Annotated in this window: 41 protein-coding genes and 1 pseudogene (1 of these 42 only partly in view); 20 read left to right on the top strand and 22 right to left on the bottom strand. The window is 50.4% G+C overall.

Annotated elements, in window-relative coordinates; translation table 11 throughout:
- Positions 1 to 367, bottom strand: a 367-nt coding sequence (locus Q1Q75_RS04490; protein WP_300667871.1) for a reverse transcriptase domain-containing protein, incomplete at its 3' end; no start/stop codon positions are given.
- Between the two features lie 164 nt (positions 368 to 531).
- On the opposite strand from Q1Q75_RS04490, the gene Q1Q75_RS04485 reads away from it, so the two are divergent.
- Positions 532 to 1,248 carry a YopT-type cysteine protease domain-containing protein gene (locus Q1Q75_RS04485; protein WP_300667870.1) on the top strand — a complete coding sequence of 239 codons (717 nt, stop codon included), beginning with the start codon at positions 532 to 534 and terminating at the stop codon, positions 1,246 to 1,248.
- A 433-nt stretch (positions 1,249 to 1,681) separates the two neighbouring features.
- Here the strand turns inward: Q1Q75_RS04485 and Q1Q75_RS04480 are convergent, their stop codons facing one another.
- Positions 1,682 to 2,245, bottom strand: a complete 564-nt coding sequence (locus Q1Q75_RS04480; protein ID WP_300667869.1) for a (2Fe-2S)-binding protein — start codon at positions 2,243 to 2,245, stop codon at positions 1,682 to 1,684.
- A 592-nt stretch (positions 2,246 to 2,837) separates the two neighbouring features.
- Between Q1Q75_RS04480 and Q1Q75_RS04475 the strand changes: the two genes are divergently transcribed.
- Positions 2,838 to 3,506 (top strand): Crp/Fnr family transcriptional regulator, encoded by a 669-nt coding sequence (locus Q1Q75_RS04475; protein WP_300667868.1) that lies wholly within the window; start codon positions 2,838 to 2,840, stop codon positions 3,504 to 3,506.
- Between the two features lie 274 nt (positions 3,507 to 3,780).
- Here Q1Q75_RS04475 and Q1Q75_RS04470 read toward each other — a convergent pair whose 3' ends face one another.
- From Q1Q75_RS04470 to Q1Q75_RS04450, 6 genes and pseudogenes are all read right to left on the bottom strand, one after another.
- Complete coding sequence (locus Q1Q75_RS04470) at positions 3,781 to 4,593, bottom strand: ATP-binding cassette domain-containing protein (RefSeq protein WP_300667867.1); 813 nt, start codon at positions 4,591 to 4,593, stop codon at positions 3,781 to 3,783.
- Entirely contained in the window at positions 4,580 to 5,527 is a 948-nt protein-coding gene (locus Q1Q75_RS04465) for a hypothetical protein (protein WP_300667865.1), read from the bottom strand. The genes Q1Q75_RS04470 and Q1Q75_RS04465 overlap by 14 nt, the downstream gene beginning before the upstream one ends.
- Positions 5,524 to 6,405, bottom strand: coding sequence for a hypothetical protein (locus Q1Q75_RS04460; protein ID WP_300667864.1), 882 nt, complete (start codon positions 6,403 to 6,405; stop codon positions 5,524 to 5,526). Before Q1Q75_RS04460 ends, Q1Q75_RS04465 begins: the two co-directional genes overlap by 4 nt.
- 66 nt (positions 6,406 to 6,471) lie before the next feature.
- Positions 6,472 to 6,750, bottom strand: a pseudogene (locus Q1Q75_RS22590) (STAS domain-containing protein); the annotation flags it as partial.
- A 158-nt stretch (positions 6,751 to 6,908) separates the two neighbouring features.
- Positions 6,909 to 8,006: an ABC transporter substrate-binding protein gene (locus Q1Q75_RS04455; RefSeq protein WP_300667862.1), complete on the bottom strand. Its 1,098-nt coding sequence runs from the start codon at positions 8,004 to 8,006 to the stop codon at positions 6,909 to 6,911.
- Positions 8,007 to 8,219: 213 nt separating this feature from the next.
- The gene (locus Q1Q75_RS04450; protein WP_300667859.1) at positions 8,220 to 9,650 is read right to left on the bottom strand and encodes an SEC-C metal-binding domain-containing protein; all 1,431 of its coding nucleotides are present in this window, start codon (positions 9,648 to 9,650) and stop codon (positions 8,220 to 8,222) included.
- 911 nt (positions 9,651 to 10,561) lie between these two features.
- Between Q1Q75_RS04450 and Q1Q75_RS04445 the strand changes: the two genes are divergently transcribed.
- From Q1Q75_RS04445 to Q1Q75_RS04435, 3 genes are all read left to right on the top strand, one after another.
- The gene (locus Q1Q75_RS04445) at positions 10,562 to 13,198 is read left to right on the top strand and encodes a sialidase family protein (RefSeq protein ID WP_300667858.1); all 2,637 of its coding nucleotides are present in this window, start codon (positions 10,562 to 10,564) and stop codon (positions 13,196 to 13,198) included.
- A gap of 345 nt (positions 13,199 to 13,543) precedes the next feature.
- Positions 13,544 to 14,302, top strand: a complete 759-nt coding sequence (locus Q1Q75_RS04440) for a cyclic nucleotide-binding domain-containing protein (protein WP_300667857.1) — start codon at positions 13,544 to 13,546, stop codon at positions 14,300 to 14,302.
- Between the two features lie 837 nt (positions 14,303 to 15,139).
- Positions 15,140 to 15,376, top strand: coding sequence for a hypothetical protein (locus Q1Q75_RS04435; protein ID WP_300667855.1), 237 nt, complete (start codon positions 15,140 to 15,142; stop codon positions 15,374 to 15,376).
- Between the two features lie 424 nt (positions 15,377 to 15,800).
- On the opposite strand, the gene Q1Q75_RS04430 is transcribed toward Q1Q75_RS04435, so the two are convergent.
- From Q1Q75_RS04430 to Q1Q75_RS04415, 4 genes are all read right to left on the bottom strand, one after another.
- Positions 15,801 to 16,883: a 4Fe-4S dicluster-binding protein gene (locus tag Q1Q75_RS04430; RefSeq protein ID WP_300667853.1), complete on the bottom strand. Its 1,083-nt coding sequence runs from the start codon at positions 16,881 to 16,883 to the stop codon at positions 15,801 to 15,803.
- Between the two features lie 216 nt (positions 16,884 to 17,099).
- On the bottom strand, positions 17,100 to 17,732 hold the full coding sequence (locus Q1Q75_RS04425) for a TetR/AcrR family transcriptional regulator (RefSeq protein ID WP_300667851.1): 633 nt from the start codon (positions 17,730 to 17,732) through the stop codon (positions 17,100 to 17,102).
- Positions 17,733 to 18,202: 470 nt separating this feature from the next.
- The gene (locus tag Q1Q75_RS04420; protein WP_300667850.1) at positions 18,203 to 19,720 is read right to left on the bottom strand and encodes a hypothetical protein; all 1,518 of its coding nucleotides are present in this window, start codon (positions 19,718 to 19,720) and stop codon (positions 18,203 to 18,205) included.
- Positions 19,721 to 19,889: 169 nt separating this feature from the next.
- A complete protein-coding gene (locus Q1Q75_RS04415; RefSeq protein ID WP_300667848.1) occupies positions 19,890 to 20,846 on the bottom strand; it encodes a glycerophosphodiester phosphodiesterase family protein in 957 nt (318 codons plus the stop codon).
- An 842-nt stretch (positions 20,847 to 21,688) separates the two neighbouring features.
- Between Q1Q75_RS04415 and Q1Q75_RS04410 the strand changes: the two genes are divergently transcribed.
- From Q1Q75_RS04410 to Q1Q75_RS04395, 4 genes are all read left to right on the top strand, one after another.
- Positions 21,689 to 23,026, top strand: coding sequence for a metallophosphoesterase (locus tag Q1Q75_RS04410; protein WP_300667847.1), 1,338 nt, complete (start codon positions 21,689 to 21,691; stop codon positions 23,024 to 23,026).
- Between the two features lie 1,247 nt (positions 23,027 to 24,273).
- A complete protein-coding gene (locus tag Q1Q75_RS04405) occupies positions 24,274 to 25,014 on the top strand; it encodes a hypothetical protein (protein WP_300667846.1) in 741 nt (246 codons plus the stop codon).
- Between the two features lie 522 nt (positions 25,015 to 25,536).
- A complete protein-coding gene (locus tag Q1Q75_RS04400; RefSeq protein WP_300667844.1) occupies positions 25,537 to 25,875 on the top strand; it encodes a hypothetical protein in 339 nt (112 codons plus the stop codon).
- A 93-nt stretch (positions 25,876 to 25,968) separates the two neighbouring features.
- Positions 25,969 to 26,475: a hypothetical protein gene (locus Q1Q75_RS04395; protein ID WP_300667843.1), complete on the top strand. Its 507-nt coding sequence runs from the start codon at positions 25,969 to 25,971 to the stop codon at positions 26,473 to 26,475.
- Positions 26,476 to 26,582: 107 nt separating this feature from the next.
- On the opposite strand, the gene Q1Q75_RS04390 is transcribed toward Q1Q75_RS04395, so the two are convergent.
- Complete coding sequence (locus tag Q1Q75_RS04390; RefSeq protein WP_300667842.1) at positions 26,583 to 27,731, bottom strand: CaiB/BaiF CoA-transferase family protein; 1,149 nt, start codon at positions 27,729 to 27,731, stop codon at positions 26,583 to 26,585.
- A gap of 368 nt (positions 27,732 to 28,099) precedes the next feature.
- Here Q1Q75_RS04390 and Q1Q75_RS04385 point away from each other — a divergent pair, with 368 nt between their 5' ends.
- A complete protein-coding gene (locus Q1Q75_RS04385; protein ID WP_300667841.1) occupies positions 28,100 to 28,918 on the top strand; it encodes a M55 family metallopeptidase in 819 nt (272 codons plus the stop codon).
- A gap of 509 nt (positions 28,919 to 29,427) precedes the next feature.
- Here the strand turns inward: Q1Q75_RS04385 and Q1Q75_RS04380 are convergent.
- Together Q1Q75_RS04380 and Q1Q75_RS04375 are read right to left on the bottom strand one after the other, a co-directional pair.
- Positions 29,428 to 29,952, bottom strand: coding sequence for a rhodanese-like domain-containing protein (locus Q1Q75_RS04380; protein ID WP_300667839.1), 525 nt, complete (start codon positions 29,950 to 29,952; stop codon positions 29,428 to 29,430).
- 110 nt (positions 29,953 to 30,062) lie between these two features.
- A complete protein-coding gene (locus Q1Q75_RS04375) occupies positions 30,063 to 30,545 on the bottom strand; it encodes a MauE/DoxX family redox-associated membrane protein (protein ID WP_300667838.1) in 483 nt (160 codons plus the stop codon).
- Positions 30,546 to 30,751: 206 nt separating this feature from the next.
- Here Q1Q75_RS04375 and Q1Q75_RS04370 point away from each other — a divergent pair, with 206 nt between their 5' ends.
- On the top strand, positions 30,752 to 31,459 hold the full coding sequence (locus Q1Q75_RS04370) for a glycosyltransferase family 2 protein (RefSeq protein ID WP_300667836.1): 708 nt from the start codon (positions 30,752 to 30,754) through the stop codon (positions 31,457 to 31,459).
- Positions 31,460 to 31,577: 118 nt separating this feature from the next.
- Here the strand turns inward: Q1Q75_RS04370 and Q1Q75_RS04365 are convergent, their stop codons facing one another.
- Positions 31,578 to 32,882, bottom strand: coding sequence for an amidohydrolase (locus Q1Q75_RS04365; protein ID WP_300667834.1), 1,305 nt, complete (start codon positions 32,880 to 32,882; stop codon positions 31,578 to 31,580).
- Between the two features lie 299 nt (positions 32,883 to 33,181).
- Entirely contained in the window at positions 33,182 to 34,024 is an 843-nt protein-coding gene (locus Q1Q75_RS04360; RefSeq protein ID WP_300667833.1) for a purine-nucleoside phosphorylase, read from the bottom strand.
- A gap of 471 nt (positions 34,025 to 34,495) precedes the next feature.
- Between Q1Q75_RS04360 and nifU the strand changes: the two genes are divergently transcribed.
- Both nifU and nifS read left to right on the top strand, forming a co-directional pair.
- Positions 34,496 to 35,323 carry a Fe-S cluster assembly protein NifU gene (gene nifU, locus Q1Q75_RS04355; protein ID WP_300667831.1) on the top strand — a complete coding sequence of 276 codons (828 nt, stop codon included), beginning with the start codon at positions 34,496 to 34,498 and terminating at the stop codon, positions 35,321 to 35,323.
- The gene (gene nifS, locus Q1Q75_RS04350; protein ID WP_300667829.1) at positions 35,323 to 36,501 is read left to right on the top strand and encodes a cysteine desulfurase NifS; all 1,179 of its coding nucleotides are present in this window, start codon (positions 35,323 to 35,325) and stop codon (positions 36,499 to 36,501) included. The genes nifU and nifS overlap by 1 nt, the downstream gene beginning before the upstream one ends.
- A gap of 203 nt (positions 36,502 to 36,704) precedes the next feature.
- Here the strand turns inward: nifS and Q1Q75_RS04345 are convergent, their stop codons facing one another.
- On the bottom strand, positions 36,705 to 36,893 hold the full coding sequence (locus Q1Q75_RS04345; protein ID WP_300667828.1) for a hypothetical protein: 189 nt from the start codon (positions 36,891 to 36,893) through the stop codon (positions 36,705 to 36,707).
- An 863-nt stretch (positions 36,894 to 37,756) separates the two neighbouring features.
- Here Q1Q75_RS04345 and Q1Q75_RS04340 point away from each other — a divergent pair.
- From Q1Q75_RS04340 to Q1Q75_RS04325, 4 genes are all read left to right on the top strand, one after another.
- The gene (locus Q1Q75_RS04340; RefSeq protein WP_300667827.1) at positions 37,757 to 38,734 is read left to right on the top strand and encodes a 4Fe-4S dicluster domain-containing protein; all 978 of its coding nucleotides are present in this window, start codon (positions 37,757 to 37,759) and stop codon (positions 38,732 to 38,734) included.
- Complete coding sequence (locus Q1Q75_RS04335) at positions 38,731 to 39,168, top strand: FeS-binding protein (protein ID WP_300667825.1); 438 nt, start codon at positions 38,731 to 38,733, stop codon at positions 39,166 to 39,168. Before Q1Q75_RS04340 ends, Q1Q75_RS04335 begins: the two co-directional genes overlap by 4 nt.
- Positions 39,169 to 39,530: 362 nt before the next feature.
- Entirely contained in the window at positions 39,531 to 40,160 is a 630-nt protein-coding gene (locus Q1Q75_RS04330; RefSeq protein WP_300667824.1) for an RNA polymerase sigma factor, read from the top strand.
- Positions 40,135 to 40,410, top strand: a complete 276-nt coding sequence (locus tag Q1Q75_RS04325) for an anti-sigma factor (protein ID WP_300667822.1) — start codon at positions 40,135 to 40,137, stop codon at positions 40,408 to 40,410. Before Q1Q75_RS04330 ends, Q1Q75_RS04325 begins: the two co-directional genes overlap by 26 nt.
- Here Q1Q75_RS04325 and Q1Q75_RS04320 read toward each other — a convergent pair.
- The gene (locus Q1Q75_RS04320; RefSeq protein ID WP_300667820.1) at positions 40,407 to 40,958 is read right to left on the bottom strand and encodes a hypothetical protein; all 552 of its coding nucleotides are present in this window, start codon (positions 40,956 to 40,958) and stop codon (positions 40,407 to 40,409) included. The two genes, Q1Q75_RS04325 and Q1Q75_RS04320, sit on opposite strands and share 4 nt — an antisense overlap.
- A gap of 507 nt (positions 40,959 to 41,465) precedes the next feature.
- Between Q1Q75_RS04320 and Q1Q75_RS04315 the strand changes: the two genes are divergently transcribed.
- The 3 genes from Q1Q75_RS04315 to Q1Q75_RS04305 all read left to right on the top strand — a co-directional run bounded on the left by Q1Q75_RS04315 (position 41,466) and on the right by Q1Q75_RS04305 (position 44,871).
- Positions 41,466 to 42,401: an Hsp33 family molecular chaperone HslO gene (locus Q1Q75_RS04315; RefSeq protein WP_300667819.1), complete on the top strand. Its 936-nt coding sequence runs from the start codon at positions 41,466 to 41,468 to the stop codon at positions 42,399 to 42,401.
- 540 nt (positions 42,402 to 42,941) lie between these two features.
- Entirely contained in the window at positions 42,942 to 44,120 is a 1,179-nt protein-coding gene (locus Q1Q75_RS04310) for a DUF1343 domain-containing protein (protein ID WP_300667817.1), read from the top strand.
- A 25-nt stretch (positions 44,121 to 44,145) separates the two neighbouring features.
- The gene (locus tag Q1Q75_RS04305; RefSeq protein ID WP_300667815.1) at positions 44,146 to 44,871 is read left to right on the top strand and encodes a ribonuclease H; all 726 of its coding nucleotides are present in this window, start codon (positions 44,146 to 44,148) and stop codon (positions 44,869 to 44,871) included.
- 296 nt (positions 44,872 to 45,167) lie between these two features.
- On the opposite strand, the gene Q1Q75_RS04300 is transcribed toward Q1Q75_RS04305, so the two are convergent.
- The 3 genes from Q1Q75_RS04300 to qrcD all read right to left on the bottom strand — a co-directional run.
- Positions 45,168 to 45,767, bottom strand: coding sequence for a hypothetical protein (locus tag Q1Q75_RS04300; protein WP_300667814.1), 600 nt, complete (start codon positions 45,765 to 45,767; stop codon positions 45,168 to 45,170).
- A 235-nt stretch (positions 45,768 to 46,002) separates the two neighbouring features.
- On the bottom strand, positions 46,003 to 46,167 hold the full coding sequence (locus tag Q1Q75_RS04295; RefSeq protein ID WP_300667813.1) for a hypothetical protein: 165 nt from the start codon (positions 46,165 to 46,167) through the stop codon (positions 46,003 to 46,005).
- A gap of 57 nt (positions 46,168 to 46,224) precedes the next feature.
- Positions 46,225 to 47,351: the 3' portion of a menaquinone reductase integral membrane subunit QrcD gene (qrcD, locus tag Q1Q75_RS04290; RefSeq protein WP_300667812.1), read on the bottom strand. It continues 121 nt past the right edge of the window; the window shows 1,127 of its 1,248 coding nt (coding positions 122-1,248); its start codon lies off the right edge, out of view; its stop codon occupies positions 46,225 to 46,227.

The following is a 47,351-nucleotide window of genomic DNA, read 5'->3' as shown; positions in this document are numbered from 1 at the left end:
GTACCATAAGAATGTCGTGATCCACTTTGTCAAAGAACTTGGATAAGTCCATGTCCACTGCCACGTTGTATCCTTCCCGAATATCTCTTTGCATTGCCCTGACGGCCTGATGACCAGAACGGCCTGGCCTGAACCCATAGCTGTACTCAGAAAAACCCGGATCGAATATTTTTGAGAGAACTTGTGCAATCGATTGTTGGATAAGCCTGTCCAGTACCGTTGGTATCCCAAGGGGACGCTTGCTGCCGTCCGGTTTGGGGGACCAGGGGACAGGCACCATGCGCTTGACCTCTACGACAATCTGTGAGACACTCATTTTCGAAAAGTAACCTACCTTTTTTAATAGAAATTCATTCTGAAATCTCATCAACACACCCGTAATTCTGACATGACACACCAAGGAGATGACGCGCTATGCCTCGTATTCCCCGGATGGTCAGGACAGATCCCGGCCAGAAGACCGTTTATGGTAACAATAACAGGGTAACAGGGGATAGGTGCTTTATGCTGAACAGCAATTAGGAGGTCACAATGAACCAACTTAATGCCTATCAATCAGAACCCTTTAATCAGGCAGATGAAATAAGGGCTGTTTTGACCAGGCCAAAGCCGATCGGTTTTGGTATCTCTCCACGCAGCGTCGACACACATGAGGGTATGAATGGTTGCTGCCTTTCCCTCTGTTTTCAATGGATGAAGCTTAAAATGAGCAACTCCAAGGAGTCAGCTCAGGATCGAATCACCTCTATCAGGGCAACTATCCCGAAGGTCATTCTTCGCCAGAAGCTTCAAAGTGAATTATGGGCGGTAGGCGGTGGTGAGGCGAACTATACAGCTCCAGCAACTTATATCGGAGTTAAACTGAAAACGTCTGACCTAAATAGAGAACAAGTAAAACCAAACCTTACCGGTAGGATCGCATTTTGTGAACTCCTTAGAAATACGAAAAAAACATCTCTCCTGATGGACTACCGATGGCCTGATGAAAGCGGGCACGCTGTTGCCTGGTATGTATCATCAGGAAAAGTGTTTAATGCCAAACAACACATTTACTTTTTTGACCCAAATTTTGGTGAATACAAAGTTCTACTGAAAGACAGACAGGATTTTGTAACGCAATATTTCGCAGCAATAAACCGGGTTTTTAGGCCAAATCCAGTCATTGGATATAACACGGTTGCAGTTGCTAACGATAAATCTATGAAAAACTTCTGGGAACGCAAAGGTTTAATCTGCCAAAAAATGTGAAAAATTATGGTTACTAATCAGTTCTCAGAAGAAACCAGGGGACAGGGGGACAGGCGCCATGCGCTTTGCTCTACGAAGTTGAGGTCAAATCCGAAATCGCAACTTTATCATGTTTAGTACGCCCATATTTTGATGTAAGTTTTTTTTATAATACCGGAAGTGAAGATTTGGGTGAATATGAAATATCTCGTTTAATGGCTAACAATAAAATAAACTCGGCCGTCATAACAGAGAACCAGGGGACAGGCACCATGCGACTCTGATTTCTGATTTTATTTGTCACCTGATTCTCCCCCCACATCGCCTGGGCCACCCAAAAATCAAGACGCCGCCTCATGGAGATCTCCGTAGAAAACATTCAGCGCTACCTGAACGAAGCGCTGCAGAACCAGGTGACTCCGGCGGCCGGGCTATGATCCCCCATCCCGGGTAATCACCTTTTTAAATCGATAATATTTTGAAGCAGCAGCTTGCATTTCCCACAATTATTTCCTGCTCCTGTGGCCTCTTCCATCTTTTCAACGGTATCAGCTCCCCCCTTGACCGCAGCCACCGCATCCTCCATAGACACATTATTGCACCCACAGGCTACCGATAAGATGTGCTCAATATCCCCAAGACAATTCCCGCACCCTGTTCCTGCGCCGGTGATTTCTTGAATCTCCTCCACTGTGCGCGCACCACAGGTCATAGCTTTCCTGATATCGGCATAACGTACCTGTTTACAGTGACAAACAATCCTGTTTACGGGTATGAGCAGGGCGGTCAATACGATGGGCTCATCATTTTTGATTGAATGCATTTTCCCAGCAGGCGCAACAAACACATCCCCCGGATTTAGCTCGATTTCTTCATCTTCCAGCACCCCAAAACCGGACCCTTTTACACAATAAAAGACTTCATCTTGAGTTGGATGTTCATGCAAAGGCACTTCTACATCTGGCGAAATATGATATACCTTCGTTTCAATCATTTCCTTCAAAGCATCTAAATCCATATTTTCACTCCTTACGTCTAAACGTGATTTTGAGGATATTTCTAAAGAGTCCCCAACCATGTGAACGTGAAAGCCATCATCTCTTTGGTCGAAAAAGCTCTGCTCAGAGGCAGGGCCATACCTCAAAAAAGATGTGTCTATCGAGTTTTGGGCTAACCCGGGTATTTAACGGGCTAACGTTTTACCAACCCATTTTGCCAGCGCTCTCGCACGTCCCATTGATCTGAGGACCTGATCCGTTAGATTTTTTTTGGGTTAGTTTAGCCGGAGCAATAGGGAAAAAAAATAACATTTGTTATGTTGTTCAAAGAGTTTCTTCGTTACAGATAGCGTAAAATGGTCTCTCCGAATTCAGAAAATCGACCATTTTCGTCATTGGGCAGCGCTGTTGCTTGGTTTCAAGACAAAAAAGTTTAAGGGGCAGCCACCCCGTGAGCTAACGAACAAACGCGCCATCAGTTGCTGTTGATCTGTCGTCCTTGTGGCGATGTATTCATGGGGCTGCGAACCCTATGAAAATTAGCGTTGTGGATTTATCAGGTGTGCCGTTTCGATTGGATTATCGTATCGGAGGGTGACATAAGGGGGCATGATGGGTGAAAACAATTACAATTTTTCAGAGAATCAAAAGGTAAGCATCGTTATTGAGGGGATGAATACGTGCTGGAAAGATATCGTTCATTTGGCGACATTGCATTCATTTACCAAGGGGCAGGTCGTGGATCAGGCAGCCGATGGGGTCTATCTGATAAAGGAAGGGTGCCTCAGCTATAGTTGTTACCTGGATAGTGGCGAAAAGCGTATTTTGTATTTTGTCGGACATGACTCTCTGTGTAATGAAGCCGGCTGCATGATTCAACTCAAGGACCGTGTTTCTTTCGAGTTCCTGGCGGATACCCAAGTGTATACGTTTCCTCCAAATCAATTCATGGATGTCGACTTTGTTCGTTCATATCCTGAATTATCGATCAACCTCTCTCAGTACATCATTTTTAAACGGATATACCTTAGCCATTTCGTGGCAAACCTTTCCAATAACAAGCCCATTACACGGGTAGCTGAAATCCTTTTTCAACTATATGAGAGTGAAAATGCGATCACAATCAGCCAATTGGACATCGGTAATTTTCTCGGCCTCCACTTAATGACTGTATCGAGGGCTTTGTCTCAACTGCGCGACGAGAATATTATCGGCAAGATCTCCAAGAATAAGTTCGAGATATTTGATCCTGAACGCCTTGCAGAATATGCAACATGGTGAGCCCAAAGAGAGATGGACGAGAAGACCCGTGAGACCAGGGGATAGGCGCTCCATAGACATGAAATTCACTATCAAACGTCTTTTGCGCTTCCTATACGGCTTGAGGGGTGTCCGTTCATGCGTGTTCTTGACCGTTGCGGTTGATCCATGGTGCGCAAGCACACCCTACCTCACATCTCCCACACCGTCGGTATTGCGTCACATAAGGGTGCCCCTTGCCCCCTTTTCTTACCCCATTCCATTTTGATCTCACAGAAACTGAACAGTTACGAAATTAACCATATTGCCGGGCCAGCAGCAGCGCAACGGATTCGTCAAAAAGCTCCCGTTTGGCCACACGATCAAAGGCTGCCATAAGATCAGGAATACGAATGCGTGTTTTCTGCTCATCCTGAAAATCTTCCACAATATTGCCTCGGTGCATCATAATAATACGATCCGGAAGATCTACTGCCTGCTGCATAGAGTGAGTCACCATAAGAGCGGTCAGTTTTTCACGTTCTATAATATCCTTGGTAAGTTCCGCAATTTTAGCAGCGCTTTTGGGGTCAAGGGCGGCGGTGTGTTCATCCAACAGCAGCAGCTTGGGACGAAGCCATGTGGCCATCAGAAGTGTCAGCGCCTGCCTTTGGCCACCGGACAAGGTACCAATGGGATTGTTCAGACGATCTTCCAGCCCCATTTTAAGCGTTCGAACCTTATCTCCAATTTCATCACGGGCAGATTGAGTGACCGCCGTTCCCAGGCCTCTGGATTTTCCCCGTCGCATTGAGATAACAATATTCTCGGCAATGGTCATGCCCGGCGCAGTGCCCGCAAAAGGGTTCTGAAAAACCCTTCCCATGAGTTGCGCACGCCGATATTCCGGCCAGCGGGTCACGTCTTGTTTGTCCAAATGAATGGAACCCATATCTGGCGCAAATGTGCCGGCCACGGCATTAAGGAGCGTACTTTTTCCTGAGCCGTTGGTGCCAATCACAGCGGTAAAGCTACCCTCTTTAATATGGAGACTCACGCCCTGAAGTGCCAAAACTTCATTGGGCGTATCCGGTAAAAATGTTTTTCGGATTCCGTTAAGATTGAGCATAACCAGCACCTCCTGTGACCTTTTTTTTCAGCCCCACAATGAACGAAGGGGCGACCAGGGCGGCAAACACAAACAGGGCCGTCACCATTTTCAGATCATTGGGATTCAGGCCCCATCTTAATGCAATCGCAATTAAAAGCCTGAAAAGAAGGGTTCCCAGTATTGTTCCGGTGATGGTAAGCCCCAAACCCGCTTTACCCACCAGTGCTTCACCAATAATAATGCTGGCAAGTCCCCACACCATCATACCGATTCCCATCTGCACATCGGCAAAACCCTGGTATTGCGCCAGGAGTGCTCCGGACAGGGCCACAAGCCCGTTTGCAAGGGCCAGACTGAAAACAATCATCGTCTTATCATTGAGTCCCTGAGCCCGTACCATTTGAGCATTATCCCCGGCAGCCCGCAGACCCATACCAAAATGAGTCAGCAAAAACCGAAAAAGAAGCAGGCCTATAACGATGCAGATCACGAGTGTTGTTAAAAAGCTTGCCAGGTCCACAACAGGCACAAGCCAACCCATGACATTAATTTTTTCAGCACCGCCAGACAAAAAGGCAATGACGTTTTCCATGGTACTGGAGACAGACGGGACATTCAGCAGCGGAATATTGCTGCGCCCCATCACCCTTAAGTTCACGGAGTAGAGGGCCGTCATCACCAGAATCCCTGCAAGCAGCTCCTGAATTTTAAACCGGGTATTCAAAAGGCCTGTCACTGTTCCGGCAAAAGCCCCGGCCGCAACAGCCGCCAGCGTTGCCAGCCAGGGATTCCATCCGCTGCTTAGCAGAACAGCCGTCAGGGAAGCCCCGAGAGCAATGGAGCCGTCCACTGTAATATCTGTAAAACGTATCATTCGAAATGAAATCAGCATGCCAAGCGAGAGCAGGCTGAGGATCAACCCCATGGTAAACGCACCCATAACAAGACTCATAACAAGACCTCCGGATTGAGAACAGGTCCGCACCAGCAGGCGCCGCGGATTAACGCACTTTCACCCAGCCCGATGGCCGGCCGGTTGTCATCGATAAGATGCATAACAGCCCGGGGCGGCGGCCCGCTGAAAAAGCGAGAGACAGAGGAGCAAAGGTCAAGACAGCCGTTAGGCAGCGGCTGATAAGGAAAAACAGCCGCATGGATATGCACTGCCAGATCCGGCCGTGACGGCATGGGATACAATGCTGTATACTCTTCTTTTTGATCGCCCCGGGCAGCAATGCCTGTCACCAGGACCTGTTCGTTGGCATAGGACCGTTCGCCACAAAAGCTCAACCGATCCCGAACAGCCGGCCAGGCCATAAAATCCTCCGGGTCGGGCATAAGCCCGGACTGCATAAGGGAGGCGCCCACAAGGCCTTCAATTTCACCTATAATGAAAAAACCTGTTGTATTGGTTCCGGTAAGGTCAAAGACCGTATCAATAATCTTACTCATCTCATTTACAGGGTTTTCATCAATCGGCTTAAAACGAAAGAGATGAGACATATCGCCTGAATATTTCAACATCTGACGGCATTTAAGCTCAGGAATGTACTTGTTTTCCGCAATCAGATAATCTGGACGACCCCGTTCATCTGGAGGCTGCAACGCCACATGGCCGGCAGCAGCTAAAAATTCTCCCATCTTTTCTGTATTGCCTGATTCCGCCCCCTGAAAAGCTTCACCAATCCCAAAGCCAAAATCATCTGTCCCGAAAGAATGTCTCTTCTCTCTGCCGGCAGCGGCATTTATTGTCCCAAACAAGTCATCGACCCGTGTCAGAGTCAACCCGGAGTCATCTGCAAGACCATAGTGCTCCAGATCCGTATTCACCCCAGGCTGTTTTTCACAGGATGCTGCGAAAAAATCATCCGGAAAATCCGGGCTTAGCCACTCCCCAAAGCCGCTGATGGTCAGCGTGTCCCGTACAAAAGCCGTGGACCGAACCAGCCGCAGCACACCGCCAACCTTCACTAATTCTTTGTAAGCAATCAACAAAGACCGGATCCCGGCTGAACTTAAGAATTTAATGCCGGAGGCATCGATAAGGAGCTGATGCTCCCCTTCCCGTATATGTTTTAAAAGCTTTTCTAAAAAAAGATCGGACCAGGAGGCGTCTAACCTTCCCACGGCCTGGATCAGCAGATATTGGCCATGTTTTGAATCTGTCAGCTGCATCGTCTATCCTGTCATTATCTAACCCGAATATTTCATGAGAAAACTGTTGCTTCAGGTTGATAACATGTCATTACAGTTGGTTGCGCGGAAAAATATAGGCATTTCAAAAATGCAAAATGTAATCAACGGTATTCTTTTTGATTTTCTCACCCTTCGGGCTAAGGCGTCACCGGAAATGGAAAAGAAATCGCTTTTTCCTTCAGTTCCGGCGTCATGGTCAATTTATACTCTTTTGCCAAATCGACATTAAGCAACAATTTTTCAGACTTCGTGTTGCTGAAAGGAATGGTGCCTGGATTTTCCCCCTTCAAAACCCGGATCGCTTTTTCAGCCCCTTCCACCCCGGCATCATAATAGTCACGAGCCAAACAGAGGACACCGCCATCCTTCATCTGAGCACTGTCAAAGACATAAACCGGCAAACCATTATCACGGGCACGGCGGGCAAGCTGGCCAAACCCCGGGCGGGTTGTATTATCAGCGATCTGAGCCACCGCCTGGATCCGTTGACGACACAGGATTTCACTGGCCTGGGAAATTTCAGAGCTGTTCGTCACAGGAATCACAACAAGCTTAATGCCATAGTCCTTAAGCGCGTCCATAAACCAGTCCCTGTAAAGCACGCTGTTGATTTCGGCCGGCGTAAACAGGGTGCCCACGGATTGAACCCCGGGAAGTGTCTCATGGATCATCCTGGCCATCTCTTGAAAGGGTGAACGGGTTGTAATCCCCGTCACATTCGAGAGATGATCTGTTTCAGACGTTCCAGCACCGGCCTGGACCCCGTCCCCTACACCCGTAAAAACAATTTTCGTTTCTTTTCCGGAGAGACGAAGCGCCGCCTGCAAACTTGGGGTTGAAATCACCATCAGCAGATCTGGCCGCTCCGATTTTACGGCCGTCATGATACTGGAGAGCGTACTCATATCGCCCTGGGCATTATACTCCACGACATTGAAATCACGCTCTGCGATCAGTCCTCCCTTTTTAAGGCCATCGAGCAGACCCTTCCGGCAGTCTTCAGCAAAACTGGTATCACTGTACATGACAAGACGCAGTTCAAGAAACGACCGGATACCCGCCACAGGGGAGTCAATGACTGACGTTGCGGCATCCTGGATCACCACACTATCAGGATATACCTTACTATTTTTTCCGGTACCTTCCCTGCGATCTATATCTGAGATCAATAATATGAGGGATGCGACAAGTATAAGGGTCACCGAAGGCCAAAGATGTTTTACCCACTTCATCATACTCTTTTCCTCTGCATCAGCATGCTACCCCGGATATTTCATGAGAAAATGACCATACCAAGACAATAATAAAACATACAAAAAGCAATGCCTCCGGCGGCAAGGTGAGCCACCTTGAAAGCTGCTTGTTAAACCCGTCTTTATAAAATCAGGCAAACGTTTAGCCCCCGGCAGGGCCGCCGGAGGCACAAGCTGAACAGTTACCCTCGTCCTTTACTCTTCCAGCACCCCCAACTCCCGTCTCAATTTATCGATATCAAAGGCAAAGCTATTTACATCTTCCGTGCGCGCGTTCGTGTTTTCCCACTCGTTGAGAAGGTCGATGACCTTTCTGCGCCCCTCGCTGGTTTTGACTGCCTGGCGGGGCGTCTGGCCGTCCAATGCCGGGACCTCCTGATCTGCCCAGTTCATGTGCATCTTATCGACATGGACCTCAAGCTGCTTGAGAACTTCGGACGGGAGGACATCCAGATGAAAGTCACCTGAAGGTTCTTCCGGTGAGGAGAGCTCTCGTTCCCCCAGTACCTTCTCAAGAGGTTTGCTGCTTGTCTGCACATGGATCATCCGATCACCGAGCAATTCCGTGAGCATATGTCGCAGCCTGCCGTCGCGCTCGGTGCTGCTGGTTTCTGCCTCCAGAATCTTTTCCCCAACCTCCAGTTGCCCCTTAAACACCTTTGCCAGAGGGGACTGCTCATCGGGCGCTGCGAACCAGAGAAAGGTAGCCGTGCAGGGCCCTGAGTCCTTATCCCGTTCGAATTGATCAACCTCCGTCAGCTCAGCGAGAATCTCCTCTCTCAGATCAGGATCAAAGCGATACGAGGAGGTGGTGAAAATGAGCTCTGAGCCGTCCATATTCTGTATCTCAGGCAACACCGGATTGAACAGCTTTGAGACCATCGCGGCATAAAACTCGATCAATTCATAATCAAAAGCAAAAAGATCGGAGAGCTCCTCCAACGCATCAATGATCGTCTCCAGCTCTTCTGTGATGGCGGCTTTGCAGTAAGCCGGCAACGCAAAAGGGCCGGCGATATTCAAAGCGATCACCCCATCAAGCGCCATGGTGTTGCCAAGGAAAATATCCCATGGGTTCATCGACTCTGCCGCCGATTGATCGGTAATCACACACACCCGATCAAACAAAAGATCCCGGACCTGTATCTGCGTACCGGAGACGATCTCTTCGATCTGCCAGAACGTCAGCGGTTCCTGAAGGGCTGCCTCGATGTATCGCCTCTGAAGCGAGTTGAGATATTTGCCCCTTCGTTGGAGAAAGGCGGAGCCTATGGAAAAAGGCATGGCCTCGTCCACATCCGGATGATCATCGGCTTGGGTCAACTCATCTAATATGACATCCGCCTCACACAAAAAAACCATCCACCTGAAAAACATCGTGGTGTAGGCAGACTCCCCAAGGGGGGCCTCCTCTCCGATGCCTTCACTGAACTCTTGCCAGAGTTCTTCGGTAATCGCTTCATGATAGCGTTGGCCGGCATACTCCAGCAGAATCGGGATCACCTCATTTGAGGTGCGCATCAGGATGGAATGAGTCAGGCTCTCCGTCGTCTTCTTCATCATACAGCACTTCTTGTACTTCTTTCCGCTGCCACAGGGACAAGGTGCGTTTCTACCGATTTTCATCACATCTCCTCACAGTCAATCATTATGGCCGCAAGCCCAGGCCTTCTCCTCGCTTAGCCCGAATATTTCATGAGAAAACGACCGGGGCAAGAAGATAATATGTTATTACAGCTTGTTGCCGAGAAAAATATAGACATTTCAAAAATGCAAAATGTAATTCACCGTTCTCGACTCGTGAAATATCCGGGTTAGTGCCCCATCATACTCAAGCTATCCATATCAGAAAAATGCCGCAACGGTTCAGCTTTCATGGCAACTCTGGTCTTTTACGTTTCCAAGCGTCCCGCGGCGATTCTTTTGCCGCTGATAGATTCTTGGGAGCCCATCCAACGCCATGCGGCTGATCACACGTGTAAGCCTCTTTTGGGCTGGATACGTTCTGGACCTTCGCGGAAACAGGAGGCATCTATCCTCTCAAAACCGCAAAATGTAATTTACTGTTTTCTACTCACGTTTCTCACCCTTCGGGTGAACCGAGTGCACCCATCTTCCGTGTTATCAGAGCTTTGGGGGCAGGAAGCACGCAAGAAGAAAACATCATGGCATGAGATTCAATATCAAATGCATTTCGCCTGCCACCTGGTCTTCCTGGTTCCCGCTCGACTGTCCCCTATTTTCTGCTTGTTCATGGCCTGAATCGCAACGTTCAGGTAAAAAAAATGGGCGGAACCACCGGTTTTTTTCGGCCATCCCTGGTTTTGTGAGACGAATGTGAGATGTCGCATCTCATAATGCCACCCGGATCAGAGGCAAGGGGGAAAGGGGTCACCTACACATCTGACCCATTTTGTATCAAGAGTGTAGGCGCCCTTCTCGGGATAAACGTAAGACGGGGGGCAAACGGCAAGGCCAGTCCCCAATTTTCGGTAGGGCATTTTAGCGGTATCTAATATTTTTTTGCGGGGTGTTACATGATTAATACTAAGCGATTATTCAATTTTCTGGCTATTCTGGCTATTCTGATCTTTATAGGGGCCTGCTCCTCGGGTGACGACAAGGCTCCTCCTCCACCCACACCACCGCATACGGGGGACGCCTCCTCAGGCGACGACAATCCACCTACCCCTCCTACCCCTCCTACCCCACACACGCCAACGCTCATGGCCTGGGGCATGGCAGAAAAGATTGAAGATGAAGCGACCACCCAGGATGCATCTCGCCAGCAGATAGCGATGGCCGATAACGGCTCGGCCATCGCGGTCTGGCGCCAGGAAGGCGACGACGGCGTCATTGAGATCTGGGCCAGATCCTTTGACGGCACCAAGTGGGGCACGGGAAAGATGATTGACTACGGCAATGTAGAAATACCGAAGATAGCCATGGCCGCTGACGGCTCGGCCGTCGTTGTCTGGATAGAGGATGACGGCACGCGCACTAATATAAGGGGCATATCCTTTGACGGCACCAAGTGGGGCGGGGTACGGATACTTGATGTTCGCGACGGCCCTGCATATCATCCGGAGATAGCCATGGCCGATAACGGCTCGGCCATCGCGGTCTGGTGCCAAAAAGAAGGCGACAACTATGATATCTGGGCCAGACCCTTTGACAGCGCCGAGTGGGGCGAAGCAGAAAAAATTAAAACTGGATTTTCTCGATCGTATCATTCGCAGATCGCCATGGCCGCTAACGGCTCGGCCATCGTGATCTGCCCGTACATAGACACCGAGGCCAACCTCACGAAAGTCCTGGCCATACCTTTTGACGGGGACAACTGGGGCACGACAAGCATAATTGGAAAGAGCAACAGCCTAATACGTATGCTACAAATAGCGATGGTCGATAACGGCTCGGCCGTTGCAATCTGGAGCCAACAGAACACCAATGACTATAATTTATGGGCCTCTTCTTTTGACTGCACTCAAAAGCAATGGAGCGAAGCAGAAAAGATTGAAGATGGCAATCACATAGCACACGCCCCACAGATTGCCATGACCGATGACGGCTCGGTCGTAGTGGCCTGGGAGCAATATGTCGGCAATGACAGTGTTATATGGGCTAATTCTTTTGACGGCGCCCAAAAGCAATGGGGCACGGCAGAAAAAATTGAAGCTGGCAATTACATAGCAAATAACCCGCAGATAGCCATAGCCGATGACGGCTCGGCCCTCGCGATCTGGCAGCAACACGATGACGACGAAAAGTACGGAGTGATTAGTATATGGGCTAACTCCTTTGACGGCACCCAAAAGCAATGGGGCGAGGCAGAACTGATTGAAACTGGCGATGGCACAGCATCTTTTCCGCAGATCGCCATGACCCCTGACGGCTCGGGCCTATCGGTCTGGAATCAAGATCTCGACAGCGTCAGTATTATCTGGGCCAATTCTTTTGACGGCGCCAAGTGGGGCACGGCAGAAGAGATTGAAGATGGCACCAGCGATGCAAAAAGTCCGCAGATAGCGCTGGCCGCCGACGGCTCGGCCGTCGTGGTCTGGTACCAGAAGTACGACGGCGTGAACAGTATATGGGCCAACTCCTTTGACGGTATCGCCTGGAGCAAGGCAGAGCTGATTGAAGTTGGCGATGGCACAGCATTTTATCCGAAGATAGCCATAGCCGCTGACGGCTCGGCCCTCGCAGTCTGGGGCCAGGAGTACGACGGCATGAATAGGATATGGGCCAACTCCTTTGACGGTATCAAAAAGCAATGGGGCGAGGCAGAGCTGATTGATGATGGCACCAGCAAAGCATATACTCCGAAGATAGCCATGAACGCAGACGGATCGGCCCTCATGGTCTGGTATCAATATGTCGGCAATGTCAGCGTTGTCTGGGCCAAGTCTTTTGACGGCACCAATTGGGGTACGGCAGAAACCATTGGATCTGGCAATGGCACAGCATATGATCCACAGATAGCGATGGCCGCTGACGGCTCGGCCTTAGCGGTCTGGAGGCAGAAGTACGACGGCGCGTTTAAGATATGCGCCAACTCCTTTGACGGTATCAAAAAGCAATGGGGTACGGCAGAAAAGATTGAAGAGGGCACCAGCGATTCAGCAAGACCGCAGATAGCCATCTGCGCTGACGGCTCGGCCCTCGCGGTCTGGAATCAATCTGGCGGCAGTGTCTGGGCCAATTCTTTTGACGGAACCCAAAAGCAATGGGGCGAGGCAAAAAAGATTGGAGATGACGATGCATATAACCCGCAGATAGCCATGGCCACTGACGGCTCGGCCCTCATGACCTGGAATCAAATAGGCGCCAGCGTCTGGGCCAATTCTTTTAATGGTACCGACTGGGGCACGGCAGTGGTGATTGCAGATGACAACACCGGCAATGGATATAATCCGCAGATAGCCATGACTACTGATGGCTCGGCCCTCGTCGTTTGGGAGCAACAGGATGATTGTTACCGGAATATCTGGACCAACTTTTTTAATGGTACCGACTGGGGCACGGCCAAAATAATTGAAGATGACAACGGCATTGCAAGTGCTCCACAGATCGCCATGGCCGCTGACGGCTCGGCCGTCGTCGTCTGGGAGCAACAGGACGATTGCTACCGGAATATCTGGGTCAATTTTTTCACTGACACTGACATCTGAAATCAACGGGATGAAAATGGGCATCGGGGACAGGCACCATGCGCTTGCTTTTTTGGGGCAGAAATCATGCGAGAAGAAAATCTTATTGCATGAAATTCTATATCAGCGCATGTCGCCTGTCACCTAATTTTGTCACCTAATTTTGTTGAACCCAATAACGGCAAAGATGTCAATTTTTGATGCCGCTTGACATCTGGCCTATCCTGGCATAGTTGAGGCTCAGTGACTGGCACGTGTACCTCTTACTCACAACTCTAACCCGGATATTTCATGAGAAAACAATCAGGACTAAGGCATAATTTGTAATTACAGTTCTTTGCAGTAATATTTTCGGTCGTTTCAAAAATGCAAAATGTAATCCACAGTATTCTGTTTGATTTTCTCACCCTTCGGGCGCTGCAAAGCGTTGCATCTTTATATAGAGATCAGCACTGCAGAAAATGTATCGCAGAGAAAAAAAATATCATTATGGGAAAATCAATTAAAACAAATCTGATAACGGAAGAGACAATCAGGCTTCTTCAAAAGTTCCAGATACTCAAGGGGCTGACATCAGATGAAATCCGGCTTCTTTTAGGAATAAAAAAAAGTGATTACCAGCAGCGCATTGCCAAACTCGTTCAATATGACTCTGGTGAGACAGTCATCAGAGAAGGTGATTTAGACAGCTGGATTTTCTGGATAGTAAAAGGCTCCTGCGCTGTTACCAAAAACAATATCTATATTGCTGAATTTAACAAGGCCGGAGAAGTTTTTGGTGAAATGAGCTGTCTGGACATAGACAGTCGATCCGCTTCGGTCATATCGACCACTGAAAGCATCTGTGTCAGTATTGACATGTCAATATTAGATACACTCAAAAATGAAACAATTCGAAATAAAATAAAAAATGGGATTCACACGATGCAGGCCGAGCGCCTCACCAATACAACCGTCAAACTTGCAGAGGAAAGAAAAAAATTACTCGAACAACAGGATATTATCCTCCAGCATAAAAAAGAGTTTAAAGAAAAAGAAAACATGCTGCGTCAATGGGAAACAGACCTGGAAATTCGTGAAAAAAAGCTCCACAACACCATCCATGGTGCTGAAGATCCGGCCTAACCCGGATATTTCATGAGAAACCGCAATGCAAAAGTATATACAGTTTTATTACAGAATGTTGTGACGAAAAAATCAGGTGTTCGGAAAACACAAAATGTCAATTTTAGTTTTCTGCTCGATTTTCTCACCCTTCGGGCGAGCCGAGTGCACCCATCTTCTGCGTTACCAGAGCTTTGAGGTAAACCACTACATCTGCAGCTCTGGTGCATTGAATATGAATGCTCTCGACTGGTGAAATATCCGGGTTAAATTTAAAGGACCAGGACGGCGAGAGGGAAAACCCATCGGAAACCTGCTTTCAAGGTGGCTCACCTTGTCGCCGAAGGCATTGCTTTTTGTACTTTTATATTTTTCTTGCAACCTTAACGTTCCTTCGGTCACTCTCGCTACCACTCGTCATTCCGCTTCGCGCCATCTCCTCCGAACAAAACCTCACGGTGCCGCCCTTGTCTCAGGATAGCACCTATGCTAAACCATTGCTTGGTAAGCAGGATTCCCGTACAGAGGACGTCTCAAGAGGAAAAATGAGCTTACAGGTCACCTCATAAGATCACGCCCATGCCGGGCGTTATGCTTAATTCCTCAGTATATTTTCAAAAGGTAATAATGAGGCTTCTAAATTATATATTTTATTTGGTTGTTATAGCTACCATTCTGGAAGTTATATACGTCTCTTACTTTACATTCAAACATTATAAACTTAGTAAAAATCAGTACAAATCAAAATTATTTGATAACCGATATAAAACGTATATTCTTGTAAAGAATTTCATTGAACGAGCTTTGGCTTATCCTAACGAAGCATCGAATGAATACAGTTGTTTCAGAACGAAATTAATGGATGTAGATTTTCTTTTAGATTCAGATTTCAGAGACGATATCTCTTTTATTTGCAGGAAGATCATTTTATTTTTCAAAACTCATCATGAGCTGAATGAAATTCCTTTAGGTAAGGATAAGAATATAGCAGTTCAAGAGAAACTTGATGTGGCAAAAGAACTAACAGCTCAATTAGATTCATTAAATCTTATGTTTGAACCATATTTAAAACTCAATAATATTGTCTTAACGTAAATTATTAGAATGGCATAACGAATTTAAAATTTGCTCTCTACGCCAATCTGCAAGACATTCTTACCCTCAATAAGTAACCTGCCTTTTTTAAGAGAAATTCAGCCTGAAAGATCATCAATGCACCCGTACTTTTGACATGGCACCTCAAAGAGATGACGCGCTATCCCGGATACTGAATGAGATAACGATTCCGCAGCAGCAATAAACTGTTATTACAGGCTGTAATTATGAAAAATTTAGATCTTTTTAAAACACAAAATATACTTCACGTTTTCTACTCGCATTTCTCACCCTTCGGGCGAACCAAGCGAACCCCTCTTCTGCGTTATCAGAGCTTTTGAAGTAAACCACGACATCGGCAGCTCGGATACATTGAATAGGGGCGCACTCGACTCGTGAAATATGCGGAATAGAGGGCCAGTAATCAGGCAAATTCTGAGTAATCAACGCCGCGGAATTCGCCACGTTGGGCATACCAGTCCATCTCATTTTTTGGAGAAACGATAATGTCTGCCTCGGCTTTACGGACCAGGCTCACCGCTTCAGCTGGGCAAGTAGAAATGCAGAGACCACAGCCAATGCACTTATCGGGATTGATACGGTAGGCATCCTCCACTTCCTCAATGGCATCCAACTGACATCGCTCTTCAGCACAAAGCCCGCAGCTGAGGCACGCCGCTTCATCAATCACCGCCGTGAAATTGGAATGAATGGCATGGCTCACACCAAACTTTTTGGCATTGCGCAGAATCCCGCAACAACACCCACAACAATTGCAGATATAAAAATGACCGTTTTGAAAGTTGTTGGTCATATGGACCAACCCCGCCTCTTCCGACGTCTTCAGGACCTCGAAAGCCTTTTCCTTGGTAATGGGACGAATTGCCCACGGGTGGTTATCAAAAAAGCCAGGGATGGGAGCAATGGAGATGCACACCTCAACGGGCTTTGTACAGGGATGGCCCAAAAGCCCTTGCTCGACCTTGCAGATGCAATCTGCCAAACCAAAGGATTTCCCTTTTTCAATGATGGATGAGACCTGATCAAAGGGAAGGACTTCGCCACCACCGTCCACCTCCTCTTCGACGGGCAAGACATGCATCAAGGGAGGGGAGACGTTAAAGAATTCATGGGCGAAACTCTCCTCGTAGGCTTTACAGAGCTCGGCCATCTCCCGGTCAAAGGTCTTCAGCTGAAATTCATAGATCCCAAAAACCCAGGCTGCCATACGGAAAACATAGACGCCCCCAAAATCAATGCCGAAAATCTGTCCCTTTTCCCACATGCGTATCAGGTTGTCATTCAGCCCTTCCAGGGGCCATCCGGTTCGTTCGGTAATTTGTTCAGCCGTTTCGTACGTCAGGCGAAGAATACAGAAAATTTGGGCCTCTTCCTCGGTGAAGATGCGTTTCAGGATCTTGATATCCAAACCCTCATCCGATTCGGGGAACCCGTTGGGCAAGGTATCCAGCACCTGTTGAAGCCGCCTGTAAGTTGTCTCCGCCATCATCTTCTCCTTTTTTATCTCTGATATAATGAGGTCCCACGCGAACTATTAACCCGGCGGTTAAATGCATAAATGTCGAGGAGCGTTATTACCCCGATAAAGCTGACATCTCTTTCACCTGCTTTTTGCATATTAAGTTGCCGGGTTAATATATCTTGATGGCCTTTTCGCAGAATCTCTGCGACATCATGCCACCTCTGTATAGGGACGCAAAATTTACGGGCCGTTTTCTCCACGTATCCCTGAATACAAAGAGTGAAGGAGCCCACGCTTCATGGCACCAAGCGAGCCTGCATCCAGACCGTACAGATGTCCGTCAATGGCGAGGAGTGAAAAACCATGGACAATGGACCACGCCGAAATGGCGATACTGTAAGGACTCTCCCCCTGCAAAATGCCCTGCTCCCAGCATTCTGAAATCACCTCAAGAAACAGCTGAAAAACAGGGGACGATTGGGGCTTCAAAGAATCGGGAACCACCACCCCCTGTGTCGGAGACGCAAACATCACACGAAAATAGGCCGGATGATGCATCGCGAAATCAATATACGCCAAACCGCAAATGCCAAACCGCGTCAGCGCATCTCCTTTGACACGTTCAAGCCGGACGTTGATCTCGGAAAGCATGATGGACATGCCCTCCCGCACCACCGAAGCAAGCAGGGCCTCCTTATCCGGAAAATGCCGATAAGGAGCGGCATGACTCACCCCGGCACGTTTGGCAATCCCTCTAAGGGTCACCTCTGCCGCGCTTGATTCTTCTATCATCTCAAGGGCGACTTCAATCAAGCGGCGCCTGAGATTTCCATGGTGATACGTTGTGGTGTCATCTGTTTTGCTCTTTTCCATGCCGCAAACCATACCCACCGATGTTTACACTGTCAACTTCAAAATATCGTTCTCATTTCACGAGGCTTTTAATCGTCAAGGGGGCTCCTTTATTGCCAACCCCAGGGGACAGGCACCATGCGCTTGACCTCTAACCCGGATATTTCATGAGAAAACAATCAGGACTAAAGAATAATTCGTAATGACCGTTCTTTGCAGCGATTTTTCCAGTCGTTTCAAAAATACAAAATGTAATCCACGGTATTCTCTTTGATTTTCTTACCCTTCGGGCGAGCCGGTTGCACTCCTCTGCCGCGTTATCAGAGCCTTGAGGTAAACCACTACATCTTCAACTCTGATGCCTTGCATATGAGCGCACCCAACTCGTGAAATATCCGGGATAGCCCGGATATTTCATGAGAAAACAACCAGGATTGCGGCATTCATATGTGACCTGTCTATTTATTTTTTATTTAAGTCCTTACCAGTTTTCAAAATTGAGGGGCTGTCTCTGGCAACAGCTCAGAATCTATCCCTTCACAGAGGTTATTATCAACAGTCAAATTACCCTCAGCATCAATCGTTACAGTCCAGATTGTGTCGTAATCGTCACCCGGCCAACCATTGTTAATCAAATCTTTAGTCGGAATCTCCCGTAGATTATCACCTCCATAACTGGCAAGAAGGGCATTGATTAACGGTCTGGTGCGTCCAGACTCCCAGCCCAGCAATATGGTTTGATTAGAGAATGTGCCGCCGAAAAAGAAATAATCACTGGCAAGTGTAGCTGCATCTCTGTCAAGAATACTGAAACTTGACACCAGTGAATAGGGCAGATGATTGGCGATGGCATAGGGCAACACGGTTAACGATGGTCGGACATAACAAACATCTATTTTACCTGGAATAGCCGGACCTGGAATCCACTGTGCTGGGTCTATTGAATAGACCATGTTTGGCACCCTGTTGGGATCGATTATGTCATTGAGGGTGTTACCGAGTTCCAGCGCGCGCCACTGCCCTGCAGCAACGAAATTGCCGTTTTCGAATTTAAAATGCTCATCTGGATGCGCCTCGGCGTGACGGACAATATAGACCGTTTGGCTTTTGTTAATGTCGGATGGGACGACGACGCCAGGAATCCCGTCATTACGCTCTGTGGTGAAATAAGGCTGCTTCAAGTTCGTACATGCCGCACCTGCAACTGATGAGGGCAATACGGGGTAAGTGTCAGGCGGCGTCAGATTGCTGTTGTAGTCAACCAGACTGGCATGACCCTCCGTCGAGATGGAAATGGCATAAACATGATTCGCCCCCATATAGTTTGTCGGAAGGTTCAGGTTATAACCCTGCCGTTCATTGATGGTTGACAGTAAGGCATCAAGGGTTTCCCAAGGTGCAGAAAAGACGTAATAGCCTGGCTGATCTTTTGTGATGATAGCGGACACGAGGGCATCGTTGATTCCGCCAGTGTTATTAAAATCCAGTCCGTTACAACGACCGCTGTATCCATATTTCGACTCAGCAACACCGACAGGCAGCGACTCTTTAGACGGGTACGCGACATTAAGCGGGTAGCTGTTGGCGGTATGGGTGCCCCCAATGTTGTCAATGGGCAGAGTCTGCTGGTTGAGAAGGGCAAACTGCTGAATATAGCCAATCGCTGTCATATTCGGATATTTGTTTTCGGTCTGCAGATGTGTCATCGGTGACAGGGTGTAAATAGCGGTGACATTGTTTTCATCAAGAACCTGCTGCTTAAGAAATGTCGCCATCTGGAGTGAGCGCTGCAGCCCCTGAAAAGTAAGATTTGCTGTGTCAGGGTCTATGTCTCCGGAGTCATGGTAGGCCAAATCAGGACTGGCCACAAAGATCAGGTTGATGTTGTCAGAGGACAAAATGTCACCCTGGTTGGAACCAGAGCAACCGACAACAAGAATCAGAAAGAAAATCAGGAACAGGGATCGAAGAGTAGATAATCCATTCCGCCATTGTATTGAATATTTCATTTTTTAACCCTTGGTTTCTCGTTGTGTTAAAAAAACCGATAAGAACGACCACATTGTGTGTTTGATCGATCGTTCAGTTTTTACCAGCATACCTTGCCGTCATTCTCGAATAGGGCTAACCTGCAGCGCCTTATGATAAAGGAAGCTGCACCAGCTCACCCACCTTTCTTTATTCGCCAAGTGATTCATTCTTAGCGGCAATGGCGCGTTCAAGATAATTTGTCGTCAAAATATCGACATTGGCTTGAATGAGATCACGGATGTTTTCCTCTGAGTCAACCGTCCACGCGTCGATTCGATACCCATGTTCATGTAAAATCGAAAGGGTTTCAGAATCAAGACCCAACACAAGCTCTCCCGGATCCTCATTCACTGTTATCTTCTCGATTGCATTTTTATCTAACGCATCGTACTGAAAGGCAAAAGGGCCAACATCCTTCGTGCCAATTTCTTCTGCTTTGATCATAATTTTCGCCGTTTTTTCTTCTGCCGTGCCGGTCATACAGGAAGGCGGCAAAAACAAAAGGGCTGGGATCTCTGGGTGTCTTTCTTTTATTTCTACAACAGCACTTTCGACAAATGTAACGATAAGTGTTCTCTCTTCCATTCCAGTGGCGTAGAGCATCGCCACCACATCATCCACAATGCTTGGTGTTTTAATTTCAAGCAAGGCGACCATGCCACATTTTTTGAGATAAACTAACGTTTCTTCCAATGTCGGAATTTGTTCACCTTGAAATTGTTCCCCTTTCCAACTGCCTGCGTCCAGACTTCTTAAGTAGGCATCGGACAATTCGGCAACGGCACCGGTTCCATTGGTTGTGCGATCAACCGTTTCGTCATGGATAACCACAAGGGTTCCATCACCAGATCTATGCACATCAAACTCAGTGGCATCGGCACCTGCAACAACCGCTGCTTCAAACGCGGCAAGCGTATTTTCTGGTGCAGTCGCTGCATATCCGCGATGGGCGGTGATTAAAGGCCTGTTGTTTGTAATGTACTCATTTAGCGAAAGCGATTGATCGTTATGATTTGAGCCACAACTGACAATGAAGAAAAATGACATGATCAGACAAAAAATGATCTGATAACTGTGATTTTTAGTTTTTTCCAATGCACTCACAAAGTCCCCCTTAAATGTTTTTTTTTGATTCGCACCCCACGTTCCTTAGCCGGATATGTCATGAGAAGACGATCACGCTAACCCGGATATTTGATGAGAAAACAATCAGGACTAAGGAATAATCCATAATGACAGTTCTTCTCAGTCATATTTTCAGCCGTTTCAAAAATACAAAATGTAATTTACAGTTTTCTACCTGCTTTTCTCATTCTTCGAACGATCCGAACGCACCCATCTTTTGCGTTAAAAGAAATTTGAGGTAAACCACTACATCTGCAGGTCTGATGCTTTGAATATGGGCGCACTCGACTCGTAAAATATCCGGGATAGCAAATCCGTGCTATCTTTTAGACAATAAATCGGCTAAATTTCGTATAACTTTATCGGATAATAGTTAGTAAAAAAGTGACCAGGGTTCACCCTTTGATGCCACCACGTCACCACACCGCTGTAACTCAAGGAAATAAGGAACAATTGAAAAGAGGAGTGAGGGGCCGTTCAGAGGTGTCATCGTGGAAAAAAGCAAGATCGTCATCATCGTCCTGGCCACTATTCATTTAAAGGCTGTGAGGACGGATATAAAGAGTAGATGGGATGGACTCCATGAAACAATTGACAGATACCTATCCCGGATATTTCATGAGAAAACAATCAGGACTATAAAATAATTCGTAATTACAGTTCTTTGCATTAATATTTTCATATCGTTTCAGAAATGCAAAATGTAATCCACAGCATCCTGTTTGATTTTCTCACCCTTCGGGCAAGCCGGGCTAAGGTAAAAGATGAAAAGCAGAACTCTCTGGAGACGCATAATTTAACAACATTTAAGGAGTTTGATGATGAAGAAAAGCATTTCCACAGCCCGTTTAATAGGGTTCCTATGCTTGGCAATATGCCTGCTTATATCATGCGGTCATAATGAAACCTATGACCCATTCAATACTGAAAAGAATGAAAGAAATTTAATTGTCATTATCAGTGATCTTCATCTTGGAGCCGACATAAAGTATGCTGAGATTCAGGATAATTTAGGTCCACTTGAGAATTTTCTCTATCAAATTAAAAACTCACGCAACGTCAAGGAGCTCGTGATAGCCGGCGACCTGCTTGACGAGTGGTTTGTCCCGGCGTCCGTCGACACGTATCAAGGAAGGGACCAGGCTGATTTTATGGAGCGTATCGCTGAAACCAATAAAGGGGTCGTAGATGCGTTCAATGAGATCATTGAAGAGGGGATGATTTTAGTCACTTACACACCCGGAAATCATGACTTAACAGTGACGGCTGAAAATGTGGATAAAATTTTCCCCGGAATCCATCAAGCCCGTGATGCCCAGGCGTTTGGCTTAGGCACATATTCACCAGACAATTATCCCGAGATTGCCATTGAACATGGTCATCGCTATAACTTCTTCTGTGCACCCGACCCGCTCTCAAATCAAGGTGCCGCGCCGGGAACCATCTTGCCTCCGGGATATTTCTTTACACGCATTGCAGCAGAGCACGTTATCCAGAAGTGCTATGAACCCCAGACGGTCCCCCTTGTTACCCCGAATGTTTCGAATAATGAAAGCCAGAATTTACTCTATGTCTATTACAAAATCTGGGAGTGGACGCTGGGGTCATTATTTCATATAGAAAATACCTTTGACGAAAAGATCATAGTGACAAACGTCGATGGATGGACCGATACATATGCCGTGAACGACCTGCTTCCGTCACAAACAACCGAGGGAGGGCTCATTTCGGTGAATCTTTTTAGCGGAATCCAAGACAGCTGGGCTGAAAGGTGCAAACTGAACAACGTGCCCATTCCGATTCCTGCAAGTCAGGCCATTGAACAGGTGGTCTCGGCCCTCCAGACGGATCGTATGGCCGTCACCCAATACTTTATGAACCCCGACTCCGATAAAAGGCTCGTTGTTTTCGGACACACCCATGAAGCAAAAATGAAAGCATCGCTAAACTATGATGGGAAAAAATCACTCTATGTAAACTCAGGAACATGGATTGACAAAGTGGAACATGACCCGACCCCAAACCCTGACAAGACCACCATGAATTTTGTCATTATCACGCCACAAGATGAGAACGCTTCGTCTCAAACCCGCGTCACACTGTACAATTTTGAAAATGAGGTGATCACACAAATGGCTGAAGACTCATTGCGGTTCTAATACATTACGGGTATTGAAGGGACGCTCATAGTCCGGACATTTCATGAGAAAACATTTGGTTCAAAGCAATAAACAGTTATTGCAATTGGTTATTGCAGAGACTTCAGTTATATCAAACTTACAAAATGTAATTCACGGTTATCTGTTCGCTTTTCTCACCCTTCGGGATAGAACGTCTCCACATCAAAAGCCCTGCGGAGCCTCTCTCTTCTTTACCCAGAGTTCCAAAAACCATCTCAGGATCGTTTACATCGCATGAGTCCGAGTCTTGGTCTTAAAGCACAACCCAGAAAAAGACGCCCTGCTGAATACGCTGGATTCGCTGGGGACAGGCACCATGCGCTCACCAGATGAAGCCCCACGGTGCCTCCCTTGCCTTGGGATAGTACTTATGCTAAAGGGTTGTTTGGTCAGCATAATTCATACACTGAGAGCTTCCCTTCATAACGACCGGGCCACCTTATAAGATCAGGCCCATGCCGGGCGTACACAACACGCTGCAAGAGACACCAAAAAGCTACTTCGTTCTTCTCGCAACGTTTTGCCCCCCTAAGCGCAGAGTTATTTTTCATGATTCAAATGGAAAATGGAATGGAAAAACCGAACAGGTCGGATGTAAACTGCCAATTCGTAAAGTATTTATGCGCATCTCACGTTTTGATGTGGGTATACGGGGCTGTGTTAATAAAGCTCTATTTTCAAGTATCGCCGGTTGAGATAGCCCGTACCGTGAACGCCATTATTTCACTGATAGTTGCCGTTATAAATATGATGGGAATCATAGGCGTCTTTGGTAAGCCGGTTCTCATTACAGAAGAGGAACATTTTATCAGTTGGCGATGTTTTGGAGTGGCCGTAATGTTCTTTATATCCGCAGGATTATTCATTTGGTTAACGACTTCAATGGATCTAAATCATATCACTATTTGGGGCAGATCATAATCGGATGGTTGAGAGTTTCTTTCCCTGCCCCCACGCCGCGCCATGTTTATACGCATCCTGTCGGATTCATGGGTGCAACAGAGCACAGGATTTCACCCTTATTTTTCATGTTTTCACTACCGAATGTTGCGGCTAAAAAATCAATTGTTTAATAAAAACAACCTGTCATTTTCGGTTTTATGTTCGAGTTACTCACCCTTCAGACACGTTCTATAAAAATTCCGATTTATAAAGGAGTTATGGTGTCAAATTTTTGTAAAATTATCGTCTTTGTTTTTCTTTCACTGATGCTTCTGGCATGCAACATGACAGAAAAAAAGTACCATGAGGGGGAATTTTATATCGATAAGCAGGTCCATTTTGACATACAAACAAAAAAGCCGATTAACGGCGTTATTATACGAACGTTCAAAGGCACAGAGATTATAAGATCTAAGTGGCCCTACAAAAATGGTAAAATTCATGGGAAAGCATATAATTACAGGAAAAGCAAAGCATTGCTATCTGAGAGCCATTTCAAAATGGGTCAACGACACGGCCTGGTAACATTTTATACTCAGTCCGGTGCCATTGCCGTAATCACAAGTTATTACAATAACCAATTCGATGGCCTTCAAAAATTCTACTTCGGCGATGGATCGCTAAGAAAAGAACAAAAGTACAGCAAAGGGATTCTTTTAATTGAAAAAGAACACTTCAAGGCCGGCAGTCTTAAAAAACAAACGAAATTTAAAAACTCTAAATTAATCGAAAAAATGACTTATTCGAAAGAAGGAAAACGTCAAAAAAGCATATTTTATAATCCCGACAAATCAGAAATATGGGTAAAGGATTATAGCCATACCGGTGAAATTGATAGAGAGTATCTCTATATTGACAAAATAAAAAAATCAGAAAAACACTATGATTTTTTTGGAAAATTAACGAATGAATATACCTACCAGGATGACGAAGGCAACGGAACTCGGACGTATTATACAAAATCTGGTGAAATAAAAACGTCACCAATAAAGAGAAATAAATCCGCGATGTATTTCAAAGGATAGGCATGCGTGCATCTATATTTTAGTATCAACCTGCACACCGGCCACATGGACAGAGACGACGCCCCAAAACCATCGGATGATTCGCCGTATACATTGCATAGCTTTATGCTGGCTGGCTTGAAAGCATATGACAGACACATTGTCCCGGCCCCCCTTTCGCTGCGTTCGGCAGCCCTACAGCTTAACGGGATGCGCCAACAGGAGTCACTCTTTGAGAAAAATCCTAATATTCGGTAATTCAGGCTCAGGAAAGTCAACCCTTGCCAAAGAGTTATGTAATTCCTATGGATTGGCGCACCTGGATCTCGATACACTGGCATGGGAGCCTACCTCTCCTCCCAAACGAAAACCACTCATAGAGTCAAATCAAGACATTGATTCATTTATTCATTCAAATAATGGCTGGGTTATCGAGGGATGTTAGGGCTCACGCAAAAAATAAATGCTCAATTTTCATAAAAATTCCGCTGTGATTTGACCCGAGGAACGAGGGTTAAAGCGCTGCGGTAACCTGCTTTCAAGGTGGCTCACCTTGCCGCCGGAGGCATTGCTTTTTGTCTGTTTTATTTTTGCGCCGGCCCTTACTCCGACTTACTGGAAATGGCCGTGCCTGAATCCAATGAGATCATATTCATGAATTTTCCGGTCGAGACTTGCATCGCCAATGCCAAAAGCCGGCCATGGGAACCGCATAAATACGAATCTAAAGAAGCTCAAGATGCTAATTTGGGAATGCTCATTGATTGGATAACTCAATATCCTGAGAGGGTAGATACGTTTTCTAAAGTTGCCCACAATGAACTGTATGAAAAATACTTTCGTAAAAAGAGTATGATGGACGGCAATAAGCAAAACACATAACTTTACAAAGTAAGGTGGACGGCCAAAAGCATAGGTTCTTCGATCCGCGACGTTTGTCCGCCGATTATTTACGGCGTTAGCTAAGGAACATTTATGGGCATCTTCGATTTTTTTTCAAAAGACCCAGCCCACTCCTGGGGGAAAGCATCAAGGCAAAAATTAACGTTAGATTTATCGAGGGGGACCATCAATCATCTTATGCTTGGTGACCCGATGGATAATCTGAGAGAATATGGAAAGCCAAGCAATGAAAAAGCTTATAAAAATGAGCTTTTTATGTACAAAGAAAGTGGATTGATTATTGGGACAGACAGCAATAAAATCGATTCTTTCGGTATAATCCTCCATAATTACGAACATTACGAGAGTTTTTCGAAGGCTGATTTAACCATTACACATCCATTGTCAGGTGCTATTTCTGTTAACAGTGGAATGCTTAGAGGTTATTTAATTGACAAATTAAACTTGGAAATCAATGAGACAGATGCCGACGATGTCGAGATCATAGATTACGCTAATATTTTTCAATACACCCTTGAGATCGACTCCTTTGCGGATGAGCGAATTAAAAGAATCAACTTTTACAAGCAGCTAAGCTAATCGGGTAGCCGTGGGGTTCTTACACCAGCCCCCTCTCACCCGGCATGCAGGCCCGCACCGTTTTCCGGATGATGCAGCCTTCGGGCGAGCCGAGTGAAATATCCGGGTTAAATAATGCCATAATCGAAATAGGAGGCAATTTTTTGCTGACTGAATCCAAGTTCAGTGAGTATGGAGCGGGTGCTTTCTCCAAAGCTGTCGGGCGGGGTTCGAATGCTTCCTGGGGTGCGGCTCAGCTTGATGGGGGTCCCAAAAGTTTTTGAGGTTTTCCCGTTTTTATCGGTGATGTTGAGGGACATGCCCCTTTCTATAAAGAGCTCAGATGCCATGGCGTCTGCCATGGTGTTGATGGGGCCCCAGCAGTTGGGCAGATCCCCCATGTCCTTTTCCCACTCACTGAGCGTTTTTGACTTAAAGGTGGTGGTTAAACATTCGGTGATTTCATCTATTTTCTCAGCATTCAACTGATGGGCGGCGTATTGGGGCACCCCGAGGTAATCGCAGAGAGCCCCCCAGAATCGAGGTTCCAGAGCGCCCAGGCTCACATATTTGCCGTCTTTTGTCTCGTAAGTAGAATAAAAAGGGTAGCCATGCGATAAAACGGTGTTGGAACGTTCGGGTTCATCCCCAGACTGCTGCTGAATGTTCAAATTAATGGCATGAAAAGGAATACAGCAATCGGCGAGAGAGATATCAATGTACTGCCCCAGACCTGTGTTCGTTCGTTCAAATAAGGCCATTAAAATCCCTGTCACGGCATTCATGGAACCCCCGGCCACATCGGCCACCTGAAAACCCGGGATGGTGGGAGCTCCATCTCTGGGGCCGACCAAATCCAGTAACCCGGCGACCCCTATGTAGTTGACGTCGTGGCCGGGTCTGTCGCGGTATGGCCCGGTCTGTCCGTATCCGGTGATGGAGCAATAAATAATCCCAGGTTTTTTCTCCTTCAAGGTATCGTAATCCACCCCAAGTTTTGCCGTGACACCGGGCCGGAACCCTTCGATCACGACGTCAGCGTCCTCAAGCAGTGTATAAAAGATCTCCCTGCCCGCATCGCTTTTCAAATTCAGGGTCATGTGTTGCTTATTCCGGTTGACGATGGTGGGAAAGGCCCCTTCGGCCTCAAATCGTTTATCTTCGATTGAAATAACCCGGGCTCCATGATCCGCAAGAATCATCGAACAAAACGGTCCGGGCAACAGTCGTGATAAATCAAGCACTTTAATTCCTGAAAGTGAACCCTGTGTTTCCATATACTTTCGCTCCTTAATGAGTTAATCGATTTGCCTTTTATGGCGGCCCTTCCAAGGGAGTCCCGTGTCTTCTTTTGGTTTACAATCATCGTAACTATTCAGCTCAAGCCTCCGGCGGCCCTGCCGGGAGCTAAACCTTTGAAACGTTTAATAAACAGGACTTAGATGTGTATTTCAGATTTACATCGGCCCAAATTCGGATGTGATTTTACCCGAGGAATCTGCCTGTCCTGCATGACCTCACCTTGATAATTATTTGAAATTAATCAATACTGTTATTTCATTGCACGCATCAAGTCATTAAACGCCACGCGTAGACACACTTACCCCTGTCGAGGTCACTCCCCTTGCCACCAGAGGCCATCCCCATGACAAAAAATGCGCTCATCCTCGCCGACATTGAAGGCATCATCGGCGTTCACGATAAGGCTCAGTGCACCCCAGGCAGAAACGCCTGGAAACATGCAAGAGACCTCATCACCGAAGATGTCAATGCGGCCACCCGAGGGGTTCTCGAATCGGGTTATCGCACCATCACCGTCTGCGATATGCACGGAACGGGCTTTAACATCCTGCCCGAAAAGCTCCTTCCGGAAGCCCGCTGCGATCAGGGGCACCGGTGGCATCCGGTTCCCCTGATCGGCACTCTGCCCAGGGCCGACTGCGCGGTGATGATCGGCTGGCATGCCGCCCCAGACCAGGAGGGGTTCAGCCCCCATATCTTTCAAAAGACCCTGCGCAAGCTCTGCATCAACGGCGACCCGATCACCGAGGTGGAGCTCTTCTCCGCGGTTCTGGGCGAACACGGTATTCCCGTGCCCTTTGTCAGCGCCGAAGCCGTGGCCTGCGATCGCATTCAAGGCCACATGCCGTGGATCCACAGGATGGATATTCCCAAACGCCCCATGGACGAACCCGAGCGCCGCACCCTCAGGCTTAAATTAACCGCAGAGGTTCAAAAAGCCACCTCACACAATGGAACACCACCCCTGGTCTGGAACACCCACGAGGTCACCGCCACCTTTCAAAAAGAAACGCGAACCTGGAGCTCTCCGTCGGCCACCCACACCTTCCGTCGCCTCCTGGCCGACACCGCCCTGGGCTTCGCCCCGGATGCGGCCATCCCTTTTCTCCTTTTTGCCTTGCGCACGCGCTGCCGCATGGAAGAATGGGCGAGAAAAAGATAAGAAAAGGGTAACTATTCAGATTGCCTTCGCCAGGTCGTTCGAGGCAAATGACAGAAAGATTCAAATGCCAATACGTCACGTTTTTTCATCACCGCGTAGGGTGCGGCTCCCGCACCTTCTACCGTAGAGAGGACCATCGGCCTCGCAAGTTAACGATGACCACGAGTCTTATTTCAAAACGCGGTGTTTCCGGTTTACGATACGCCTGACGGTGCGCACGGCGCACCCTAAGCATCCACCCGGTACTTCATTGTAAAAATGAGGACGATACGGATTTTCATACATGGATTCCCGCCTGCCCGGGGAAGACGAAAAGCGTAGGGTGCTGTCAGACCTGGGTCATAAAGAAAAAATGGATAGCTGAATAGTTACAATCAGGCAAACGTTTAGCCCCCGGCGGGCCGCCGGAGGCACTATCTGAATCGTTACAACCCAAAACACCCCTGATCCGGACGATCCGGTTCAGGGGTGTTTTTTTGTTGCAGATAAAAAATATGGGTGGAACTGGGTTATTCGACTTTTTCGGCTTTAAAGCCTGCGCCTTTCCAGGCGTAGATGCCGCCGCTGTAGCGGTAGACATTTTTGTAACCGAGTTTTCTGGCCCAGACCGCACCGTTGTGGCTTCTCGTGCACTTCACGAAACCGCAGTAGACGATGATGGTCTTCTCTTTGTCCGCGCCGAGGAGGGCTTCATAGTCGGCCTCAGATTTTCCGGCGGTCTCGGCGTCATTCCATACGTTCATGTCGGGAATGGGGAAGAGAAACTGCACGGCTCCGGGGACGTGGGCCTTTTTAAAACTGGCCGCATAGGGCATGGTGTCCACGATGACGATCTCTTTTTTCTCATCGATCATTTTCTTGAGTTCAGCGGTGGTGAGCACATCGTAACCGCCGCGCTGAATTTCACGCACAAGCTTTACGGCCCCCGTCTCTTTTTCCACCTCTTTTTCAAATTTGCTTTTGCCAAACGCAAAAACATTACCGGCCAGAAGAAGGGTCAGACCCACGGCAATTACGGCTGAAAATCGTTTCATCATCGTTCTCCTTAAAATTCATGTCAAAACACGGCATAAAACCAAATACTCAAAATGTCTTCGGCAACATGGGGTGTCACTTTCAATGCGGGGTCATCAAAAAAAAACCATCACGCCGTTCGAGGGGCAAGCGCCTGCACGTCAGCGGACTGATCTGCACCCCGCCTCAAGCGGCGACTCACAGACACCAGGATCATAAGCCCGCAAAAAACGAAATCTCGATAGAGTGCGGACCGAAGCCCGCCAAAAGCGCGTGACTCGGGGTCTTCGGGACCGAAACAACCGCAGTCGATATCCAGCCCCAGAAAAATCCCGTACCCCAGAATAGCCATAAAAAGCAGCAGCATCGCACCGAGCGTTTCCAGAGCGCCTCGCACATCAAAGAGCAAGGCCAGCCCAGCCGATACTTCGACCACAGGCAAAACGTACGCAACCAGGCCGGTGAACCCCTCGGGCAGGATGCCGAAGGCATCAATCACCACAAGAAAGGCTGCCGGATCCATGAGCTTTGTCGTCCCGGACCAGAGAAAAATTCCGGCGACCAGTAGCCGAAGGCCCCTGTAAACCCACAAATTTCGAAGAAAGTGTCCCATACGTGCCCCTGTCACCACTTATTTTTTCACTGCTTTACCAACGGTGATGCATATACCGGGAGGCGAGTAAAAAGGCCAATCGTTTGTATTGATCATACGCGAGGAGGGTATTTGCAATTTCAATAGAACTCGGACTCCTTATCTAAAACCCACTGGTACTCACCGGCCATCTGTGTCACATTTTAAACATGAAAAAGAATCGATCCATGCCTTTGACGCTGACGGCCATCATCCCCACCTTGAATGAAGAAACAGGAATCACTGAGGCCATTAAGAGCCTGAAGTCCGATGGCCCTTTTCTGGAGATTGTCGTGGCGGACGGGGCATCCACGGATGCGACCTGCCGCTTAGCGGAAACCGCGGGAGCCCGAGTGGTGCATTGCCAGAATAAAGGAAGGGGGATGCAGATCGCCGAAGCCTGGGATACCTGCGCGGGGGAGGTCCTGGTGGTGCTCCATGCCGATGCACGCTTTCCTCGCCAGGGGGAAAAGACGATTCAAACCTGCCTCACCCATCCGAACACATCTGGCGGGGCATTCTCCATGGGCTTCTCCCCGACCACGGCCCGCACCCGCCTCATCTCGTTTTTAAATCACCTGCGCTGCCGCGCCACCGGTATCAGCTTCGGCGACCAATGCCAATTCGTCCGGCGAACCGTCCTGGACTCCGCCGGGGGCTTTCCCGCCATGAGACTCATGGAGGATGTGGAGCTCTCCCTCATCATGAAAGGAGCCGGGCACCCCGTCCTCCTGCCCCAGGCCGTGACCGTCTCCCCCCGGCGATGGGAAACCACCCCCTTCTCCCGAGGGGTACTGCGCGTCCTCTCTCTTTTCTTTGTTTACCTCATCAGGCGAAAACTGGGCCATCCGCCCGGCGATGGAAGCTGGTATTACCGAAAATATTACAAAAAATAGGGGCATCATTCAGCCCAAGAATAGTGCCTCCGGCGGCAAGGTGAGCCACCTTGAAAGCGGGTTGCGGGTTGTCCCGAAAAAACAGGGCTCGACAAATTCCTTCACACAGACCCATGACCTATTTTATTGCCTTTGCGATCCGATGCACCTCGTTCATCACGGCCTGAACGTCCACGGTGAGAAGCTGACGATCCTTCACCACCTGCCGCCCCTCCACAAAGACATCCCGAACATCGGAACCGGTAGCGGCATAGACGAGATGAGAAACAGGGTTATGGACGGGGGTCAGGTGGGGTTTGTTCATATCAACCAGGATGATATCGGCCCGTTTTCCCGGAAGAAGGCTGCCGATATAACGGCCTGAGCCAATGGCTTTTGCACCGAGTAGGGTCGCCATTTCAAGGACGGTCCAGGCATCCATGGCCACGGGGTCCAGGCTGTAGGCTTTGTGAATTTTGGCGGTGAGCTGCATTTCACCAAAGAGATCGAGACGGTTGTTGCTGGCAGCGCCGTCGGTCCCCAGGCCAACGTGAATCCCTTTCTCCATAAGAGCTGCCGCCGGACAAAGCCCTGAGGCGAGCTTGGTGTTGCTCCCCGGGTTGTGGGAGGCGGTGGCACCGCGTTTGGCGATGAGGGCCATATCGTCATGGTTCATCCAGACGTTATGGACCAAAAGGGTGGCTTCATCCAGGACATGAAGGTCGTCCAGAAGCTGATAGGGTGAAATCCCTCTCTCCTCTTTCAGGCGCAGCACTTCGTCTTCGGTCTCTGCGATATGAATCTGAAAGAGCACGCCGAGACGCCGACACGCCTCTTTGGCTTTGGTGAGGGTCTCCTCGCTGCAGGTGTAGGGGGTGTGGCAGAAAATTGAAGGGGTAATGAGCGACCAGCGGTCCTTCCACGCCTCCACAAACTCTATCGCCCTGGCCACGTTCTCAGCCGGATCCGGCACCCCGGGTGCTGGAAAATCGATGACCCCGTGGGCCAGCACCCCCCGCATCCCGACTTCCCTCACCGCCTCGGCCACGGCCCCTTCATAAAAATAGCCGTCACACACCGTGGTGGTGCCGGACAAGAGCATCTCCACGCAAGAGAGCAAGGCTCCGGCCCGAACCGTCTCCGGGTTAATATGGGCCGCCTCAGCCGGAAAAATATGATCGTTCAGCCAGGAAGCCAGCGGCATGTCGTCAGCCAGCCCCCGAAACAGAGACATGGGGCTGTGGCAATGGGTGTTCACCAACCCCGGCATCACCACACATCCGGTGGCATCCACCACCGTCTCTGCTTCAGGAAGCGTTTCGCCCTTCTGAAACACGCCCCCGATGGCCCCATCTTTCACCCACACAGACCCTTGATCGTAAATCACGCGGTCCGTCATGGGAATCACCCACCCACCCCTGATCAACGTCGTCCCACTATTCATGATGAGATCCTTAATTCGTGATTAAAAGCATGCCTCCGGCGGCAAGGTGGCGCCACCTTGAAAGCGGGTTTGCGAATGCGCCTCTGGAGTCGTAACTCCAGGCTGAAATGCGTCCGCATTCGCGGGGAGTGCGATAATCCTGCAATGCCGCATTTTGTAATAAATGTTGAGACGGGGCTGGCGGTTTGCGCGACGTTGAACGGTGCGGGAGCCGCACCCTACGGGCTGACCATTCACCATTCACCATTCACCATTCACCATTCACTATTCACTATTCACTATTCACCATTCACTATTCACTATTCACCACCCCCTACCCGCCCTATTCTCCCCATAACCCCTTCCAACACCCCCTCCAACCCCGGCCTCGCCCTCTCCGCCACCGCCAGCACCTTTTCCACGGTGGCTTCTTCCGGGTTATCGGGGTCGTTGATGTTGGTAATCAAGGAAAGGCCCAAGGTGTGCATCCCGGCATGGGTGGCAGCGAGGGTCTCCATGACGGTGGAAAAGCCCACGCAGTCCGCACCGATGGTTTTTAGCCAGCGCATTTCCGCAGGGGTTTCGAGGCTGGGGCCTTTCAAACCGGCATACACCCCATCGCAAACAGGGATATTCATCCTGTTTGCTTCAGCAAGGGCCATATCGGCAAGTGGGGGGGAATAGGCATGGATCATGGAGGGAAAGCGAAGGCCCCAGGCATCATTATTCGATCCCACCAGGGGATTTTCCCCGGTAAGATTCAGATGATCCCGGATCACCATGAGGCTGCCCTCTTTAAAGGAGGGATTCAGCCCACCGGCGGCGTTGGTCACGATAAGGGTCTCGGCGCCCAACGCCCGGGCCACGCGGACAGGAAAGGTCACCTCCCAGGGCGAGTACCCCTCGTAGAGATGAAAACGTCCCTGCATCACCATCACGGCGGTGCCGGACGCCTTTCCACAGAGAAGGCAGCCTTTATGACTCTCAACGGTCGACGCGGGAAAACCGGGAATCTCTCGATACAATAAGGAGGTCTCTTCAGAAACAAAGCCGGCACAGTCCGACAGCCCTGTGCCGGCCATGATGAGCACGCCGGGTTCGTGGGGCCAAAAGGATCGGATATACGAAACAGCTCGTTCGACACGCAGGAGGTCGTCATTCATGGGGATTCCTTTCAGCAGAATCGGGCCAGAAACGAAAAAGTGGGGGAAGACACCAGAGCGTTGCCATTTTTTGTTCCCTCACTATCTCTTGACCCGCGAGGAATTGTCAACCCCGTCCCCTGCCCTCTCCCCCGTCCCGTGGGTACTTCGGCGACCGGAAGCGCAACAGGCACACAAATTTTCACACTCCAGGGTATCGTTTTTATGATTTTATGCTTGAAAGGGTTGACCAATCGTGGTTGATTCTTATCTTCATTGAAAAACGTTCGGCTGCCCAAAAGATAATACGGTTGGACTAACTTGGCAGATCACTGCCCTGTCTAAACGCCGAAATGCAATGACCAAGACAATACAACAACGCCTCGTTGGGACATCATGGAATTTCGAAATGTCAGCAGCACCCGGCTGCATGCATTCAGGAACCGCCGGGTGATTGCGAGGCCCTAATATTATGCTTAACGGGAGTTTGCCATGTGGGATTATACGGAAAAAGTCAGGGATCACTTTCTGAACCCCAGAAACGTCGGTGTGGCTGAAAATGCCAACGGTGTCGGCGAAGTGGGGTCCCTCTCCTGCGGTGACGCACTGAAACTCACTATTCGCGTCGGTGAGAATGATATCATAGAAGACGCAAAATTCCAGACCTTTGGGTGCGCAAGCGCCATTGCCTCCTCTTCAGCGTTGACCGAGATGGTCAAAGGCCTGGCATTGGACGAAGCAGCTAAGATCACCAACGACGACATTGCCGAGTTTCTCGGCGGTCTTCCCAAAGAAAAGATTCACTGCTCCGTCATGGGCCGGGACGGGCTTGAACGAGCCATCGCCGACTACCGGGGGGAAGTGATCAAGGTGACCCAGGGAAACGTCGTCTGTGAATGCTTCGGGGTGACCGATCTTGAGATCGAACGTGCGGTGAAAGAAGACGGACTGGCCACCATCGACCAGATCATCAACCACCTCAAGGCCGGCGGGGGCTGCGGCAAGTGCCATGATGACATTGAAGCCATCATCCACAGGGTCCGGGGCGAACAGGCCATGGAGATTATCAAGCCCGTGCGCATGAGCAACATGCAGAAAATCAAGCTCATCGAAAGCACTCTGGAACGTGAAATCAAACCCACCCTCCAGAAAGACCGCGGCGACATTGAACTTGTGGACGTTGTTGGCAACAAGGTATACGTCCGACTCCAGGGCTCCTGCGCGTCCTGCAGCAAATCCCAGATTACCCTGAAAAACCATGTAGAAGCCAAGCTCCGTGAGCTGGTGACACAGGATCTCGTGGTGGAGGAAGTGAAATAATGCGCACCATATATCTTGATAACAATGCCACCACCCGCGTGGCCGACGAAGTCCTGGAAGAGATGATCCCCTGCCTGCGTGATATCTACGGCAACCCCTCCAGCATGCACCACAAAGGCGCCGAAGCGGGAGAGCCCTTAAAGCTTGCCCGTCAGCGTGTGGCAAGCCTTCTCGGCGCACAACCTGATGAGATTCTTTTCACCAGCTGTGGAACCGAAAGTGACTCCACCGCCATCAACGCAGCGATGGTGGCATACCCCGACAAAAAACACATTGTCACCACCATGGTCGAACACCCCGCGGTCAAGACCTACTGCGAGAGCCTTGAAAAGCACGGCTACCGAGTGACCCTCGTTCCCGTGGACCGCAAGGGCCGCCTCGATCTCAACGCCCTTTACGCCTCCATCAGCGACGACACAGCCATTGTCAGCATCATGTGGGCCAACAATGAGACCGGTACCCTCTTCCCCGTGGAAGAGATTGCGAAAAAAGTAAAATCCCTGGGCGCCGCGGTGTTCCACACGGATGCCGTCCAAGCGGTGGGGAAAGTCGACATCAATCTGGCCGACTCCGCCATCGACATGCTCTCCCTGTCCGGCCACAAACTTCACGCACCCAAGGGTGTGGGAGCCCTTTATATCCGCAAGGGCACCAAATTCTCTCCCTTCCTCATGGGTGGCCATCAGGAAAATGGACGGCGCGCCGGTACCGAGAACCACTCCTCCATCGTCGCCCTGGGCCGTGCCTGTTCGCTGGCCGCCGAAATGATGGAAGAGGAGAACACCCGGGTGAAAGCCCTTCGGGATCGTCTGGAAAAAAGGCTACTGGAGACCATCCCCAACTGCTTTGTCAACGGAGACCTGGACAACCGCCTGCCCAACACCTGCAGCATCAGCTTCGAGTACGTGGAAGGGGAAGCCATTCTTCTGATGATGAATGAGTTCGGAATCTGCGCTTCGTCCGGTTCTGCCTGCACCTCCGGTTCTTTGGAGCCTTCCCACGTGCTGCGCGCCATGGGCATCCCCTTTACCGCAGCCCACGGCACCATTCGATTCTCCCTGTCCACAGACAACACCGATGAGGACATCGACACCGTGATAGAAAACCTGCCCGGCATTATCCATACCCTGCGCCAGATGTCCCCCTTCTGGGCAGAAGCCATGGCAGCCAAAGCATAGTCCAAACAGTTTCACAAAACGCCTGACACAACAAAACCGCCTCCCGTAAAAACGGGAGACGGTTTTTTTATGGGCGGCACACCCTGTACCGAAAATCATTCAACGGATGGCAAGGAGTGCGCCTGAAAGCGAATGTCCGTCGGCATGTTTTCAGCTCCTTCCCCGGCGGCTTGCCGGTGGATAAGCAAAGGCCGCGGCAGGACTCACAACAGAGCGTTGTGAGACAAATCAATTTTCTTGATCGGCTTGTGGGTGCTGCGCCATTTACCGGTGCGCTGCCACTGCTCTCTCTTCTCCTCTTTGGTACGGCGCTCCTCATTCTTCCAGGCGGTGGCACCCAGCTGGCGCCTGTCCTGAAAAGACCGATTCACCATCGTTTGCTTATGTTTCATAACATCCCCTTTCCTGCCAGAAGAACGCCAGATTCCATCCACGCCCCATGCGACAGGGATTTTTTGGTGCTTGTCCGGTAACGGCCATGGCGAAGGGAAAAGAGATCAGGTGACGGAAATAAAAAAGGAGATGAAAAGAGAAAGGGGAGATGAAGAGAAAAAGGGAAGATGAAGAGAGCTGGACCCGACGAGTCATCCATGTCCGCGTTACCTGCTCTTATAATACGCTGCCTGCCCTCCCCTGTCAAAGAGAGGGGCATAACTGGGTTTAAGAGAGGTCTCCCTCTTCCAAAAAAAAGTTCTTGGTTCTTCGTTCTTGGTGCTTCGTTCGAGGAGACGCTGCGCTTCATCCATTATAAAAAAGGGCATGATGATTGTGTCGGTCACCTTCGTGATTTCATCACTTTTTTCGCACCCAAGATCTGCAAGGGTAGAGATAAAAAGGTTCTTGGTTCTTCGTTCTTTGTGCTTCGTTCGAGGAGTCGCTACGCTCCATCCATTATAAAAAAGGGGCTATGTTCAATAATGGACATTTTAGGATAACACGAACCGGACCAAGCCCCCGGCAAAAAAAGCCGCGGCGGAGCACGGCGCACCCAGAAAGGTGCGGGGGTGCCTCCACTACCTTGTCAAAACCCTGGCGGTGTTTCCGTTCGTTGAGCCCCTGTTTATCCAATCTCTCGTTCTTGGTCATTGTTTGGGCCGCGACCTTATAAAAAAGCCAGAAAGACGAACCGAAACGGAACAAGGATATTCAGGTGGTGATGTAAACACACGGATGGCCGAGGTTTTTTGTAACCCTTTTCCAGGGCCTGTCTCTTAAGTCCCGTAAACCTATGAATGACCCACTATAAAGGACACCCATGAACCCGACCCTATCTCGACGTGCTTTTCTCAAAGGGGGCGTTGCCACGGCGGCCACCGCGGTGACGGCGACGGCCCTGCCCGGCACCGCTGAAGCTGCGGACCCGGGGGGCTATCTCACCACCCTTTTGGACCTGTCCAAGTGTGTGGGCTGCGGGGAGTGTGTGACGGCCTGCCGTGAGACCCACGAGGGTGATTTTCCCCGGCCCGGGAAGCCTTTTCCCAGCATGATCCCAAACCGGGTTCCGGTGGAAGACTTCAGCCTGGCTCAGGAGGTGGAAGACCGGCTCACCCCTTACAACTGGCTCACGATTCAAGAAGCCGAGGTCACTGTAAATGGCGAGAATCAGACCCTCTACATTCCCAGGCGCTGCATGCACTGCGTCAACCCGCCCTGCGTGAAGCTCTGCCCCTGGGGGGCGGCTGTTCAAGAAAAAAACGGGCTCTCCCGCATCAACGACTCTCTCTGCCTGGGGGGAGCCAAATGCCGCAAAGCCTGTCCTTGGCACATTCCCCAGCGACAAACCGGCGTCGGGCTCTACCTGGATATTCTTCCGTCCCTGGCCGGAAACGGGGTGATGTACAAATGCGATCGCTGCCACCAACGGCTTAAAAAGGGAGAACTCCCGGCCTGCATCGACGCCTGCCCCGAAGGGGTGCAAAGCATCGGCCCCCGGGAGGAGATGATCCAAAAAGCGAAAACTCTGGCCAAAGAGATAAACGGGTATATTTACGGATTGGAGGAGAACGGTGGCACCAACACCCTTTACGTCTCTCCTGTCCCCTTCGACACGCTGCACAACGCCATGGAAAAAGGGCCGGGCCTGCCCGATCTCGCCCCCCACGGCAACAGCATGGCCATGGCCGAAAACGTCGGGGCGGCCATGCTCCTTGCTCCCTTAGCCGGATTTGCCGCCGCCGCAGGACGTATTTTTCTGAAACTAAAACAGACCGCCAAAGAGGAGGACCCCTCATGACACCACTGTTCCACACCCTCTTCCGGGTCAACATGTTCTTCCTCGCCTTGAGCGGCGTCGGCCACATGCCCATTTTTAAACGGTACTACATCGCTGACATCCCCGGCCTCGGCTGGCTGGCGGAGTTTCAGGTCACCCTGACCCTCCACTACCTGACCGCGGCCCTCTTTCTGGCCATGGTCGCCTGGATCGCCACCACCTGGGTTCTGGAGCACAGAAAAAGCCTCTCCCGCATGGCCCGGGTAAAAATCGGCCTCTACATTGTTGTCATCACCTCGGGAGGGTTTCTCGTAATCAAAAACCTGAAAGGCATTTACCTGCCGGCGGCGGCCATCACCGCCACCGACCTGACCCATCTCGCCGGCGCATTGATTATGGGCCTCACCGCCCTCGCCCAGATATTTCATGAGAAAACGACCCTATTAAAACAATGATCTACTCGCTTTTCTCACCCTTCGTGAAATATCCGGGCTGGCCGCCCACATCAAAGGAGAGGGGCGAGGACGATCCCACGGGTAACATCACCCATTCAGCATCCGGTGTATGGACAGGTAAAAACGCGGTCCATACCCCAGCTTGAGACGCATCACGCTTTAAGATATACTACCCCTTATAAAACCGGGGCAGCATCACCGCCCCCACAAAGGAGAAAATATGGAGACACTGCTTGCCATGGGACTCATCGTCGCCGTCTGGTACGCCCTTCAGGCATGGATTCTACCCAAAATGGGAATCAGCACCTGAATGAGCGAAGCCTGCCAGGTGGCAGGAAAGAAAAAAACTGGGCGGGGAAAAAATGGAAAGAAAACCAATCCAGACGCCTGACGTCAGGGACAACGACACGGAGCTGGTCACCGCAATCCAAAATGGAGCGACAGACAGGTTTGAGGAGTTGGTCACGCGGTATGAGGGGAAACTCTACAACTTCGGGCTTCGTGTCTGCAAGGATGCCTCCGACTCCGAAGACCTTGTCCAGGAGACCTTTATCAACATATTTCGCTATTTAAAGGATTTCAGACAGGAAACAAAATTTAAAAACTGGATGTACCGCATCGCCACCGGTGTCTGCCACCGCATGCGACGCAGATCCAAATACGCACCGGAACGTGAGCTCTCCCTGGACGAATTTTTGCCCCAGGACCTTGCCGACATCGACACAGAACTGCCGGCATGGGCAGCCATGCCCATCCATCAGGTGTTGAACCGGGAACTGGGGGACCACCTCAAGGCATCCGTCAAAGAGCTGCCACCCCAATACCGTCTGGTCCTCGTCTTGCGGGATATGGAAGGATTTTCAACGGACGAGGCATCAGAAATTCTGGGCATCACACCGACCAATGTCAAGGTGAGGCTCCACCGTGCCCGCCTGTTCCTGCGGGAAGAATTAAAGGGGTATTTTCATGACAACCAACCACACACATCATGATGACGATCATAAAGCGTGCCTGGCCCTGTTTGAAAAGCTGTCGGAATACATAGACGGGGAAACAGATGAGGTGACCTGCAAAGCGATCCGGGCACACATCGAGGCTTGCCCCTGCTGCACGACCTGCCTTGAGACCTTAAAGCGAACCATTGGATTTTGCGAAGAGGTCAAAGAGGTGCCGGTGCCTGCGGGGTTTTCTCAAAAATTACGGGAGGCCCTCAAGAAGATGCCTCCCGCTCTCTCATCCTAAAAAACAAACACCGCCACCGGAACCACAACCGCCGCTGCGGCAACCCCGCCTGCGGCGGAATGATTTTCATCGGCAGCGCCCAAAACGCCGGTCAGGACCAATGCGGCCGTAGCGAGATAACCGGACCCCGCGTGGATATTCTCCCGGGTCCAGCCCTCTCTGAAATTGATCCCTTCACCATAGGCGATGTGTCCGGAGGCACCGGCGGCGACGCCGAAGACGGCGGCCCCCACCCCACTGACCTTGTGAAAGCTCTTGTCGTCTCCTGTCACCAGGGACAAGAGGGTCAGGGCAACGGCACTGTACCCCGTAAGACGGTGGGTTTGATAGAGGTCAGGCATGTAAAAACCGGGCTGCGCAAACCGGTCGTCTCGGGCGTCCAGTTCCTCGTCCTCTAAGAAAATCGACTCTTCCGAGGGATCCAGATAGGACGGGGCCGGATACCACTCAGCGAACACCGAGCCCGAGAATCCCAAAACCATACACGCCAAAATCATCCCAACCAGCCACCGGCGTCCCATCGTACGCTCTCGTCTTTTTATCAGCATCCTTGCTCCTTTTTCCCCACATCCACCTGGGGAGGTCTGCTCAGTCCGTTCGCTGTCACTCCTGCATCGTTCGTCGTTGCAGCCGGACTGTTGCCGTTTTGTTCCATCCTTGAACGTTAACGGGACCCTGAAATCTTAAATCTGAAAGGAGCCTGCGGAGTGAGGAACACGCTTCCATTCGATGGGTTCAGGACCATTTCAAACAGGTATCACGGAGTCTTTCACCCGGCACGGATGCCATGTAAAAAAGTCCCAGTAAAGATCCTATCGGCCACTTCGGAAAAGAGGTTTAATCGATTTTATCATCCCCCCCCTGTCGAAGAGCCATGGAGCCTTTCATCCCCGAAAAAAAGGTCCGGCCCATCCCCACCCTTTTTCAGTGGTATTCCCGGCCCAGCTGTATTATATAACGGGTTGCAATTCAGGTGGAAATTCAGCCACAAAGATAAATCATCGCTCGCCCTTCGGTCAAGAAAAGGCGATGCGAAATGCCATAGAAAAAAAGAGATGATTAAAAAAAAACCATACGGCGCCAACGCCAAAGAGCAGCTCAAGGCCAACGCACGGGACAAAATGTACCGTTTTCTCCTGGCCGATGACACCGTCCGCGGTGTGTTTATCCATGGAACCCGCATGATCAATGAAATGCGCAGTAACTTCGACCTGGGCATACTGGAGACCTACATTCTCGGCCACGCTTACCTCGGCTGCACCCTCATGAGTGCCAACCTCAAGGGCAAAGACCGAATCTCCCTTTCGATTGACGGCACCGGCCCAGCCAAGGGGCTCTCCGTGGAAGCCAATGCCTACGGCGAGGTACGCGGATTTCTGAAAAAGAATCCCATCCCCGTGAAGGCCCCCCTGGAGAGCCTCAACATGTCGCCTTTTCTGGGTGCAGGCATGCTCAGCGTCACCAAGATACTCGAAGGGATGAAGCAGCCCTACACCGGCCAGGTGGCCCTGGAATACGGCAATATTGCTGAAGACCTGGCCAGCTACTATTTCACCTCGGAGCAGACCCCCACGGTCTTCAACCTCAGCATCAACTTCAACAAAGAAGGCGAAGTGGTAGGCGCAGGCGGCCTCTTCCTCCAGGTGATGCCCGGAGCCCCGGAAGAGACCGATAAAAAGATTGAAGCCCTCCTGGCCTCTTTCCCCTCCCCCGGCGACATCGCCGAGCGAGCCGAAAACCCCGAGGAGGTCATTCAGGCAGTCTTTTCTGAACTCACCCCCAAGCTTCTGGGAAGCCACCGGGTGGAGTTCTTCTGCCGCTGCTCCGAAAAAGCCTTTTCACAGCATCTCTCCATGCTGCCCAAAAAGGACCTGGCGGCCATCGCCAATGAAGGGCCCTTTCCCGTGGAGCTCTGCTGCCATAACTGCAACAGCACCTACCACTTTTCCAAGGAACAGATTACGGAGATCTGGAAGGGGAAAAAAGGCTAAAGGCTAAAGGCTAAAGGCTAAAGGCTAAAGGCTAAAGGCTAAAGGCTAAAGGCTAAAGGCTAAAGGCTAAAGGCTAAAGGCTAAAGGCTAAAGGCTAAAGGCTAAAGGCTAAAGGCTAAAGGAAAATAACCCGGGGCAGGAATTTGTCAATGCGTCATTAAGGATAAACTTCTTTTTCACTCCCCGGCTCTGTTTGGGAGTCTCAGGAACAAGGCTCCACCTTGCCGGTATGAAAATCCGTGGTGAAGGGGTAAAACTCACAGGTTGCGGGGTTTCAAGCCTGGAGGCAGAGCCTCTGTGGAGCCTGTTTCCATAGATGTGGCCGACGCGATGACTAAGGCCCTCAACCCATGAGTCACCCATAAAAAGCCGTCAGCTCACGCACGTGTGACGTACGTTGCCAACCCTCACTCTCCGGGCGAATGCGGACGCAGTTCAGCCTCAAAATACGCCTCCCGATGCGCATTCGCAAACCAGCTTTCAAGGTGGCACACCTTGCCGCCGGAGGCCATTTTCGTTATTCCAACCAAGGAGTTTGTTTTGCCACGCGTTCGTACCGGTCTCGAACATCTTCTGGAAAATCCGCCTGCCTGGGCACGAAAAGGGAAACTGGCGCTCATGGCCAACCCGGCCTCGGTGGGGCCGAATTACCGCCACGCCCGAGATCTTATTGCCGAGGCGCTGCCTGGGCGGCTGGCCGCTCTTTATTCTCCTCAGCACGGATTTTTTGCCGACAAGCAGGACAACATGATCGAATCGGGCCACGGGCTCGATCCGGTCACCGGGGTGCCTGTCTGGAGCCTTTACGGGAAAACAAGGTGGCCCACCGATGAGATGCTAAAGGGGATCGACACGGTGGTGGTGGACATCCAGGATGTGGGGACCCGGGTCTACACCTTTATCTGGACCCTCACCTACATCATGGAAGCGGCGGCAGAAAAGGGCTTTCATGTGGCGGTCCTGGACCGGCCCAATCCCATCGGCGGCGTTCAGGTGGAGGGCAACCTCACCCACCCCGACTGCACCTCCTTTGTGGGGCGTTACCCCATCCCCATGCGCCACGGCATGACCATCGGCGAGCTGGCCCTTTTTTTCAACGAGGCCTGCGGCATCGGATGCGACCTTTCGGTGGTCCCCATGCAGGGCTGGCAGCGATCCATGCATTTTTCCGACACCGGCCTCCCCTGGGTACTGCCCTCCCCCAACATGCCCTGCGAAGAGGCGGCTCTGGTCTATCCTGGTCAGGTCATCCTCGAAGGCTGCAACCTCTCGGAAGGGCGAGGCACCACCCGCCCCTTTGAGCTCTTCGGGGCCCCATACCTCGACACAAAAAAACTCCTGGCCACCCTTTCCCCTCTCAGCCTTGCCGGATGCACCTTGCGAGAGACCGGCTTCGAGCCCACCTTCGGGAAATGGCAGGGAGAGCTCTGCCGGGGCTTTCAGATCCACGTCACCGATCGGGAGGTTTTCGCCCCCTATCGCCTCAGTCTGGACCTCATCCGCGCGGTTCTCCTCAACCATCCCCATGCTTTTTCATGGAAACAGCCCCCTTACGAATACGAATACGAAAAAAACCCCATGGACATGATCCTGGGGTCAAAAAAGCTTCGGAAAGAGCTTGAGGCGGGGACCCCCATTGACGCGCTCGAGGCGGGCTGGCAGGATGAACTGATGGAGTTCAGGAAGGTTCGGGAGCCTTTATTAATTTACACCCCGTAACAGGGAAAAGAACGGAGCGGAGACGATGCCAACACAAGACGAGGAGGGCGCCCTCTGGAAGCGCATGAGCTTTAAAGGCAACAAGGTGTGGGCAGAGGTGGATAAGGAGAAATCCCTTCTCCTTGAAGGGGGGCGGGTCCGTATCAAGTACAACCTCAAGCAGACCCATGAGTACCAGGTCTACCCCGACACCCTCAAATCAGATGCCCCGGAAAACCTGGTCCCAAAAGCCGCCAAGAAAAAAAAGGCCGAAGAGACCCCCGCACCACCTGAAAAAGGAGCGGTGAGCGTTCCCCCGCCCCCACAACCCGGCCTCGTCCGTGAGGTGCCCTTAGACGGCCTCTCCACCACCGAACCCGGAGTCATTCATATCTTCACCGACGGCGCCAGCTCAGGAAACCCCGGTCCTTCCGGCATCGGAGTCTTCTTCCGCTACGGCCCCCACGAGCGCGAGATCTCACGGAACATCGGCCAGGGCACCAACAACATCGCCGAACTCGAAGCCATCCGCACCGGCCTTTCCGAAGTTAAAAAGCCGGAACTGCCCGTTCGCGTCTACACCGACTCCAGCTACGCCCTGGGCCTCATCGCCAAGGGCTGGAAAGCCCAGGCCAACCAGGAGTTGGTGGAAGAGATCCGCGCCCTCACACGCCGTTTTTCCAACCTCGTGTTCGTCAAGGTCAAAGGCCACGCCGGCTTCGCCGAAAATGAAAAAGCCGATCAGCTGGCCACCTCAGCGATTAAAAACTAAAAAAGCCTCCGGCGGCAAGGTGGGGCCACCTTGAAAGCGGGTTTGCGAATGCGATTTGGCGGTGCGCAAGCGCACCGCTTAACGTTCGATAAACCTGCAACGCCGCATTTTGTGATACGTGTTGAGACGGGGCCGGCGGTTTGCGTGACGTTGAACGGTGCGGGAGCCGCACCCTACGGGCTGAAACGTTTTTGCGAAACTTTTTTCAAAAAGAGACTCGCCAGAGACAAGATGAAGCGGAATGGTTACCCCAGCTCATACAAGTTGGCAAAAGTTTAGCCCCCGGTACTTGGAATTTAGAAGATATAGGAGAGCGTAATGCCACCGGAGACGGCAACAATATTGTCCACGCTGTTGGTGCCACTGTATTCACGGATAAAATCCTCGTAGTCGCTCTTGTCTCGGATATTAATCACATAATCCAGGCTCACCTTTGACCAGGAGTACCCCACCCCGAAAGAGGCCTGGGCCCCGGAAAAATCCTTCTCCGCATTGATGCTCACGCCATTGAAAGAGCCGCCACTCATCTCCAGGGTCTCGGAATAGACGCCAATCCCGCCAAAGACATTAAATCCCTCATAAAAATTGGTACCCAGAAGAAGCTGAAGGTCCATCCCGCTCATCTCCAGGTCAGAATAATCTTCATGTTCCGTGGCGTAAAAAGCACCCCTTATGGCCACATGCTGTGTAAAACAGGCTGTTCCCACAAGGGCACCGCCGTAAAAGGTGTCGTCATCTGTACCCTGGGTGGCGCTGTCGCCCTCAATAATCAGCCCATACGTCCCCACCCCCAGCTTAAACTTCGATCCATTTTCTGCCGCCACGGCGCTTCCTGCGGTCATCATCATGCAAACTGCCACGGCCATCCCTGCAAAAACTCGAGCTGCTTTCTTCATCGTCATTCTACTCCTAAAAAGTTACTTCAGGCCTCAAGGGGCCGGTTTGATTCCTATCGACGGACCGAACCTACCACAGGGAAGGTGCATCAGGTATGATCCAGGGCACACCCCAATAAAAAGAAATCGTTCGACAATAATCGACGGTTCCCGGCAAAAAATCAGGCACAAAAAAAGGGCCGATTTCCACAGGAAATCGACCCTTTAGATATTTAGCGAATTTTAAAGAGGCAAATTAATGGTGGCCTTGGCCGCTGCCCTTGCCTTCTTTCGTGTCCTTAAGAGCTTTGTAGATACACCAGTTCAACCCCACGGTCAGGATGATCAGCACATACCACATGCCACCGAAAAAGATGTAGTGGCCCGCGTCCCAGACCCATTCCCAGATAAATGGAAACATCGCGCTCTCCTTTGCATGCCTGGCCCCTCAAACACAAGGGGCCGAGCGATTGGTGATTTAGGACTTCTCAACGGGGTTGAGTTCTCTCTCCTGCGGAAACACCGGCAGGTAACGATAAGAGAGGGCAATCACAAGAATGCCACCGGCCACGGGCAGAATGGTCGTGGCCCACTCCTGCCAGGAGGGAAAGTAGAGCACCCACTGGTCGAAGGTCATCACCGGCATGGCCATGGGCTGCATCACCATCACCCAGCGGTTCAGGCAGACCCCAAACACAGCCAAGGTCACAGCAACCATGAAGAGCCGGCTGTTCTGACGCCACTCCTTCTTAAGGAGAATGGCTGCGGGCACGATGCCGCAAACAACAAGCTCAAGGATCAAAATCCAGAGACCGTGGTAGTTATTGGAGTTGTTGTAGAACTGCATAAAGGAAAAGCCGGTCTTGGGAACGGTGACCACCGCCCACCAGAGAGTGTCGGCAATCTTGGCCACGATATAGGTTCCCAGCATCCATCCGGAGATTTTGGCCAGAAGATCGTAGACATTGTCCTTCACCAGCCTTTTGCCGGTGAGCTTTTCGGTGATCTTGCAGCAGAACATGGTGAAGCAGGGACCGCAGGCCGCCGCAGACCAGGTGTAGAGAAAAAAGGTCCAGGGCCAGATAAAGATCCCTTCCCTCAGGCCAAAGGGACGCCCGTAAAGCACGCCGGTGACGCCGCCCAGAGAGCCCTGATGAAAGCAGGAGAGAAAGGCGCCCGTGGCCGCAAAGACCGCCATGATCTCATGCATGCGGTGGCCCATATTGTGCCAGAAGGGGTTCTGGTCGATCTTTCGGTTCTCCAGCAGCAGCGGCAAGTACTCAATGGCCAGCACCGACAGATAGAGAGAGAGACAAAAGGCCACCTCCGTCAACATGGAGTGAACGTTGGCGTGCCAGAAGATAAACCACCCGCGCAGGGGCTGACCGATGTCGATGGCCAGGATCAGCATGGCGGAGCAGTAGCAGCAAAAACCCACAATGACGGCAAAGTTAATGATATTCTTCAGTTCGTCTTTCCCCACCACATAGCGAAGAAAGCCGGTAAAGAAAGCCCCGCCGCCCACGGCGATGACCGCAAGGTCAGCCCAGATCCAGAGGGCAAAGCCGTACGAATCGTTCATATTGGTTTGGTTGAGGCCCTTGA

The organism is Desulfoluna sp. (assembly GCF_030145185.1).
Lineage (GTDB): Bacteria > Desulfobacterota > Desulfobacteria > Desulfobacterales > Desulfolunaceae > Desulfoluna.
This window is presented reverse-complemented; position numbering and strand designations above follow the sequence as displayed.

Bases quoted from the DNA above. Each gene is read 5' to 3' on its own strand.
- Q1Q75_RS04345 (WP_300667828.1), bottom strand. From the start codon at position 36,893: ATGAAACATAAGCAAACGATGGTGAATCGGTCTTTTCAGGACAGGCGC.
- Q1Q75_RS04440 (WP_300667857.1), top strand. From the start codon at position 13,544: ATGCAAAATGTAATCCACAGTATTCTGTTTGATTTTCTCACCCTTCGG.
- Q1Q75_RS04410 (WP_300667847.1), top strand. From the start codon at position 21,689: ATGAAGAAAAGCATTTCCACAGCCCGTTTAATAGGGTTCCTATGCTTG.
- Q1Q75_RS04395 (WP_300667843.1), top strand. From the start codon at position 25,969: ATGGGCATCTTCGATTTTTTTTCAAAAGACCCAGCCCACTCCTGGGGG.
- Q1Q75_RS04445 (WP_300667858.1), top strand. From the start codon at position 10,562: ATGATTAATACTAAGCGATTATTCAATTTTCTGGCTATTCTGGCTATT.
- Q1Q75_RS04475 (WP_300667868.1), top strand. From the start codon at position 2,838: ATGGGTGAAAACAATTACAATTTTTCAGAGAATCAAAAGGTAAGCATC.
- Q1Q75_RS04365 (WP_300667834.1), bottom strand. From the start codon at position 32,882: ATGAATAGTGGGACGACGTTGATCAGGGGTGGGTGGGTGATTCCCATG.
- Q1Q75_RS04485 (WP_300667870.1), top strand. From the start codon at position 532: ATGAACCAACTTAATGCCTATCAATCAGAACCCTTTAATCAGGCAGAT.
- Q1Q75_RS04470 (WP_300667867.1), bottom strand. From the start codon at position 4,593: ATGCTCAATCTTAACGGAATCCGAAAAACATTTTTACCGGATACGCCC.
- Q1Q75_RS04360 (WP_300667833.1), bottom strand. From the start codon at position 34,024: ATGAATGACGACCTCCTGCGTGTCGAACGAGCTGTTTCGTATATCCGA.
- Q1Q75_RS04385 (WP_300667841.1), top strand. From the start codon at position 28,100: ATGACAAAAAATGCGCTCATCCTCGCCGACATTGAAGGCATCATCGGC.
- Q1Q75_RS04435 (WP_300667855.1), top strand. From the start codon at position 15,140: ATGGATGTAGATTTTCTTTTAGATTCAGATTTCAGAGACGATATCTCT.
- Q1Q75_RS04430 (WP_300667853.1), bottom strand. From the start codon at position 16,883: ATGGCGGAGACAACTTACAGGCGGCTTCAACAGGTGCTGGATACCTTG.
- Q1Q75_RS04380 (WP_300667839.1), bottom strand. From the start codon at position 29,952: ATGAAACGATTTTCAGCCGTAATTGCCGTGGGTCTGACCCTTCTTCTG.
- nifS (WP_300667829.1), top strand. From the start codon at position 35,323: ATGCGCACCATATATCTTGATAACAATGCCACCACCCGCGTGGCCGAC.
- Q1Q75_RS04425 (WP_300667851.1), bottom strand. From the start codon at position 17,732: ATGGAAAAGAGCAAAACAGATGACACCACAACGTATCACCATGGAAAT.
- Q1Q75_RS04480 (WP_300667869.1), bottom strand. From the start codon at position 2,245: ATGGATTTAGATGCTTTGAAGGAAATGATTGAAACGAAGGTATATCAT.
- Q1Q75_RS04315 (WP_300667819.1), top strand. From the start codon at position 41,466: ATGATTAAAAAAAAACCATACGGCGCCAACGCCAAAGAGCAGCTCAAG.
- nifU (WP_300667831.1), top strand. From the start codon at position 34,496: ATGTGGGATTATACGGAAAAAGTCAGGGATCACTTTCTGAACCCCAGA.
- Q1Q75_RS04340 (WP_300667827.1), top strand. From the start codon at position 37,757: ATGAACCCGACCCTATCTCGACGTGCTTTTCTCAAAGGGGGCGTTGCC.
- Q1Q75_RS04325 (WP_300667822.1), top strand. From the start codon at position 40,135: ATGACAACCAACCACACACATCATGATGACGATCATAAAGCGTGCCTG.
- Q1Q75_RS04330 (WP_300667824.1), top strand. From the start codon at position 39,531: ATGGAAAGAAAACCAATCCAGACGCCTGACGTCAGGGACAACGACACG.
- Q1Q75_RS04370 (WP_300667836.1), top strand. From the start codon at position 30,752: ATGCCTTTGACGCTGACGGCCATCATCCCCACCTTGAATGAAGAAACA.
- Q1Q75_RS04465 (WP_300667865.1), bottom strand. From the start codon at position 5,527: ATGAGTCTTGTTATGGGTGCGTTTACCATGGGGTTGATCCTCAGCCTG.
- Q1Q75_RS04450 (WP_300667859.1), bottom strand. From the start codon at position 9,650: ATGAAAATCGGTAGAAACGCACCTTGTCCCTGTGGCAGCGGAAAGAAG.
- Q1Q75_RS04390 (WP_300667842.1), bottom strand. From the start codon at position 27,731: ATGGAAACACAGGGTTCACTTTCAGGAATTAAAGTGCTTGATTTATCA.
- Q1Q75_RS04305 (WP_300667815.1), top strand. From the start codon at position 44,146: ATGCCAACACAAGACGAGGAGGGCGCCCTCTGGAAGCGCATGAGCTTT.
- Q1Q75_RS04405 (WP_300667846.1), top strand. From the start codon at position 24,274: ATGACAGAAAAAAAGTACCATGAGGGGGAATTTTATATCGATAAGCAG.
- Q1Q75_RS04455 (WP_300667862.1), bottom strand. From the start codon at position 8,006: ATGATGAAGTGGGTAAAACATCTTTGGCCTTCGGTGACCCTTATACTT.
- Q1Q75_RS04300 (WP_300667814.1), bottom strand. From the start codon at position 45,767: ATGAAGAAAGCAGCTCGAGTTTTTGCAGGGATGGCCGTGGCAGTTTGC.
- Q1Q75_RS04295 (WP_300667813.1), bottom strand. From the start codon at position 46,167: ATGTTTCCATTTATCTGGGAATGGGTCTGGGACGCGGGCCACTACATC.
- Q1Q75_RS04375 (WP_300667838.1), bottom strand. From the start codon at position 30,545: ATGGGACACTTTCTTCGAAATTTGTGGGTTTACAGGGGCCTTCGGCTA.
- Q1Q75_RS04335 (WP_300667825.1), top strand. From the start codon at position 38,731: ATGACACCACTGTTCCACACCCTCTTCCGGGTCAACATGTTCTTCCTC.
- Q1Q75_RS04420 (WP_300667850.1), bottom strand. From the start codon at position 19,720: ATGAAATATTCAATACAATGGCGGAATGGATTATCTACTCTTCGATCC.
- Q1Q75_RS04320 (WP_300667820.1), bottom strand. From the start codon at position 40,958: ATGCTGATAAAAAGACGAGAGCGTACGATGGGACGCCGGTGGCTGGTT.